At 60.1% G+C, this 56,215-nt stretch carries 56 protein-coding genes and 1 riboswitch (1 of these 57 cut by a window edge); of the genes, 26 read left to right on the plus strand and 30 right to left on the minus strand.

Annotated elements, in window-relative coordinates; translation table 11 throughout:
- Nucleotides 1-245: 245 nt before the first annotated feature.
- From ACSHXH_RS00005 to ACSHXH_RS00020, 4 genes are all read left to right on the plus strand, one after another.
- A complete protein-coding gene (locus tag ACSHXH_RS00005; RefSeq protein WP_435669694.1) occupies nt 246-851 on the plus strand; it encodes a ribonuclease HII in 606 nt (201 codons plus the stop codon).
- 116 nt (nt 852-967) lie between these two features.
- Nucleotides 968-2,071: a site-specific DNA-methyltransferase gene (locus ACSHXH_RS00010; RefSeq protein ID WP_435669695.1), complete on the plus strand. Its 1,104-nt coding sequence runs from the start codon at nt 968-970 to the stop codon at nt 2,069-2,071.
- A gap of 235 nt (nt 2,072-2,306) precedes the next feature.
- Nucleotides 2,307-3,080, plus strand: coding sequence for a fumarylacetoacetate hydrolase family protein (locus ACSHXH_RS00015; RefSeq protein ID WP_435669696.1), 774 nt, complete (start codon nt 2,307-2,309; stop codon nt 3,078-3,080).
- A gap of 242 nt (nt 3,081-3,322) precedes the next feature.
- Nucleotides 3,323-3,967, plus strand: coding sequence for a L,D-transpeptidase (locus ACSHXH_RS00020; RefSeq protein ID WP_435669697.1), 645 nt, complete (start codon nt 3,323-3,325; stop codon nt 3,965-3,967).
- A gap of 9 nt (nt 3,968-3,976) precedes the next feature.
- Here the strand turns inward: ACSHXH_RS00020 and ACSHXH_RS00025 are convergent, their stop codons facing one another.
- Entirely contained in the window at nt 3,977-4,258 is a 282-nt protein-coding gene (locus tag ACSHXH_RS00025) for a hypothetical protein (protein WP_435669698.1), read from the minus strand.
- A gap of 264 nt (nt 4,259-4,522) precedes the next feature.
- Between ACSHXH_RS00025 and ACSHXH_RS00030 the strand changes: the two genes are divergently transcribed.
- The 3 genes from ACSHXH_RS00030 to ACSHXH_RS00040 are packed head-to-tail and all read left to right on the plus strand — an operon-like array spanning nt 4,523 to nt 6,610.
- Nucleotides 4,523-5,416 (plus strand): DMT family transporter, encoded by an 894-nt coding sequence (locus ACSHXH_RS00030; protein ID WP_435669699.1) that lies wholly within the window; start codon nt 4,523-4,525, stop codon nt 5,414-5,416.
- A gap of 48 nt (nt 5,417-5,464) precedes the next feature.
- On the plus strand, nt 5,465-6,178 hold the full coding sequence (locus tag ACSHXH_RS00035; RefSeq protein WP_435669700.1) for a cytochrome c biogenesis CcdA family protein: 714 nt from the start codon (nt 5,465-5,467) through the stop codon (nt 6,176-6,178).
- A gap of 21 nt (nt 6,179-6,199) precedes the next feature.
- Complete coding sequence (locus ACSHXH_RS00040; protein ID WP_435669701.1) at nt 6,200-6,610, plus strand: thioredoxin family protein; 411 nt, start codon at nt 6,200-6,202, stop codon at nt 6,608-6,610.
- Between the two features lie 42 nt (nt 6,611-6,652).
- On the opposite strand, the gene aroC is transcribed toward ACSHXH_RS00040, so the two are convergent.
- Nucleotides 6,653-7,753 carry a chorismate synthase gene (gene aroC / locus ACSHXH_RS00045; RefSeq protein ID WP_435669702.1) on the minus strand — a complete coding sequence of 367 codons (1,101 nt, stop codon included), beginning with the start codon at nt 7,751-7,753 and terminating at the stop codon, nt 6,653-6,655.
- Nucleotides 7,754-7,926: 173 nt separating this feature from the next.
- Nucleotides 7,927-8,025, plus strand: a riboswitch (TPP riboswitch).
- 35 nt (nt 8,026-8,060) lie between these two features.
- Between aroC and ACSHXH_RS00050 the strand changes: the two genes are divergently transcribed.
- The 3 genes from ACSHXH_RS00050 to ACSHXH_RS00060 are packed head-to-tail and all read left to right on the plus strand — an operon-like array spanning nt 8,061 to nt 11,231.
- On the plus strand, nt 8,061-9,050 hold the full coding sequence (locus ACSHXH_RS00050; RefSeq protein ID WP_435669703.1) for a thiamine ABC transporter substrate-binding protein: 990 nt from the start codon (nt 8,061-8,063) through the stop codon (nt 9,048-9,050).
- Nucleotides 9,026-10,543 (plus strand): thiamine/thiamine pyrophosphate ABC transporter permease ThiP, encoded by a 1,518-nt coding sequence (locus ACSHXH_RS00055; protein WP_435669704.1) that lies wholly within the window; start codon nt 9,026-9,028, stop codon nt 10,541-10,543. The genes ACSHXH_RS00050 and ACSHXH_RS00055 overlap by 25 nt, the downstream gene beginning before the upstream one ends.
- On the plus strand, nt 10,527-11,231 hold the full coding sequence (locus tag ACSHXH_RS00060; protein WP_435669705.1) for a thiamine ABC transporter ATP-binding protein: 705 nt from the start codon (nt 10,527-10,529) through the stop codon (nt 11,229-11,231). Before ACSHXH_RS00055 ends, ACSHXH_RS00060 begins: the two co-directional genes overlap by 17 nt.
- A gap of 83 nt (nt 11,232-11,314) precedes the next feature.
- Here the strand turns inward: ACSHXH_RS00060 and ACSHXH_RS00065 are convergent, their stop codons facing one another.
- From ACSHXH_RS00065 to petA, 3 genes are read right to left on the minus strand one after another with little or no spacing between them, the layout of a single operon-like run.
- Entirely contained in the window at nt 11,315-12,103 is a 789-nt protein-coding gene (locus tag ACSHXH_RS00065; RefSeq protein ID WP_435669706.1) for a cytochrome c1, read from the minus strand.
- A 17-nt stretch (nt 12,104-12,120) separates the two neighbouring features.
- Nucleotides 12,121-13,467: a cytochrome b gene (gene petB, locus ACSHXH_RS00070; RefSeq protein WP_435669707.1), complete on the minus strand. Its 1,347-nt coding sequence runs from the start codon at nt 13,465-13,467 to the stop codon at nt 12,121-12,123.
- 12 nt (nt 13,468-13,479) lie between these two features.
- A complete protein-coding gene (gene petA / locus ACSHXH_RS00075; protein WP_435669708.1) occupies nt 13,480-14,058 on the minus strand; it encodes a ubiquinol-cytochrome c reductase iron-sulfur subunit in 579 nt (192 codons plus the stop codon).
- 217 nt (nt 14,059-14,275) lie between these two features.
- Here petA and ACSHXH_RS00080 point away from each other — a divergent pair, with 217 nt between their 5' ends.
- Complete coding sequence (locus tag ACSHXH_RS00080) at nt 14,276-14,944, plus strand: outer membrane protein (protein WP_435669709.1); 669 nt, start codon at nt 14,276-14,278, stop codon at nt 14,942-14,944.
- Here ACSHXH_RS00080 and pssA read toward each other — a convergent pair whose 3' ends face one another.
- The 6 genes from pssA to fsa form a co-directional block, all read right to left on the minus strand.
- Nucleotides 14,945-15,703, minus strand: coding sequence for a CDP-diacylglycerol--serine O-phosphatidyltransferase (gene pssA, locus ACSHXH_RS00085; RefSeq protein ID WP_435669710.1), 759 nt, complete (start codon nt 15,701-15,703; stop codon nt 14,945-14,947).
- An 81-nt stretch (nt 15,704-15,784) separates the two neighbouring features.
- Nucleotides 15,785-16,390: a glutathione S-transferase gene (locus ACSHXH_RS00090; protein ID WP_435669711.1), complete on the minus strand. Its 606-nt coding sequence runs from the start codon at nt 16,388-16,390 to the stop codon at nt 15,785-15,787.
- 116 nt (nt 16,391-16,506) lie between these two features.
- The gene (locus ACSHXH_RS00095; protein WP_435669712.1) at nt 16,507-17,127 is read right to left on the minus strand and encodes an FMN-binding negative transcriptional regulator; all 621 of its coding nucleotides are present in this window, start codon (nt 17,125-17,127) and stop codon (nt 16,507-16,509) included.
- An 86-nt stretch (nt 17,128-17,213) separates the two neighbouring features.
- Nucleotides 17,214-18,140: a tyrosine recombinase XerC gene (locus ACSHXH_RS00100; protein ID WP_435669713.1), complete on the minus strand. Its 927-nt coding sequence runs from the start codon at nt 18,138-18,140 to the stop codon at nt 17,214-17,216.
- A complete protein-coding gene (locus ACSHXH_RS00105; protein WP_435669714.1) occupies nt 18,137-18,841 on the minus strand; it encodes a DUF484 family protein in 705 nt (234 codons plus the stop codon). The genes ACSHXH_RS00100 and ACSHXH_RS00105 overlap by 4 nt, the downstream gene beginning before the upstream one ends.
- A 164-nt stretch (nt 18,842-19,005) precedes the next feature.
- Complete coding sequence (gene fsa, locus ACSHXH_RS00110) at nt 19,006-19,659, minus strand: fructose-6-phosphate aldolase (protein ID WP_435669715.1); 654 nt, start codon at nt 19,657-19,659, stop codon at nt 19,006-19,008.
- Nucleotides 19,660-19,737: 78 nt separating this feature from the next.
- Here fsa and ACSHXH_RS00115 point away from each other — a divergent pair, with 78 nt between their 5' ends.
- The 6 genes from ACSHXH_RS00115 (at nt 19,738) to uvrC (ending at nt 27,175) form a co-directional block, all read left to right on the plus strand.
- Entirely contained in the window at nt 19,738-21,936 is a 2,199-nt protein-coding gene (locus ACSHXH_RS00115; RefSeq protein ID WP_435669716.1) for a primosomal protein N', read from the plus strand.
- 342 nt (nt 21,937-22,278) lie between these two features.
- Nucleotides 22,279-23,076, plus strand: coding sequence for a S49 family peptidase (locus ACSHXH_RS00120; RefSeq protein ID WP_435669717.1), 798 nt, complete (start codon nt 22,279-22,281; stop codon nt 23,074-23,076).
- Between the two features lies 1 nt (nt 23,077).
- Complete coding sequence (locus ACSHXH_RS00125; protein ID WP_435669718.1) at nt 23,078-23,245, plus strand: hypothetical protein; 168 nt, start codon at nt 23,078-23,080, stop codon at nt 23,243-23,245.
- Nucleotides 23,246-23,252: 7 nt separating this feature from the next.
- On the plus strand, nt 23,253-24,200 hold the full coding sequence (locus ACSHXH_RS00130) for a calcium/sodium antiporter (RefSeq protein ID WP_435670171.1): 948 nt from the start codon (nt 23,253-23,255) through the stop codon (nt 24,198-24,200).
- Nucleotides 24,201-24,217: 17 nt separating this feature from the next.
- Nucleotides 24,218-24,997, plus strand: a complete 780-nt coding sequence (locus ACSHXH_RS00135) for an SDR family oxidoreductase (protein WP_435669719.1) — start codon at nt 24,218-24,220, stop codon at nt 24,995-24,997.
- Between the two features lie 309 nt (nt 24,998-25,306).
- Nucleotides 25,307-27,175 (plus strand): excinuclease ABC subunit UvrC, encoded by a 1,869-nt coding sequence (gene uvrC, locus ACSHXH_RS00140; RefSeq protein ID WP_435669720.1) that lies wholly within the window; start codon nt 25,307-25,309, stop codon nt 27,173-27,175.
- A 112-nt stretch (nt 27,176-27,287) separates the two neighbouring features.
- On the opposite strand, the gene ACSHXH_RS00145 is transcribed toward uvrC, so the two are convergent.
- From ACSHXH_RS00145 to trpS, 13 genes are all read right to left on the minus strand, one after another.
- Complete coding sequence (locus ACSHXH_RS00145) at nt 27,288-27,719, minus strand: acyl-CoA thioesterase (RefSeq protein WP_435669721.1); 432 nt, start codon at nt 27,717-27,719, stop codon at nt 27,288-27,290.
- On the minus strand, nt 27,719-28,477 hold the full coding sequence (locus tag ACSHXH_RS00150) for a TIGR02186 family protein (protein ID WP_435669722.1): 759 nt from the start codon (nt 28,475-28,477) through the stop codon (nt 27,719-27,721). The genes ACSHXH_RS00145 and ACSHXH_RS00150 overlap by 1 nt, the downstream gene beginning before the upstream one ends.
- A complete protein-coding gene (locus ACSHXH_RS00155) occupies nt 28,477-29,391 on the minus strand; it encodes a sulfite exporter TauE/SafE family protein (RefSeq protein WP_435669723.1) in 915 nt (304 codons plus the stop codon). Before ACSHXH_RS00155 ends, ACSHXH_RS00150 begins: the two co-directional genes overlap by 1 nt.
- Before the next feature lie 161 nt (nt 29,392-29,552).
- Nucleotides 29,553-30,518 carry an ABC transporter permease gene (locus ACSHXH_RS00160; RefSeq protein ID WP_435669724.1) on the minus strand — a complete coding sequence of 322 codons (966 nt, stop codon included), beginning with the start codon at nt 30,516-30,518 and terminating at the stop codon, nt 29,553-29,555.
- The gene (locus ACSHXH_RS00165) at nt 30,518-31,609 is read right to left on the minus strand and encodes an ABC transporter permease (RefSeq protein WP_435669725.1); all 1,092 of its coding nucleotides are present in this window, start codon (nt 31,607-31,609) and stop codon (nt 30,518-30,520) included. Before ACSHXH_RS00165 ends, ACSHXH_RS00160 begins: the two co-directional genes overlap by 1 nt.
- Entirely contained in the window at nt 31,602-33,431 is a 1,830-nt protein-coding gene (locus ACSHXH_RS00170) for an ABC transporter ATP-binding protein (protein WP_435670172.1), read from the minus strand. The genes ACSHXH_RS00165 and ACSHXH_RS00170 overlap by 8 nt, the downstream gene beginning before the upstream one ends.
- A 133-nt stretch (nt 33,432-33,564) precedes the next feature.
- Nucleotides 33,565-34,560 (minus strand): BMP family lipoprotein, encoded by a 996-nt coding sequence (locus ACSHXH_RS00175; protein WP_435669726.1) that lies wholly within the window; start codon nt 34,558-34,560, stop codon nt 33,565-33,567.
- A gap of 111 nt (nt 34,561-34,671) precedes the next feature.
- Nucleotides 34,672-35,124 carry a ribosomal protein S18-alanine N-acetyltransferase gene (gene rimI, locus ACSHXH_RS00180; RefSeq protein WP_435669727.1) on the minus strand — a complete coding sequence of 151 codons (453 nt, stop codon included), beginning with the start codon at nt 35,122-35,124 and terminating at the stop codon, nt 34,672-34,674.
- A complete protein-coding gene (tsaB, locus tag ACSHXH_RS00185; RefSeq protein WP_435669728.1) occupies nt 35,121-35,696 on the minus strand; it encodes a tRNA (adenosine(37)-N6)-threonylcarbamoyltransferase complex dimerization subunit type 1 TsaB in 576 nt (191 codons plus the stop codon). Before tsaB ends, rimI begins: the two co-directional genes overlap by 4 nt.
- Nucleotides 35,686-36,249 carry a NifU family protein gene (locus tag ACSHXH_RS00190; RefSeq protein ID WP_435669729.1) on the minus strand — a complete coding sequence of 188 codons (564 nt, stop codon included), beginning with the start codon at nt 36,247-36,249 and terminating at the stop codon, nt 35,686-35,688. Before ACSHXH_RS00190 ends, tsaB begins: the two co-directional genes overlap by 11 nt.
- Before the next feature lie 128 nt (nt 36,250-36,377).
- The gene (locus ACSHXH_RS00195) at nt 36,378-36,833 is read right to left on the minus strand and encodes a universal stress protein (protein WP_435669730.1); all 456 of its coding nucleotides are present in this window, start codon (nt 36,831-36,833) and stop codon (nt 36,378-36,380) included.
- A 142-nt stretch (nt 36,834-36,975) separates the two neighbouring features.
- Complete coding sequence (locus ACSHXH_RS00200) at nt 36,976-37,836, minus strand: branched-chain amino acid aminotransferase (RefSeq protein WP_435669731.1); 861 nt, start codon at nt 37,834-37,836, stop codon at nt 36,976-36,978.
- Nucleotides 37,837-37,984: 148 nt separating this feature from the next.
- Nucleotides 37,985-39,028 (minus strand): tryptophan--tRNA ligase, encoded by a 1,044-nt coding sequence (gene trpS / locus ACSHXH_RS00205; RefSeq protein WP_435669732.1) that lies wholly within the window; start codon nt 39,026-39,028, stop codon nt 37,985-37,987.
- Nucleotides 39,029-39,070: 42 nt separating this feature from the next.
- Between trpS and ACSHXH_RS00210 the strand changes: the two genes are divergently transcribed.
- The gene (locus tag ACSHXH_RS00210; RefSeq protein ID WP_435669733.1) at nt 39,071-39,796 is read left to right on the plus strand and encodes a rhomboid family intramembrane serine protease; all 726 of its coding nucleotides are present in this window, start codon (nt 39,071-39,073) and stop codon (nt 39,794-39,796) included.
- Here ACSHXH_RS00210 and murJ read toward each other — a convergent pair.
- The 4 genes from murJ to ACSHXH_RS00230 form a co-directional block, all read right to left on the minus strand.
- Entirely contained in the window at nt 39,793-41,340 is a 1,548-nt protein-coding gene (gene murJ / locus ACSHXH_RS00215) for a murein biosynthesis integral membrane protein MurJ (RefSeq protein ID WP_435669734.1), read from the minus strand. The two genes, ACSHXH_RS00210 and murJ, sit on opposite strands and share 4 nt — an antisense overlap.
- A 365-nt stretch (nt 41,341-41,705) precedes the next feature.
- Nucleotides 41,706-43,595, minus strand: a complete 1,890-nt coding sequence (locus ACSHXH_RS00220) for a DUF4214 domain-containing protein (RefSeq protein WP_435669735.1) — start codon at nt 43,593-43,595, stop codon at nt 41,706-41,708.
- Nucleotides 43,596-43,627: 32 nt separating this feature from the next.
- The gene (locus tag ACSHXH_RS00225) at nt 43,628-46,438 is read right to left on the minus strand and encodes a [protein-PII] uridylyltransferase (RefSeq protein WP_435669736.1); all 2,811 of its coding nucleotides are present in this window, start codon (nt 46,436-46,438) and stop codon (nt 43,628-43,630) included.
- The gene (locus tag ACSHXH_RS00230) at nt 46,398-47,579 is read right to left on the minus strand and encodes a penicillin-binding protein activator (protein ID WP_435669737.1); all 1,182 of its coding nucleotides are present in this window, start codon (nt 47,577-47,579) and stop codon (nt 46,398-46,400) included. The genes ACSHXH_RS00225 and ACSHXH_RS00230 overlap by 41 nt, the downstream gene beginning before the upstream one ends.
- 87 nt (nt 47,580-47,666) lie before the next feature.
- On the opposite strand from ACSHXH_RS00230, the gene rsmI reads away from it, so the two are divergent.
- From rsmI to gshB, 3 genes are all read left to right on the plus strand, one after another.
- Nucleotides 47,667-48,524 (plus strand): 16S rRNA (cytidine(1402)-2'-O)-methyltransferase, encoded by an 858-nt coding sequence (gene rsmI / locus ACSHXH_RS00235; protein ID WP_435669738.1) that lies wholly within the window; start codon nt 47,667-47,669, stop codon nt 48,522-48,524.
- A gap of 38 nt (nt 48,525-48,562) precedes the next feature.
- Nucleotides 48,563-48,958, plus strand: a complete 396-nt coding sequence (locus tag ACSHXH_RS00240; protein ID WP_435669739.1) for a YraN family protein — start codon at nt 48,563-48,565, stop codon at nt 48,956-48,958.
- A gap of 66 nt (nt 48,959-49,024) precedes the next feature.
- On the plus strand, nt 49,025-49,957 hold the full coding sequence (gene gshB / locus ACSHXH_RS00245; RefSeq protein ID WP_435669740.1) for a glutathione synthase: 933 nt from the start codon (nt 49,025-49,027) through the stop codon (nt 49,955-49,957).
- A 72-nt stretch (nt 49,958-50,029) separates the two neighbouring features.
- Here the strand turns inward: gshB and ACSHXH_RS00250 are convergent, their stop codons facing one another.
- Nucleotides 50,030-51,541 (minus strand): YifB family Mg chelatase-like AAA ATPase, encoded by a 1,512-nt coding sequence (locus ACSHXH_RS00250; RefSeq protein WP_435669741.1) that lies wholly within the window; start codon nt 51,539-51,541, stop codon nt 50,030-50,032.
- 123 nt (nt 51,542-51,664) lie between these two features.
- Complete coding sequence (locus ACSHXH_RS00255) at nt 51,665-52,540, minus strand: glutathione S-transferase (RefSeq protein WP_435669742.1); 876 nt, start codon at nt 52,538-52,540, stop codon at nt 51,665-51,667.
- A 204-nt stretch (nt 52,541-52,744) separates the two neighbouring features.
- On the opposite strand from ACSHXH_RS00255, the gene ACSHXH_RS00260 reads away from it, so the two are divergent.
- The 5 genes in view from ACSHXH_RS00260 to ACSHXH_RS00280 are tightly spaced (at most 59 nt apart) and all read left to right on the plus strand, a layout consistent with a single transcriptional unit that may run on beyond the window.
- Entirely contained in the window at nt 52,745-53,623 is an 879-nt protein-coding gene (locus ACSHXH_RS00260; RefSeq protein ID WP_435669743.1) for an RNA polymerase factor sigma-32, read from the plus strand.
- Entirely contained in the window at nt 53,620-54,399 is a 780-nt protein-coding gene (locus ACSHXH_RS00265) for a ChaN family lipoprotein (RefSeq protein WP_435669744.1), read from the plus strand. The genes ACSHXH_RS00260 and ACSHXH_RS00265 overlap by 4 nt, the downstream gene beginning before the upstream one ends.
- Nucleotides 54,400-54,458: 59 nt before the next feature.
- Nucleotides 54,459-55,652 (plus strand): bifunctional phosphopantothenoylcysteine decarboxylase/phosphopantothenate--cysteine ligase CoaBC, encoded by a 1,194-nt coding sequence (coaBC, locus tag ACSHXH_RS00270; RefSeq protein ID WP_435669745.1) that lies wholly within the window; start codon nt 54,459-54,461, stop codon nt 55,650-55,652.
- 50 nt (nt 55,653-55,702) lie between these two features.
- Nucleotides 55,703-56,161: a dUTP diphosphatase gene (dut, locus tag ACSHXH_RS00275; protein WP_435670173.1), complete on the plus strand. Its 459-nt coding sequence runs from the start codon at nt 55,703-55,705 to the stop codon at nt 56,159-56,161.
- Nucleotides 56,158-56,215, plus strand: the beginning of a protein-coding gene (locus tag ACSHXH_RS00280) for a HesA/MoeB/ThiF family protein (protein WP_435669746.1). Its footprint extends 998 nt past the window's final position; only the first 58 of its 1,056 coding nucleotides appear in the window; its start codon is at nt 56,158-56,160; its stop codon lies beyond the right edge, outside the window. The genes dut and ACSHXH_RS00280 overlap by 4 nt, the downstream gene beginning before the upstream one ends.

Consider the following 56,215-nt stretch of genomic DNA (forward strand, 5'->3'; position numbering starts at 1 on the left):
CCCGGGGGCGGAATCGAACCACCGACACGAGGATTTTCAATCCACTGCTCTACCCCTGAGCTACCCGGGCACGGGTGAACGTTCGACGTTCGGGTTGCAGCGTTCTATGTGACGGTTTGGGGCGTGTCCAGTGGGTTTTGATACGAAAGCATAAAAACAAATTTCATGTTGGATTGTATCAATGTGGTACGGTGAGAGAGGGGCAGGTGGCTTGCCATCCTCGGTGATATCAGCAACCTGAGCGGATGATTCCAAGTTTTGAATTCGAAGACCGTTTGCGGGCGGGCGGTATGCTACGGATCGCGGGGGTTGACGAAGCCGGGCGCGGGCCTTTGGCGGGGCCTGTCGTAGCGGCGGCTGTCGTTTTGAAGGCGGATACTGTGCCGGTTGGGCTTAACGATTCCAAAGTCCTTACTGCGCACAAGCGTGGTGCGTTGCTCAGTTTGATCCTCGAACACGCACAAGTCGGGATAGGAGAGGCGAGCGTTCAGGAAATTGACGAGATCAATATCCTACGTGCCAGCCACCTTGCCATGTGCAGAGCCATTGACGCTCTGCCGCACACCCCGGATCATGTGCTGATCGACGGCAACCTTGTGCCACGGGAACTAACCCTTTCGGCAACCCCAATCATCAAAGGAGACAGTCTGTCTCTGAGCATCGCAGCGGCGTCGATTGTGGCCAAAACAAGGCGTGACGCAATCATGTGGGATTTGGCGCAACAGTGTCCTGGCTATGGTTGGGAAACGAACCAAGGTTACCCTACAAAATGTCACAAAGAAGCCCTTCGAAATCTTGGTGTAACCCCACACCATAGACGTTCGTTCAAGCCGGTCCACAATATGTTGTGACAAGGAAAAATCATAACCACTTGATTCAAAAAAGAAATTGACCGCGAATCGGCTTTGACTCATCTTTAGGCCCAACGACAGAGCGCAATAATTGCGCCGGCACGATAGGCAGAGTAATGACAAAGATGACCAAGCCGAACAGCGCGGACGCGTTGCCGATCAACACCATACTTGCGGGCGACTGCATCGATGTCATGAACGGGTTGCCCGCTGCGTCGGTCGATCTGATTTTTGCAGACCCACCCTATAACCTCCAGCTCAGGGGCGATTTGCACCGCCCCGACAATTCACTTGTCGATGCTGTGGATGACGACTGGGATCAGTTTTCAAGCTTCAAAGTGTATGACGAATTCACCCGTGCCTGGCTCAAGGCGGCGCGTCGTTTGTTGAAGCCCGATGGCGCGATCTGGGTGATCGGGTCGTATCACAATATTTTCCGCGTCGGATCTGCGCTTCAGGATGAAGGCTACTGGATCCTCAACGACGTGATCTGGCGCAAGTCGAACCCGATGCCGAATTTCCGGGGAAAACGTTTCACCAACGCGCATGAAACCATGATCTGGGCGTCGAAATCCGAAGGCGCGAAATACACCTTCAACTACGAAGCCCTCAAGGCGTTGAACGAAGGTATCCAGATGCGGTCGGACTGGGTTCTGCCGATCTGCAATGGCGGTGAGCGCCTCAAGGATGCGGCAGGCGACAAGGCGCATCCGACGCAGAAACCGCAGGCGTTGCTTCACCGTGTACTGGTTGGCGCGACCAAACCGGGCGATATCGTGCTCGATCCCTTCTTTGGAACGGGCACAACCGGGGCCGTGGCCAAGATGCTGGGCCGGGATTGGATCGGCATTGAACGCGAAGAAAAATACCGCGTGGTCGCCGAGCAGCGGATCGCTGCGGTGCGGCGTCTGGACAAGGCCGCGCTTGAAACCACGACAAGCAAGCGCGCGGAACCGCGCGTGCCCTTTGGCCAACTGGTCGAGCGAGGCATGCTGCGCCCGGGCGAAGAATTGCTGAGCATGAACGGGCGTCACAAGGCCAAGGTGCGCGCGGACGGCACCCTTATCGGGAATGACATCAAGGGATCGATCCACCAGGTGGGTGCACATCTTGAAGGCGCACCAAGCTGCAATGGCTGGACCTATTGGTGCTTCAAACGTGATGGCAAAACCGTTCCCATCGACGTTCTGCGTCAGCAGATACGGTCCGAGTTAAACTGATTTTCAACAGAACACCGCCGGTGCCTGCGGCCATGTAATCGCGGCACCACACCTTGCCCCGCCGACCTTCGGCGGGGCTTTTTTCATCTGCTGTCAGGCTGTTGAGTTTCTCCAGACCCATGGTGATCCAACGTCCAAAGTGTCGTGACACGGCCGGTATAGGCAGTATACCGGATCAGACTTGACACCACAGCTGCACGGCAACGCAAGCAGCAGACCGAAAGGAAGACCTGCGATGAAATGGGCCCGCGTTCGCAATAGTGACGAGACCGAGAGCACAGGACTAGTAATGGATGGTATGTTCCACCCGCGTTCCAGCCTTGGGTCCGACACCGCTTCAGGCGACCCAATCGCTCTGGCGGATGTCACGCTCCTTTCGCCGGTGGTGCCGGGAAAATTCATCGGACTGTGGAACAACTTCAAGGCCGCAGCCGAAAAGGGTGGCCAAGATCATCCAACCCATCCGCTGTATTTCTTCAAGGCCGACACGTCTCTCGCAGGGCCGGGGGCAGAGGTCGCTATTCCTGTTTCCGCAGGCCGCGTTGTTTTCGAAGGTGAGCTGGGCATCGTACTCGGGAACACCTGCAAGAACGTCTCTGTGGCCGAGGCCGAGGCCGCCATTTTCGGCTACACTTGCATCAATGATTTCACCTCGCTGGATGTACTCAATGCGGACCCGTCTTTCCCGCAATGGACTCGTGCCAAAAGCTTTGACGGGTTTGGCGTCGTGGGTCCGGTCATTGAAACTGAGGTGGCGTGGCAAGATCTGACCATTACGGTTCTGGTGAACGACCGCGAACGTCAATCCTATCCGGCGAATGACATGATCCTGCCGCCCGCGCAGATCGTCAGCCTGTTGTCACAGGACATGACCCTCAATCCCGGCGACCTGATTGCCTGCGGCACCTCGCTCGGGGCGCGCCCTGTCAAGGCGGGGATGGTTGTGGATGTTGCGATTGACGGCATCGGTAGTGTGTCTGTCACGATGACGGCCCCGGTCGAGACCTGATATAGTTGGGCTGACCCTCGGCATAGACGGCAAAGCTTTGGGCACATCTGCCCAAAACTATGGACCTCGCGCATTTGTTAACCGCTTTGTACGGGCCTGCCACCTTGCAAATCCGCCCTCGACCCGTGCAAACTGGCAGGGAACCCGAAGCGGCTTTGGCGGTTTCATGAAACGTGGCATCGTAGGTCCACCATTTCACGAACGGCCACATTCGCAGCTGTGATTTGATTGAAAGGTTTCGCATGGTTACTCGACGCTTCATGATTGCCGGACTTACGGCGCTTGCCACGCCAGCATTGATCCGGCCCGCCTTCGCCGCACCCAGCGAATGGGACGGATGGGATGCGCAAGTGACCCCGGCGAATTTTGATCTGGGCACCAGCAACCCTTGGGGCCTGCATCCCCGCTACCTACCACAGCGGGTCACAGCGAATCCCAACCTGACGCCGGGCGATGTGCATGTCGATGCGGTGGCGCGCTATCTCTACCACATACAGGACGATGGCAGTGCGATGCGCTACGGGGTCGCCATTGGCCGTGACGGGTTGTACGAACCCGGCGTCTACACGATCCGGCGCAAGGCAAAATGGCCCAAATGGACACCGACGCCCGCGATGATCGAACGCGAGCCCGAAAAATACGCCCGCTGGGAAGATGGAATGCCCCCCGGTCCTGAAAACGCCTTGGGGTCACGCGCGCTCTATCTCTATGTCGGCAACCGCGACACTTATTTGCGTGTGCATGGCACACCTGCGCCGCGCTCTATCGGGACACGGGCAAGCTCTGGCTGCGTGCGCATGGTGATGGCGCATATCAACACGCTTTATGATCAGGTGGACACGGGCAAGACAGCGTATCTCTATCCGACAGACGGCGGCGCGCTGTAACTCAGCGCATCACGAATCGGCGGGACGCACACAGATCGGGTTGCCGTTGGTTGTGCGCAACGGCAGCTCTGTCGTCTCGACAGGCCCACGGTGCGTGTACCAATAGCACCCGTCCTCTTGTTTCACGCGCGCGGTGCTCAGGTCTTGAAACGATGCGGCGATTGAGGACACTGATTCCGGCACAGTGATGGAATTGACCCCTGTGGACCCGCCGGTTCCGGGTACGGGTTCACACGCGGCAAGGCCCAGAAAGAACAAAGAGCCTGCGAAAATAGCCTTGGGTGTGGTCATGGTGCACTCATTCTACTGTGTTATGTTGCGACGAAGGTCGCACTCCTTGTCTGGGGCCGCAAGACTGTCTGACCATCTCGGGTACACAGCATGGCATCGGTGCCGCAATGATCACAGCGCGCCGCTGACCAAGCCAAAGCAATGTGACCTGCGTGGCGGCCGAAATTTTGGCATACCAAAGGCGTTGAAGTTCCCGCCGCGCGATGCGTAGAGTGCGCCGAAGGCAACGCACGTAAACGTTGCATCCCATCCCCGGAGGCTTTCTTGGACATTCGCGCAATCCTGATGGGACTGGCCTTTGCCGTCATGTGGTCCTCGGCCTTCACTTCGGCACGGATCATCGTCGCCGACGCGCCGCCTTTGATGGCGCTTGCCTTTCGCTTTGCAATCTCGGGTGCGCTGGCGGTGCTGATCGCGCTCTGGATGGGCCAAAGCTGGCGGCTGACCAAACTCCAATGGCGCGCGACGATCATTTTTGGCATTTGCCAAAACGCGCTTTATCTCGGGCTGAACTTCGTGGCGATGCAACGGATCGAAGCGTCGCTAGCCGCGATCATCGCCTCAAGCATGCCGCTACTTGTCGGGGTGGCCGGTTGGTTGTTCGCGGGTCAGCGCATGTCGCCGTTGGGCGTGCTTGGTCTCGTCGCAGGGTTCTGCGGTGTGGTCATCATCATGGGCGCGCGGCTGGGGGCAGGGGCGGACCTGCTGGGTGTTGGACTGTGCCTCATTGGGGTTTTGTCGCTGACCGTCGCCACACTGGCGCTGCGCAATGCCAGCTCTGGTGGCAATTTCATGATGATTGTTGGACTTCAGATGCTGATCGGAAGCGCGGTTCTTTGGCCAGCGGCACTTATCCTCGAAACGCTTGAGGTGACGATGTCCCCGAAGCTGGTGCTGGCTTTTGTCTATACCACGCTGGTGCCCGGTCTGGCCGCCACACTGGTCTGGTTCTGGCTGGTCAACCGGATCGGCGCGGTCAAGGCGGCAACCTTCCACTTCCTGAACCCGTTTCTGGGCGTCGCAATAGCTGCGCTGATTCTGTCCGAAGGGCTGGGCCTGACCGACGTGATCGGCGTGGTCATCATAACCGGGGGCATCCTTGCGGTGCAATTGTCGCGCCAGACGGACAATTCTGAAACAATCGCCACGGGGAAGTGAGCAGACGTCAGATGACAGATTGGCCTAGGCTGGTTTACGCAAAGCCGTATGGAATTTGTGTTCGCATATCTGGCCGGTCTCCTGACGCTCATTAACCCGTGCGTGATCCCGGTTTTGCCCATTGTGCTGGCCTCTGCCGTACAAGCGGACAGGCGTGGTCCCTTGGCGCTTGCCGCCGGGATGAGCCTGTCTTTCGTCGTGCTTGGCGTCAGCGTGACCGCCTTCGGCCACCTGATCGGGCTGACAGTCGATACCCTGGCCATGATCGGCGCATGGATGATGATCGGGTTTGGTTTGCTCTTGCTGGTTCCCAAAGGCGCGGCTGTCATGGCCTCGGCCACTGCGGGGCTGTCGGCGCGGGCCGACGCCGGGATCGACGATCTGGATCGGCACAGCCTGCGCGGCCAATTCGCCGGAGGCGCGCTGCTTGGCGCAGTCTGGAGCCCCTGTATCGGCCCGACACTGGGCGGTGCCATCGCATTGGCCAGCCAAGGCCAAAGCCTTGGCCATGTCACCCTGATCATGACAGCCTTTGCGCTGGGCGTGTCCAGCATTATCCTTGGTCTTGCTTATGGTGCGCGTGGCGCTGTGGGCCGCAACACGGCACGGCTGCGCCAGATCGCACAGGCCAGCCGCCCAGTTCTTGGCGGTGCGTTCCTGCTCGTTGGGATTGGCCTGCTACTGCAATGGAACCACATGATCGAAATTTGGCTGCTCGACACTTTGCCGCCTTGGCTGGTCGATCTGTCCGTACGTTTTTGACCCTCAAAAGGAGACACCTTCATGGATCGCCGTACCTTTATCGCCTTGACCGCTGCCACTGCCACTTTGCCCTTCGCAGCCAGTGCCGACATCCTCGACTATACCCCCGGCCTTGTGCAGGAGCGGTTGGCCAAAGGCGAAACCGTCTTTCTGGATTTCACCGCGTCGTGGTGTTCGACCTGCCGGTCACAAGGCCGCACGATCCAAGCACTCAAGGTGGCGAACCCGGCTTACGGTCAGGCGGTCACGTTTATTGATGTCGACTGGGACACCTACGGCACGTCCGAGCTTGCCCAATCGCTGCAAATCCCGCGCCGGTCAACGCTTGTAGTGCTGAAAGGCGATCAGGAATTGGGTCGCATCGTGGCCCAGACGGGCCAGTCCGAAATTCAGGCTTTGATGGATACAGCCTTGTCTGCCGCCACCTCGTAGAGGTGGCATCACAGCCGCTTGCATCGGCCTTGCAGAGTGCATTTAGCCGATCTTGCCTTGGTTCTTGCCCACCTGTCCGCGATGCAGCAACAGGTGGTCGAGGATCACACAGGCCATCATTGCTTCACCCACCGGCACGGCACGAATACCAACGCAAGGGTCGTGGCGGCCCTTTGTGATGATCTCGGTTTCTTCGCCTGACTTGGTGATCGTTCGACGCGTGCTCAGGATCGACGAGGTCGGTTTGACCGCAAACCGCACGACAATGTCTTGCCCCGTGGAAATCCCGCCCAGAACACCGCCCGCGTGGTTGGAGCTGTACTCCGGCCCGTTCGGACCCATGAAAATCTCATCCGCATTGGCCGTCCCGGTCAAACTGGCCGAGGCCATGCCTTCGCCGATCTCGACCCCTTTGACGGCATTGATGCTCATCATCGCGGCGGCCAGATCAGTGTCGATCTTGCCGTAAATCGGCGCACCCAGTCCGGCTGGCACACCGCGCGCGACCACTTCGATGACGGCACCCACGCTTTCGCCTGACTTGCGCAACCCGTCGAGGTAGTCAGCCCAATCGCTGGCCGCCTGTGCATCCGGCACCCAGAACGGGTTGTTTTCGATCTCGTCCCAGTCGAACCGGCCCCGGTCAATCTGGTGTGGTCCCATCTGGGTCATATAGCCAGTGATCTGCACACCCGGCAGCATCGCCTTGATCGCCTCGCGCGCAAGACCGCCCGCCGCCACACGCGCGGCCGTTTCCCGCGCCGAGGACCGTCCGCCACCGCGATAATCGCGGATGCCGTATTTCTGCCAATAGGTGATATCGGCATGACCGGGGCGGAACTTTTCCATGATGTCGGAATAGTCCTTGGACCGCTGATCGGTGTTTTCGATCATCAACTGCACCGGCGTGCCGGTGGTCTGACCTTCGAACACCCCCGACAGGATCTTGACCTCGTCGGCCTCGCGCCGCTGGGTGGTGAACTTGTTCTGCCCCGGTTTGCGCTTGTCCAGCCAGTGCTGGATCATACCTGCATCAATCGGCACCCCCGGAGGGCAGCCATCGACGGTTGCACCCAAGGCAGGCCCGTGGCTTTCGCCCCATGTGGTGACTCGGAAGAGATGTCCAAATGTGTTCAGGCTCATGGCGGTCTCCTTGGCTTGTCCGTGTCCTAGGGCAGCGGGCGGTGGTCCTCAAGATGTTTCGAATGGGCTATGCCCATCCGACAGAAGCGAGGGGCGCTGCCCGAGGTATTTTCGGCCCAAAGAAACCGGGATCTGGAAGGGGCTTGCAGGGCTGGGCTTTGCGGATTACGCCTGTGCTTACCTCGGGGTGCCAGAACTGGCTGAGATGCGCAAGCGAACCCGTTGAACCTGAACCGGTTAACACCGGCGGAGGGAAGGTCTGGACCTGGTCCTGCTTTGCCCTCTCGCCGCAAAACAGGAGGATGCCATGAAAACGGCCCTTACATTTGCTGCGGGACTTCTTGCCACGACCAGTCTGGTTGCGGCCCAGGAACCCCCCGTTCTGACTGTCTACGCGGGCGACTACATCGTCTCAGAGTGGGGCCCCGGCCCCAAGATCGAAGAAATGTTCGAAGCACAATGCGCGTGTGATCTACAATTCAAGCCCGGTGATCTTTTGCCCCGCATCCTGCTTGAGGGCGACCAGACCGATGCGGATATCGTGTTTGGTCTGAACACGGATGTGACTCAAAAAGCCCGCGAAAGCGGATTGTTCGCGCCACATGGGCAGGACACTACGGCGCTGACGCTTCCGGTGGCGTGGACCGACGAGGTGTTTTTGCCGTTCAACTATGGCCACACCGCGTTCATCTACAATTCAGAGCGGATATCGGACGTGCCTGCCAGTTTCGCGGCATTGTTGGACGCACCGGATGACCTCAAAATCGTGATCCAGGACCCGCGTTCTTCGATCTCTGGGCTGGCGCTCGTGCTTTGGGTAAAGGCGATCTATGGCGACGAGGCCGAACAGGTGTGGGGACGGCTGGCACCGAAGATCCTGACCGTCACCAAGGGCTGGTCCGAAAGCTATGGCCTGTTCACCGACGGCGAAGCGGACATGGTTCTGAGTTACACCACCTCACCGGCCTATCACATCATCGCAGAAGACGACCGCACCAAGAAAGCGGCGATCTTTCCTGAAGGTCACTACTTCATGGTCGAGCTGTCGGCCAAGGTTGTGGGCACAGATGTTCCCGAATTGGCGGATCAGTTTCTTGCTTTCCAACTGTCCGAAGAATTCCAGACCATGATCGCCACTGGAAACTGGTCTTTCCCGGCGAAACTGGACGCATCCAAATGGCCTGACCGGTTCAAGGAACTGAACCTGCCGGAAAAAGTGCTGTTCTACACCGAAGCAGAGGCCGCAGCGTTGCGGGATGAAACGGTTGAGGAATGGCGTCGCGCCTTGTCTCAATAATTGCGGCGCTGACCGTGGCCGGTCTGGTGATCGGCCCGGTCACGGCAGTCGTGCTGCGGGCTGACGCCTTCACCGGGTTTCGCCCCGCAGACTGGCAGGCGCTTAGGTTCACGCTGTTGCAGGCGACGCTGTCGGCAGCGCTCAGCGTGCTGTTTGCCATTCCTTTGGCCCGCGCTTTGGCCCGACGGCAGTTCGTCGGACGAGGGCTTTTGGTGGCGCTCTTGGGTGCGCCGTTCATCCTGCCGGTGATCGTTGCAGTGCTGGGCCTGCTGGCGGTGTTTGGTCAGTCGGGGCTGCTCAACCGCGTTCTGGCCCCGCTGGGAGTGCCCGAGGTGCAGATTTACGGCTTGCATGGTGTGCTTTTGGCGCATGTGTTCTTCAATCTGCCCTTGGCGACCCGGCTGATCCTGCAAGGATGGCTGGCCCTTCCTGCCGAACACTTCCGCCTTGCTGCGACGCTGGGTCTGAGGCGGCGTGCGATGTGGCTGTCGGTCGAGATGCCGATGCTGCGCCGGATCGTGCCGGGGGCGTTTGCGGTGATCTTTGTGATCTGCCTGTCATCCTTTGCCGTTGCGCTGACGCTTGGCGGCGGGCCGCGCGCCACAACTCTGGAACTGGCGATCTACCAATCCATGCGGTTCGATTTTGATTTGGCACGCGCGGCTGTGCTGGGCCTTGTGCAGCTGGCGCTGGCGCTTTGCGCGGGGCTTGTCGCACTGCGGATGACGAGCCTGCCCGTCGCGGCCCGGGCGCTTGACCGTCCGTTGCCGCGCTGGGACCGCGCCGACCGCCGCGCGATCTGTGCAGATGCAGTGTGGATTTGTCTGGCTGCGCTGTTCCTGCTGACGCCGCTGACGATGGTGGTTCTGAATGGCATTGCCGGGATCACCACGTTGGGCGCGTCGGTCTGGCAGGCGGCAGGGCATTCGATCATGGTCGCCCTTGGATCGACGCTGTTGTGCCTGCTGTGGGCGGTGCCATTGGCAACCCGTTGGGGCGAATGGTTGGGCCTGGCCGGGATCGCGCTCTCGCCGCTGGTTCTGGGCATCGGGCTGTTCCTGATCGTGCGCCCCTTTGCCAACCCGTTCGAACTGGCGCTTTACGTCACAGCGACGGTCAACGCCTTTGTCAGCCTGCCGTTCGTTCTGCGCATCCTCCGCCCCGAGGCCGAGGTGATCCGCACCGATTACGCGCGTCTGCGCGGGGCGCTGGGTCTGTCGGACTGGGCGTGGCTGCGCTGGGTGCTGTTGCCGCGTTTGAAACGGCCCTTGGGCTTTGCCGCTGGGCTGACTGCGGCGCTGTCGATGGGTGATCTTGGAGTGATTGCGCTTTTCGCGGACCCGGACCGAGCGACCTTGCCGCTCAAGGTGTATCAATTGATGGGGGCCTACCGGATGGAGCAGGCGGCGGGTGCAGCGCTTGTGCTGCTGATCCTCAGCCTGAGCTTGTTTTGGCTGTTTGACAGGGGAGGGCGCGTTGGGACTGCATCTTGATCATATCCATGCACGGGCTGGCACGTTCGACATCACGGCAAACCTATCGGTTGCGGTTGGTCAACGGGTTGCCATCATTGGCGCATCAGGGTCGGGAAAATCGACCCTTCTGGATGTGGTCGCAGGATTCCTGTGCCCGCTGATAGGCGCTGTGCGCTGGAACGGGCAGGACATCACGCACAGCGCCCCGGCACTTAGACCGGTCAGCATCCTGTTTCAGGACACGAACCTGTTTCCGCATCTGACGATTCAGCAAAACCTTGCGCTTGCGCTGCGTCCGGCCAATGGCCGCCTGAAGCCCGGTGACCGTGAGCTGATCGAAACTGTGCTGTCGCGCGTCGGTCTTGCCGGGTTCGCCCCGCGCCATCTGTCCGAGATGTCGGGTGGCCAGCAAAGCCGTGCCGCCTTGGCACGGGTGCTGATACAGGCGCGACCTGTGTTGCTTCTGGACGAACCCTTTGCGGCGTTGGGCCCGGCGCTCAAGGACGAGATGTTGGATCTGGTGGCCGAGGTTGCAGACGCGGAAACCCTGACGGTTTTGCTTGTCTCGCATGACCCGAAGGATGCGCGGCGCTTTGCACCTCAAAGCCTTGTCGTCGAGGAGGGCCATGTCAGCCCACCTCAGGACACACACGCTCTGTTGGACAATCCGCCACCGACACTTCGTGCATATTTGGGGGCAGGCTAAACGCACGGGGCGGGTGCTGACCTCCATATGAAAAAGCCCCACCAAATTGGCGGGGCCTTTCAAATTCTCAGTAAACCCAAAGGTTACTCTTTTGCGCGTGCCTTGATCGGCGCCCAAAGACGCTTGTTGGTCAGGTACAGCAAGACCGACAGCACTGTCAGAAAGATGACACCAACAAAACCGGCTTGCTTGCGTGCCATCAGTTTGGGCTCTGCTGCCCACATCAGGAACGCAGCCACGTCTTGGGCTTGCTGCTCGACCGTGGCTTCTGTGCCATCAGCGAATTCAACGTCATCGCCATAGAACACCGGTGCCATGGAAATCCAGCCACCCGGGAACGCCTTGTTCTCGTAAAGGACGGTGCCTGCTTCTTCTTTTTCTTCACCGGTATAACCGGACAGCATGGACGCGATATATTCCGGGCCACCCATGCCTTTGAAGAACTGGTTGATCCCAAGGCCGTAGGGGCCATGAAAACCAGCACGGGCTTTGGCCATCATGCTAAGATCAGGTGCTCCGGCCGCAGTGTTGGCCGGGAAGTGGTCTGTGGGACGGGCCGGACGGAAATCTTCGATTTCCTCGTCATACACTTCAAAGAACTGTTCCGCATAGGCGAGAACCTGATCTTCGGGCATGCCGGGGCCGTCCGCTGCCGAAAGAGTGCGCAGCGGCACGTATTGCATGCCATGGCAGGCGGAGCAGACCTGAGTGTAGATCTGAAGGCCTCGCTGCAACTGCGCTTGATCGAAGGTGCCAAACGGACCCTCAAACGAGAACTCAAAGTTCTCGACATAACCCGAGGCTCCGGCGGCATATGCGCCGGAGAGGGGTGCCAGGGCCAATGTGGCCGCGAGGGCAAGTTTCTTAAGCATTGTTCGCTTGTCCTTTCTTACTCGGCCGGGGTCGCAGATGCTGCGCCCTGTGTGGTCGAGGACTTGCCGTAGTTCGCGTTGAAGTCTTCCTCGATCGTCTCGGGCTGCGGCAGTGGCTTTTCAAGCACACCAAGCAGCGGCAGGATCACGAGGAAATAGGCGAACCAATAGGTGGACCCGACCAAGGCGATGTATGGGTAGATCCCTTCAGCCGGCATCGCGCCCACCCACATCAGCACAAAGAAGTTCACCACGAAGACCCAGAACCACCACTTGAACATCGGGCGGTAACGGCCAGAGCGTACCGACGACGTGTCGAGCCAAGGTGCCAGCGCCATTACCGCGATCGAGCCGAACATGGCCAGAACACCAAAGAACTTCGCATCGATGATGCCCCCGGTCAGGAAGCTGGCTGCGATAACCACCCACACGTCACCGTCGAACGCGCGCAGAATCGCATAGAATGGCAGGAAGTACCATTCCGGCACGATGTGTGCGGGTGTGACCAGTGGGTTGGCTTCGATGTAGTTGTCCGGGTGACCAAGATAGTTCGGCATGTACCCGACAACGGCAAAGAAGACCGCGAGGATGATCGCCAGCGCGAACAGGTCCTTGATCACGAAGTAGGGCCAGAACGGAAGCGTGTCTTTCTCGGCATCTGCCTTGGACGTGCGGCGCACTTCAACACCGGTCGGGTTGTTGTTGCCAGTGGTGTGGAAGGCCCAGATGTGCACGATCACGAGACCTGCAATCACGAAGGGCAGCAGGTAATGCAACGAGAAGAAGCGGTTCAGCGTGGCATTGTCCACGGCAGGTCCGCCCAACAGCCACGTCTGGATCGATTCACCGACGAACGGGATCGCACCAAACAGACCGGTGATCACAGTCGCACCCCAGAAGGACATCTGACCCCAGGGAAGAACGTAGCCCATGAACGCGGTGCCCATCATCAGCAGGTAGATAAGCATGCCGATGATCCACGTAATCTCACGCGGTGCCTTGTATGACCCGTAGTAAAGACCGCGGAAGATATGCGCATAGACCGCCACAAAGAATAGCGACGCGCCGTTCATGTGCAGATAGCGCAGCATTGCGCCGCCATTCACGTTGCGCATGATGTGTTCGATGCTCGCAAAGGCCTGATCGACATGCGGCGTATAGTGCATCGCTAGAACGATGCCCGTGATGATCTGCAACGCAAGACAGAAGGTCAGAACGATACCCCAGATCCACATCCAGTTCAGGTTCTTGGGTGTGGGGATGGTCAGCGTATCGTACAGCAGGCCCACGATCGGCAGGCGGCTGTGAAGCCACTTTTCGCCGCCGGTCTTGGGCTCGTAATGGTCGTGTGGAATTCCAGACATTCGCGCGTCTCCTTATCCCAGCAGGATGGTTGTTTCGTCAACAAACTCGGCAGGCGGCACCGGAAGGTTTTCCGGGGCTGGACCGCGGCGGATGCGGCCGGACGTGTCGTAGTGCGATCCATGGCACGGGCAGAACCAGCCGCCAACGCCGCTGTCGGCCATGAAGTCACCCGCGTTACCCAGAGGCACACATCCAAGGTGCGTACACACGCCCATCTGAACCAGCCATTCGCCGCTTTCGTCCATAGCACGGTTTTCGTCGCTCGCGTCCGCACCGTCATCCAAATTCGCATTGCGTGCGACCTGATCGGGGAGGTCGGACAGCTCAACATTCCGTGCAGCTTCGATCTCTTCGGCGGTGCGGCGGCGGATAAAGACCGGCTTGCCGAGCCACTTAACCGTGATCTGCGATCCTTCCGAAACGCCGGAAATGTCCACACGGATAGAGGACAAGGCCAAAACGTCTGCGGACGGGTTCATCTGGTTGACCAGAGGCCAAACCGCTGCACCTGTCGCAACTGCACCGGCACCGGCAGTCGCATAGTACAGAAAGTCCCTCCGGGTACCTTCGTGGTGTTCTGCGTTGGACACGAGGTTTTCTCCATTCATCGGCCGTTCGATTGGCCACAATACGGTTAGGCCGCAATCCGAGCGGCGCTCCGAACGGGTATTTAGCGGGCTACCCCCTAGTCGTCCACCTCCAGACGGCTTAGGTTAGAAATAAGCGCCGAAGTGTCGCGGTAATATGCGCTGACGGTGCTATATTGCCGTGTTAGGCAACGACAAAATGCGAAATGGACGGCTGATCATGCGGAAAACGATTCTGTCAGGTACTCTTGCGCTCTGCGCGTGTGCGGTGGCATCGCCCGCGCTGGCGGAGATGGAGCTGTCAATCTACTCAGGTTGGCAAACATCCCCGCACAGCCGGATATATGGTGATTATCCGGGCACCGGCGCCGAAATAGACGCGCTGATCGGCTGGGAAGGCCGGTCGTTTGAGATGCCACCCTATTACGGTGTGCGTGGCACATGGTGGAAGACCGAAACGCTGGGCTTTGGCCTCGAATTCACCCACGCCAAAGTGTACGCGCCGGATGATGAAAAAGCCGCGATCGGGTTTTCCGACCTCGAATTCACCGATGGCCTGAACATTATCACGGTCAACGCCTACCAGCGCTGGCCGGGTCTTTGGGCCGAAGGGTCAATCACGCCCTATGTGGGCGGCGGCGTTGGTATTGCCGTGCCGCATGTCGATGTGGACACGACCACGGGGATCGAAGAATACGGCTTTCAATACACCGGTCCCGCCGCGCGCGTGTCGGCCGGGGTCAGCTATGACCTCAATGACAGGTTCGCGGTGTTTGGCGAGTATCAGTTCACATATTCCAGCAACTCGGTTGATCTGCCCGAAGGCGGGTCGCTTGAGACCGACATCAAGACCAACGCGTTGAATGTCGGCCTGACGCTCAAGTTCTGATCAGGTGTCTGCCTTGTTGCGCGACTGTGCCAAGGCACGGCGCGACGCGGGCAGCATCCACACCACGGCTCCGATGTAGATCAGGCTGAGAACGACAAGCGCAATCCAAGTATAGATCGCAACCGCCGCGCCAATAGCGGCAAAGCCGACAAGAAACACCTTGACCCGGCGTTGGCTGATCTGTGTGGTCTTGAACGACCAGACCGGAAAGCGCCCGATCATCAACATGCCGACCAGCGCGATATAGCCTGCCAAAATCACGTCCGGGACGATCTGAATGCTGTCAAAGGCAAATGACGCGTACATTGGCAGCATCACCAGGATCGCCCCGGCAGGCGACGGAATCCCTATGAAATATGCGCTTTCCGCCGATCCGTTCTCGGCTTTGCGGGCCACGTTGAACCGGGCAAGCCGGGTCACGGCGCAAACTGCGTAAACCAGAACGGCCAACCAGCCCAGTTGTCGCGTGTCTTCAAGTGCCCAGACATACAAAAGCATCCCCGGTGCGACCCCGAAATTCAGGAAATCAGCCAGCGAATCCAGCTCTGCGCCCATCTTGCTGTCACTACCAAGGGCACGTGCCAGCCGCCCATCCAGACCGTCCAGAATGGCAGCCAGCAAGATCAGCTGGACTGCCAGTTCGTAATTTCCCTGCAACCCGAACCGGATTGCCGTCATTCCCGCGCAAATGGCGGTGACAGTCAGCATGTTCGGCAGCAGCTGAACCAGCGTCAGTTTCTCGCCATTGGCATTGGTCATGTCGGGACAGTATCCTGTAAAAACGTTACGCGTCGGTAAACCTGCGCAGACGAACGTGCAAGCCATGCCTCCCGTCGCAGATCATGCGCCCGGATGTGTCGCCACCATGCTGTCGCGCGTCTCAAATGTCTCGAACCACGCGGCCAAGCCGTCGCGCCCGGTGCGCCAAGACCGTTCGGGGTGCCGCAGGTCCAGATAGCCCAGGGCACAGGCCACCGCGATATGTCCCATATCCATACGCCCGTTGAGATGGCTCATCCAGCGCGTGTTGAGCGCGTCCAGAGCGCGGGACACCTTGCTCCATTGGCCATCGACCCATTCGATCATCACCTTTTCCTCGGGGCGGAACCGCGTCTCGTAGACCATAAGCACCGCCGCATCGAGAATACCGTCCGCCGTCGCCTCAAGGGTCAGCGTGTCCCAGATGCGCTGTTCGGGGTAGAGTGCACCGCCCGCGCGCGCATCCAGAAACCGGCAGATCACCCGGCTGTCATAGAGTGCGGGGCCATCAGAGCGCAGCAATGCGGGGATCTTGCCCACCGGGTTCGCCGCGATCAGCTTGGAATCGGGTGCAAGCGGTGTGGTCGCAACATCGACATGTTCGATATCATCATATTGGCCGGTCTCGTGCAGCAACACGAGAACCTTGCGGACAAAGGGGGACGGGCCCGAGCGAAGTAGTTGCATATGCGTTCTCCAAATGACGGCTGTGCCCTAGCTACGCTGTCAGCGCAGCACTTGCCAAGCGGCGCGTGACGGTGCGTTGGGGCGCCACCGTCTTTCCGTCGACGGGAAAGTCGCGCTCAAAGCGCAGGGGGGTCTGCCATCAACGCGGCCAGCGCTTCCAGCTCGGATCCAAGACCACCGGGAACAAGCGTTGCCGCCCGTGCCCGCACCGCATCGTCCTTGTTCTGACCAAGCTTCCAGGTTGCCGCTATGTCGCTCACCGTCATCCGGCACGGCACGATCATCCGCATCATCTTGTCCAGCACCTCGGGCGTCATCTTACCCGTGGTCCAGGGCGGTTTCGGCGCAAGCCGTGCCTCAAAGAACGCGGATTGTGTGTCCAGCACCTGCCGCATCTCATCCTGCGGCAGCAAAGTCAGTTTGCCGGTGATCTGCACGGCAACATAGTTCCATGTCGGCACCTGATCGACGATTCCGTACCAATCCGGCGAGATATAGGCATCCGAGCCGGTCACTGCGATCCGTGCAGAACGGGGCATCTTCAGGGACCGCGCAATCGGGTTGGAGCGCACCAGATGGATCAACACCTCGCGCCCATCTTGGGACATCAGCACCGGAACATGCGCCACCAACGGCACCGGATCGCCGTTCACCATCAAGCTGCCAAAGGCCCGGTCCCGCACAAAGGCGATGTCTTTGGCGTGGTCACTGCTGTGAAAGCTCGGGTTGGGATGCATGAGGGCGGCTCAGTGGATGGTTGCGGTGCTCCAAACATCTCGCATGGCGGTTTCGGAAAATCCCGAAAAACATTGTATCGCAACACTCAGCCCGCCTTGGGGTGCGACGCCTCGTAGACCTTCATCAGATGCACCGTATCGACCGAGGTATAGGCCTGGGTCGTCGACAAGGATGCGTGCCCCAGCAATTCCTGTATCGTGCGCAAGTCGCCCCCCGCAGACAGCAGATGCGTGGCAAAGCTGTGCCGCATCGCATGCGGTGTTGCCGTTGCGGGCAGGCCCAATTGCATCCGTGCCTGTTCGGTTACCTTTTGCACAAGACGCGCGTTCAAAGCGCCCCCGCGCACGCCGCGAAACACTGGCGCATTGGCCTCCATCTCGAACGGGCACAGCCGCACATAGGTCTGCACCGCCTGCCGCGCGACAGGCAAGACGGGCACAACCCGTTCCTTGCCGCCTTTGCCGATGATCCGCATCGCCTCGCCCAATGGCAGGTCGCGGCCCATCATCCCAAGCGCTTCGGAAATCCGCAGCCCGCAGCCATAAAGCAGCGTCACAACCGCCATATCCCGCGCGCCGACCCATCCCTTGAGGGATTGTTGGCCCACGGTTTCGATCATCGCCCGCGCGGCATATTCGTTCAAAGGGCGGGGCAGTTTCTTCTGAAACTTGGGCGCGCGCGTGGACAGCACGGCGGTGGGTTCGAACCCTTCGCGTTCTGCCAGCCAGCGATAGAAGGATTTAACCGCCGACAGTTTGCGCGCCAGCGACCGCGCGCTGGCTCCGCCGCTGCGCGTCTGCGCCATCCAGGCCCGCATATCCGGCACCGTGATCCGCGACAGCGGCGTCAGCCCTTGGGCGTCGCCGTGATATTCAGTCAGGAAAGCAATGAAATCAACCACATCACCGCGATAAGCGGTCAGGGTGTTTTCGGCGGTGCCGTTCAATGCACGGCTTGACGCCAGCCATCCCTCCAACGCGTCCCGCGCTGCCGGAGAGATCATGAGCGTCACGACAGCCAGCGCCGCATCTGCCGCTCGAACACACCGGTAAAAAATGTCAAAAGGTCGGTGCCTTGTTGCGGCGTGAACTGGTGCGGATCTTCGGCCCCCATGACCAACAGTCCCGGCAACCGCCCCGGCCCGAAATTCAGCTTCAAACAGGCCTCAGAACGGATCCAATCGGCCTTTTCGCCGTAAATCTCGCGGCGGCCTTTTTCGATCTGGCGCAAGGTCACCTGCCGCACTGTCGTGGCGCGCCCGGTGAGAAGGTAGTCATCAATGAATCCCGGTTCCGCGACCGACAGCACCGCCCCAAGCCGCTTGATGGCTGGGTCTTCGTCATTCTGGACCGATTCAAGCACCAGCTTGATCACGTCGACGCGCAAAATCTCGGCCACGTCGCCGCCCAGATCGCGCAGGAAGGGTTCAAATTCCACTGGGTCCAGCATCCGAAGGATCGCGCGATGCACCTGATTGGTGCCAGCAAGGTTTTCGTACGCGGCAGCAATCACCGACCGATGCGTGTCTTCCAACCGGTCAAGACGCGCCTCAAGCCGGTCCATTGCGATTCCGCGCAGGTCAACGATATTGCCCCCCATCGCGCGCTCATTCGCGGCGATCAGGGCACGCATGAGATCCTGATCTTCCAGAATCACATCGGGGCGCGTCATGATCGTTTCGCGCAATTCGTCGTCGATACGGGGGCTGCTCATGCCAACCTCGTTCTGGTTTATTTTTGCAGACCCTATCAGGAAGCTCTGAACGATGCCCGCGTTTTTTCCGTAAAATACGGCCGATCTGCGAAACTGTGGCAGAAGCGCAGGAACGCCCTTCGACGGGCGCTCCAAAAGCGGGGGCGACCCCGCCTTTGCGATCCTCAGAGGATCTTGATGTTTGCGGCCGCCGCGTCCTTGACGAACTGGTCCAGACCCTTGTCTGTCAGCATGTGGTTGGCCATCGCCTTGATCACTGCGGGGGGGGCTGTGGCCACATCGGCTCCGATCTTGGCACATTCGCTCATGTGATTGGCCGTGCGGATCGATGCGGCAAGGATGTTCGTCTCGAACCCGTAATTGTCGTAAATCTCGCGGATATCCGCGATCAGGTCCAAACCATCAAGGTTCAGATCGTCCAGACGCCCAATGAACGGAGAGATAAATGTCGCCCCCGCCTTGGCCGCCAAAAGCGCCTGATTTGCCGAAAAACAAAGCGTCACATTGACCATTTTGCCTTCGTCGGTCAGCACCTTGCAGGCTTTCAAGCCGTCCCATGTCAACGGCACCTTCACCGCGATATTCTCTGCAATCTCGGCCAGCTTGCGGCCCTCAGCGATCATGTCTTCGGCCTTGAGCGCGACGACTTCGGCAGACACCGGGCCATCAACCAGATCACAGATTTCCTTGGTGACTTCGAGGATATCCCGACCGGATTTCTTGATCAGGGACGGGTTCGTGGTGACACCATCCACCATGCCCAGATCGTTCAGTTCAGCAATGGCATCAATTTCGGCGGTATCGACAAAAAATCTCATGGGCTTCATCCTCTGATGGGTTGGCCTTTCCTAACGCGCGCTTTACCCCATGACAATGATGACTGAAACCTTGACCTGATGGCGCTAACACCCGGCTATTTTGACGAGGGCACCTTGATTGGCGTGCTCACCACCCAGCCATTGGACCGGGTGCTGGACTACCGCGCGCCCGAAGGCGGGTGTCATCTTGGGGCCTTTGTCGAAGTGCCGCTGGGTCCGCGCAAGGTGCTTGGTGTCGTGTGGGGGGCCGGCAGGGGCAACTACGACATCTCAAAGATCCGAGCGGTGATCCGTGTGCTTGATGCCGCTCCGATGCGCGAAGAGCTGATGGCGTTCCTCACCCGCGCGGGCGACTACACGCTGACCCCGCTGACCGCGATGCTGCGCCTTGCCACTCGCGCGCCGGGGCTGGGCGATCCGCCGTCGATGCGCAAGATTTACCGCTTGGGCGACACCACACCTGACCGCATGACCGATGCGCGCACCCGCGTGCTCGACGCGTTGCGCGATATGGGCGGACTGTCCCTGACCCTGCGCGAACTGGCCGAGGCGGCAGGCGTGACCACATCGGTGGTCAAGGGCCTCGCCAAGCTTGGTGCGGTGCGCGAAGAAGACAGCCCGCGCGACACGCCGTTCCCGACGCTGGACCCGAACCAGACCGGCAAGGATCTGACCGATGATCAGGCCGCTGCCTCCGCCACCCTGCGCGCCGCCGTCGCTACCCGCAGTTACGGCACGACGCTGCTCAAGGGTGTCACCGGATCGGGCAAGACCGAGGTTTACCTCGAAGCGGTGGCCGAATGTCTGGCTCAAGGCCGTCAGGCGCTCGTCCTGCTGCCTGAAATCGCGCTCACGTCAGAATTCATCACCCGCGTTGATGCCCGTTTTGGTGCACACCCGGCCGAATGGCACTCTGGTGTCACGATCACCGACCGCCGCCGCGTCTGGAAGATGGTGGCGCAGGGCGGCGCGCAACTGGTGGTTGGCGCGCGATCCGCGCTGTTCCTGCCGTTCCGTGATCTGGGTCTGATCGTGGTGGATGAAGAACACGACACCTCGTACAAACAAGAGGACGGCGTGCTGTATAACGCCCGCGACATGGCCGTTCTGCGCGCATCGATCTGTGGCGCGCAGGTGATCCTCGCTTCTGCCACGCCCAGCCTCGAGTCCTGGGCAAATGCCGACGCGGGCAAATACACCAAGCTCGACCTGACCGCGCGCTTTGGGGCGGCTGTCATGCCTGAAATGCGGGCCATCGACATGCGCAACGAAGATCTGCCGGGATCAAGCTGGATTTCGCCAACGCTGCAACGCGCCGTCCAACAGCGGCTCGACAAACAGGAACAGGCGCTTTTGTTCATCAACCGGCGCGGCTATGCGCCGGTTACGATCTGCCGCGCGTGCGGACACCAGATCGGATGCGACCACTGCGACGCGCGGATGGTCGAACACCGCTTTCTCAAACGGCTTGTCTGCCACCAATGCGGTGAGACCAAACCGATGCCCTCGGTCTGTCCCGCCTGCGAGGCCGAAGACAAACTGGCCGCCGTGGGCCCCGGTGTCGAACGCCTTGCCGAAGAGGCGCAGAGCTTGTTCCCTGACGCGCGCTTGGCGGTGTTGTCGTCCGACATGTTCGGCTCTGCCCGCGCCATCAAGGCCGAGATCGAAACCATCGCCAGCGGTGGTGCGGATTTGATTATCGGCACACAGCTGGTTGCCAAGGGCCACAACTTCCCGTTGCTGACGCTTGTGGGCGTGATCGACGCAGACCTTGGCCTGCAAGGGTCCGACCTGCGCGCGGCGGAACGCACGTTTCAGCTCATGCGACAAGTGGCAGGCCGGGCTGGGCGCGCTGACAAGCCGGGTCAGGCCCTGATGCAAACCTACCAGCCCGAGCACCCGGTGATCCGCGCGATCCTGTCTGGCGACGAACAGGACTTCTGGACTGCCGAAGCCGGCGAACGCCGCGCCGCTGGTGTGCCGCCTTACGGGCGTCTGGCCGGGATCATCCTGTCCTCCACCGACATGCAAGAGGTGTTTGACCTCGGCAACGCCATGGCGCGCAATGATGGCCCGCTGCGCCGCGTGGGTGCACAGGTCTATGGCCCTGCGCCTGCACCCATCGCCCGTGTGCGGGGCCGCCACCGCGTGCGTCTGTTGGTCAAAGCCCCCAAAGGCACGGCGCTGCAACCCGCCCTTTCAGAATGGGTCGCGCCGTTCAAGCTCAAGGGTGATCTGCGCATGGCCATAGATATTGATCCCCAGAGTTTCTACTGAAGCAGACTGTCGATGTGCGCTTTCGGTCAACCGAAGCAGCGGGATGCGTCATCGCATCCATGCGGAAATGACAACGCAAGCACGTGTTGAGGCCGTTCGTGCCAGAAATCAGGTGATCGGCTTTCAAGTCACGTTGCTCGGTGCGACACGTTCGAAAACCGCAGCACCAAGAGCGCCTGAACCTTAACAAAATCTTAATAGGTCCGCTCCGGCCCCAATGTTTCGCGCGCGAAACAATGGGTCAGCATATGCACCCTTTCGCCCGCGTCCTACAATCCACAGGCCAGCCATATTTGCTGGCGCGCCTTGTATGCCCGTCGACCCCATTCTACATGAGCCTTCATGAAGCGCTTTATACCATTTGTGAAATCTGATCCCACCGTAGCCGTTGTTCGGATGCAAGGCACCATCGCGGCGGGGTCTCGCGCCACGCTCAGCGATGCGGGCCTGCGCGGTCTGCTTGAAAAGGCGTTCCGCAAGGGCAAACCAGCGGCTGTGGCTCTCGAAATCAATTCTCCGGGCGGCTCTCCGGTGCAAAGCTCGCTGATCGGTGCGCGCATCCGCCGTCTGTCGGACGAAACCGAAATCCCGGTCTTTGCCTTTGTCGAAGACGTGGCGGCCTCGGGTGGCTACTGGATCGCATCGGCGGCAGACGAGATTTACGCCGATCCCGCGTCGATCCTTGGATCAATCGGTGTGATCTCGGCAGGCTTTGGCGCGCATGTGTTTCTGCAACGCCAGGGCATTGAGCGGCGCGTCTACACGGCGGGAAAATCCAAATCCATGCTCGATCCCTTCCGTCCCGAAAATGAAGAAGACGTGGCCCGTTTGAACCGTCTTTTGGGGCAGTTGCATGACACGTTCATCACCCAGATCAAAACCCGGCGCGGCGACAAGCTTGCCGATAATCCGGATCTTTTTACCGGCGACATCTGGGTCGGGCAGGGGGCTGTCGATGTGGGGCTGGCGGATCATGTCGGGCATCTGGTGCCTGCAATGAAAGAGCGCTTTGGCGACAAGGTTAAATTCCGCCGCTACGAACAGCGCCGCCCCTTGCTCAGCCGTTTCGGTGCGACCCTGACCTCTGATGCGCTCAGCGCCATCGAAGAACGCGCCGAATTTGCGCGCTACGGGCTGTAACGTGGTTACAAAGATCGTTTTCCTGTTTCTCGCGTTCATGGCGATCCTTGCGATGTTCGGCAAGCTGCGCATCCCCGGTGCCAAGCGCCTGAGCGATGCAAAATGCAAGAAATGCGGACGATACCGCATCGGCAAGGGTCCATGCCCCTGCGACGGAAAGGCAGGCTGACATGCTGATGATCTGGGGTAGCGTTGTTGTCGGGCTGGTGATCCTGCTCTTGGCCGGGGATGCCTTGGTCAAGGGCGCGGTGAACCTGTCGCTCCGCATCGGTATCCCGGCCCTGATCGTCAGCCTGACGGTGGTGGCGTTTGGTACCTCTGCGCCCGAGCTTCTTATCTCGATCAAGGCGGCAATGGACAACGTGCCGGGCATCGCGCTGGGCAATGTGGTGGGATCGAACACAGCCAACATCCTGCTTGTTCTGGGCATTCCCGCGCTTCTGGCTGTCATGCACACCAGCGAATGCAACACGCGAAAAAGCTATGTCATCATGTTGGCCGCATCGGTGTTGTTTATCGCATTGGCCTTCCGGGGTGTCTTTGACTGGATGTCCGGGATCATCCTTTTGGCTGTTCTGGCCGTCATCCTTGGCGATTCCCTGCGCGAAGCGCTGGCCCATCGCCGCGCTGGACAGGCCGCAGAAGACGAGGAAGAGCCGGAAGGCGCAGACCCGGACATGCCGTGGTGGAAGATCAATCTGTTCCTTGTTCTGGGTTTGGTCGGTCTACCTTTGGGTGCGGATCTGCTCGTCGACAGTTCCGTCAAGATCGCCAAAATATACGGAGTCAGTGACACCGTGATCGGCCTCACGCTTGTGGCATTGGGCACGTCGCTGCCGGAACTGGCCACCACCGTTATGGCCGCATTGCGCCGTCAGGCGGATGTGGCGCTGGGCAATGTGATCGGGTCGAACATGTTCAACCTGTTGGCCATTATCGGGGTGGCCTCGCTCATTGCGCCGATCCCTGTGGACCCGGAATTCCTGCGCTTTGACCTGTGGGTCATGCTGGGCGCATCGCTTTTGATCTTCCCGTTGGTGTTTATGGCCAAAGACCTGACCCGCATCTGGGGCGTGACCTTGTCGGCGCTGTATCTGGGCTACATTGCGCTGGTCATCTTCTAACCACAGGGGCGACCCCAATGAGCAGAGCTTTGATCACCGGCGCGGGAAAACGGCTGGGGCGCGCGATGGCGCTCTATCTTGCCGATCGCGGTTACGACATCGCGGTGCATTACGCCAGTTCACAGCGCGAGGCCGAAGAGGTCGCCGACCTGATCCGCGCCAAGGGGCGCATGGCCTGCACGGTACAGGCTGATCTTCTGAACGAAACGGCCACGCAGGCGCTGACCGACAGCGCGATTGCAGGACTTGGCGGGCCATTAACGGTGCTGATCAACAACGCGTCGATTTTTGAGTATGACACTCTGGGCACCGCAACCCGCGAAAGCTGGGACCGGCATCTGGAAAGCAACCTGCGCGCGCCATTTGTTCTGACCCAGTGTTTCGCAGCGCAACTGCCGGGTGCACAGACCGACGCGCAGGGCGAGCCCGTGGCGTCGGGGCTGGTGATCAACATGATCGACCAGCGGGTGCGCAAGCTGACGCCTGAGTTCATGAGCTACACCATCGCCAAGATGGGCCTCTGGGCGTTTACCCAGACCGCCGCACAGGCACTCGCTCCGACGTGCCGGGTAAATGCCATCGGGCCGGGGCCAACCCTCAGGGGGGGGCGTCAGAGCGAAGCGCATTTCGCCAAACAGCGCGCTGCGACGATCCTTGAGCGTGGGGCAAACACGTCTGATATCACCGCAGCGCTGGGGTATTTTCTGGACGCTCCGGCGGTTACCGGACAGCTGTTATGCGTAGATGGTGGCCAACACCTTGGATGGCAGACGCCGGACGTGATTGGCGTTGAATGATATATGGTGAAGACAAGTTTTGCACCGCTCTCGATACCGTTACGAAAGTGTTACGAAAGTCTTAATGTTTTCAGTAGCTTCTGACCGGGAAACAAAAATATTGTGATATATCAATGACTTATTTTGTCGCCTAAAAAATGGGCAAATCAGTGAACGCGCCGAAAAACAAAGGAAAAACGTTAACGTCCAAAACTTCTCCGCAGACTTATCCACAGAAATCGTGGATGCCTTAACAGTTGCATAGACCAGACCAATCGGGCAGCGACACAGAGAATCGTGGAAACTGCGAAAGCGTCGAAACAGACTGACATGCCCAATGAAACTGACACTGACACCCTGACCGGGCATGACCGCATTCAGGGTTATCTCAAGACGCTGGATTCAAGCCCCGGCGTCTACCGGATGCTCGATTCACAGGCGCGGGTTTTGTATGTGGGCAAGGCGCGCAACCTGCGGGCACGGGTGTCGAACTATTCACGACCGTCGCCGCAGCATTCGGGCCGCATCGCGCGGATGATCTCGGAAACTGCGTCGATGATGTTCCTCACGACGCGGACGGAAACCGAGGCGCTGCTGCTTGAACAGAACCTCATCAAGCAACTCAAGCCGCGCTACAACGTGTTGTTGCGGGATGATAAATCCTTTCCCAACATTCATGTGACCGATCACGCCTATCCGATGATCCACAAGCACCGAGGCGCGAAAAAGGATAAGGGTGCGTATTATGGCCCCTTTGCCAGCGCGGGGGCGGTGAACCGCACGCTGAGCCAATTGCAGCGGGTGTTTTTGCTGCGCAATTGCACGGACGCGATGTTTGACAGTCGTACGCGACCTTGCCTGCAATACCAGATCAAACGCTGCTCTGGTCCATGTGTCGGCAAAATCTCGGCTGCGGACTATGCCGAGAGTGTCCGTGATGCCGAGCGGTTCCTGTCGGGAAAATCCACCAATGTGCAGGAAACGCTGGCCGTGCAGATGGCGCAGGCGTCCGAGGATATGGAGTTCGAACGCGCCGCCGCGCTGCGTGACCGTATCCGCGCGCTGACGCAGGTGCAGACGGCGCAGGGGATCAACCCGCGCGGCGTGGCCGAGGCGGACGTTATCGCGCTGCATCTGGAGAAAGGGCAGGCCTGTGTGCAGGTGTTCTTTATCCGGGCGAACCAGAATTGGGGGAACCGCGATTTTTATCCGCGTGTCGGCCCGGATGTGGACGAGGCCGAGGTGCTGGAGGCGTTCTTGGGGCAGTTCTACGACACCAAGGAACCTGCGCGGCTTTTGTTGTTGTCGCATGCGATTGAGAACGAAGACCTGATGACGCAAGCGCTGTCGGACAAGCTGGGCCGCAAGGTGGATGTCGCGGTGCCGCTGCGCGGCGAGAAATCCGAGCTGGTGGACGGCGCGCTGCGCAATGCACGGGAATCTCTGGCGCGGCGGATGGCCGAGACGGCAACGCAGGCCAAGCTGCTGCGTGGACTGGGCGAAGCATTTGGTCTGGAGGCTCCGCCGGAACGGATAGAGGTTTACGACAACAGCCACATTCAGGGCACCAATGCCGTGGGCGCCATGATTGTTGCGGGGCCGGACGGGTTCATCAAGAACCAGTACCGCAAGTTCAACATCAAGGATGATGACCTGACTCCCGGTGATGATTTCGGGATGATGAAAGAGGTCCTGACCCGGCGCTTCAAGCGCTTGCTCAAGGATGATCCAGACCGGGACAAGGGGCTGTGGCCCGATCTTTTGCTGATCGACGGTGGTGCCGGGCAAGTATCGGCTGTGCGCGCCATCATGAAAGAATACGCGGTCGAGGATGTGCCGATGGTGGGCGTCGCCAAGGGCGTTGATCGTGATGCGGGCAAGGAAGAATTCCACCGCACGGGAATGCGCCCTTTCGCGCTGCGCCACAATGATCCGGTTTTGTACTTTGTTCAGCGCCTGCGCGATGAAGCGCACCGCTTTGCCATTGGCACACACCGGGCGAAACGGGCGAAGTCGCAGATGGCCAATCCGCTGGACGAGATTTCGGGGGTGGGTGGTGCCCGCAAACGGGCGCTTCTGGCACATTTCGGGTCGGCCAAGGCGGTCAGTCGGGCGAACCTGGCGGATTTGAAAGCGGTGGACGGGGTCAGCGAGGCGTTGGCCGAACGCATCTACGGGTTTTTCCACGAGAACGGCTAGGCTTGGGCGGAATGGGTGCGCTGGCGCGCACGCTTGATATCTCGGTCACAGCGCGTTGCGCTGCGTCCTCGGGTTTGCCTCCGGCGGAGGTATTTTCCAGCCCAAAGAAGACCTAGGTCAGAAGCTGTTCCAGCGTGGTGCGGATTTCGGTTGATAGCGGGGCTGGTGTGCCGCTGTCGGTGACATGCACCTGGGTAAAGAAGCCTTCGGCCCCGGCGGAGTCCGCGCCAGTGGCAAACAGCGCGATGTCGTAGCGGAACGACGAGGTTCCGATATGGGTGATGCGCAACCCAGCGGTCAGGATGTCGGGAAAGCCCAGTTCGGCGTGGTAGCGGCAGCCACTTTCTACCACGAGGAATTTGGTGGCGTTGGGCCCGCGGAGTGCGATGCCTTGGTCGATTTGCCAAAGGCTGACCGCGGTATCGAAGAGCGCGTAGTAGGTGGCGTTGTTGAGGTGACCGTATTCGTCATTGTCCTGCCAGCGGGTGGGCAAGGTGCGGAAGGCGCGGTAATCGGCGCGGGTTCCGGGGGGCGTGCGCGGCATCAGCCCGAGCGCAACAGGCGGAACGCGGCAGAGGCGCCCCACCCGGCCGCGATGGCAATGGCGAGAGAGAGCAGTCCGTAGACCAGCGGTTGTTGGCGCGACAGGTTGAAGAGCCAGCGTTCCAGCCCGACCTTTCGGACGTCAATGCTGGTTTGATAGTCCGAGATCACGCGGCCATTCCGGGTAAGAAAGATGCGCGCTGCGTAATCGCCTTCGGTCAGGTTGGCGGGCATCTGGATCTCTGTACGGAACAGGGTGGATTGTTGCAGGTCAACCGCACCTTCCTTGAGGGCATAGAGGCCGTTGTTCATGCGGATGCGGATCACCGCATCCGTGAAGGCCTGCGGCTCATCTACGTTCATCGGAGCCCCGACTGAGCGGATGGCGCGGGGAATTGAGATCCTGTGGCGGAGGTCTTCGGTATCGCTGATCACGTCTTTCCACGGGGCTGACGTGGCGACGGCATAAAAGCTGGGTGCGGCGTCGACATCGACAGCATCCACATTCACCCAGATGCCAAGTCGCTTTTCCTTGCGGCGCACAGTGACGGGTTCCAAAGGACCGGACACGGTGACGATCACCTGCAAGGGTGTGTCTAACCGGATCGGTGTTTCGCGTTTCACCGCGCCGTAGAGCAGAATTTCGGAGCCATCGAAACTGGTCGAGATCGACACCTGATCCTGACTGAGGCCCAGCACCACTTCTTCGGCGTAAAGTGGCGCGGCGATCAGTGCCAGAAGGGCCAGCAGCGCGCGCATCAATGGCCCCCCGCCGTACCGATCGAGAACAGCTCGGAGGGTTGGATCAGCAGGTCGAGCGCCAGCTTGCCGCAGACGGCCAGTACCATGATGGCCAGCAGGATGCGCAGTTGTTCGGCTTTGAGCTTGGCCCCGATGACGGTCCCGAACTGCGCGCCGATCACACCGCCGATCAACAGCAGCACCGCGAGCACCATATCGACGGTGTAGTTGGTGGTGGCGTGGAGCAGCGTGGTAAAGCCGGTGACAAAGATGATCTGGAACAGCGAAGTGCCCACCACAACTTTCGTCGGCATACCAAGCAGATAGATCATCGCAGGCACCATGATGAATCCGCCACCAACCCCCATGATCGCTGCGAGGATGCCCACCAGCACGCCAACGATCAACGGAGGAATCACCGAGATATAGAGACCGGATGTGCGGAACCGCATCTTGAAGGGAAGGCCGTGAATCCAGTTGTGTTTCTTGCGCGCGACAGGCTTGCCGGATTTGATCTTGCGGATCGCGTTCAGGCTTTCGACAAACATCAGTGACCCGATGATGCCAAGGAAGAAGACGTAGCAAAGCTTGACCAGCAGATCGACCTGACCGAGGCTCTTGAGGTAGTTGAAGACGCCCACACCCATCGCGGCGCCGACCAGACCGCCGACAAGCAGCACGGTGCCCATCCTCAGGTCGACGGTTTTGCGCCGCAGGTGGGCCAGAACACCGGAAAACGATGAGGCCACGATCTGGTTGGCTTCGGTGGCGACGGCCACTGCGGGCGGGATACCGATGAAGAACAAGAGCGGTGTCATCAGGAAGCCGCCACCCACACCGAACATGCCCGAGAGCACACCCACGGCTCCGCCCAATCCAAGAAGAAGGAAGGCGTTGACGGAGACCTCGGCGATGGGGAGGTAGATCATCATATTTGTCCTTAAACCCAAGCACCGCGCTGTTTCAAGCGGTGCGGTGCCGCAGGTGCAAAAAGGACTTATGAATATGGATCATCTGGACTTAGGGCGCGGCAGGTGATGCGCCGACGCATCACCTGTTTCGGCGTTATGGAAACGCCCACTTAATCGAGCTGTCAGCGTTCCTTTACGTAGGGCTCGCCACCGGCGCGCGGTGGGATGGCTTTGCCGACAAAACCTGCAAGGATCACCACGGTCAGGATATAGGGCAGGGCGTCCATGAACTGCACCGGCACGACAAACGCGCCAAGGTCGATGTTCTGATACCGCAGTGCCACCGCTTGCAGCAGGCCAAACAGCAGGCAGGCATAAAGTGCGTACCACGGCCGCCATTTGGCGAAGATCAGTGCGGCCAGCGCGATAAAGCCACGCCCCGCGGTCATGTCCTTGACGAACCCGGCCTGAAGCGCCGTGGCGAGGTAGGCCCCTGCAACGCCGCACAGAATGCCGCAAATGCCAACCGCAACAAAGCGCAGGCCGACCACCGATATACCAGCGGTGTCCACCGCTTCGGGCGCTTCGCCCACAGCGCGCAGGCGCAGGCCGAAACGGGTGCGGTAGAGCAGCCACCAGGTCAGTGGCACCATGGCAAAGGCGACATAGACCAGGATTGAGTGCCCCGAGATCAGTTCCGCGTAGACCGGACCAATCAGCGGCACGCCAGCCAGCGCTTCGGCCCCCGGCAGGGTGATCGGCTCGAACCGGCCAGCGCCCATCAGCGACGGTGTGCGCCCGCCTTGGCTGAACCAATCCTGTGCTATGAGAACGGTGAGGCCAGCGGCCAGAAAGTTGATCGCCACACCCGAGATAAGCTGGTTGCCCCGGAAGGTGATGGAGGCCAGCCCATGGATCAGGCTGAGCGCCAATGAGGCGAGAATACCTGCGCCAAGGCCCATCCAGACATCGCCGGTGATGGCCGCAACGGCCGCAGACATGAACGCGGCGGCGAGCATTTTGCCTTCAAGCCCGATGTCGAAAATCCCGGCGCGTTCGGAGAACAGACCGGCAAGGCAGGCCAAAAGCAGCGGCGTGGCAAGGCGCACGGTGCTGTCGAGCACTTGCAGAAGGGTTGCGAAATCCATCAGGCTTTCCTCCGGGCAGCGAGGAAGAGTTTTTCAAGCGGCATCCGCACCATGTTGTCGAGTGCACCTGTGAACAGGATGACCAGCGCCTGAATCACCACGATCAGTTCGCGCGGGATATTCGTCCAAAGGGCCAGCTCCGCGCCGCCTTGGTAAAGGAAGCCGAAGAGCAGCGCGGCGAGCAGAACACCCAAAGGATGTGATCGGCCCATCAGAGCGACGGCGATGCCGATGAAGCCCGCGCCTTCGGTGGCGTTCATCACCAGGCGTTCGGCCTCGCCCATCGTGGTGTTGAGCGCCATCATGCCCGCAAGACCACCCGAGATGAGCATGGCGACCACGGTGATCTTGACCGGGCTGATGCCTGCGTATTTCGCGGCGGATTCGCTTTGACCAAAGGCGCGGATCTCGTAGCCCAGCTTGGTGCGCCAGATCAGAACCCAAATGGCCAAGCACATGAACAAGGCGAGGAAAAAGGTCACGTTGGCAGGTGCGCCGCGGAACATCGGTTCGGCTGCGGTTGAGAACATATCCTGAAACGTGGGCAGACGCACCGCTTCGGGAAAGCGGGCGGTGGCCGGGTCCATCGCGCCTTGGGGGCGCAGGATGTTGACGAGGACGTAGTTCAGCACGGCGGCGGCGATGAAGTTGAACATGATCGTTGTGATCACGATGTGGCTGCCGCGTTTGGCTTGGAGATAGGCGGGGATAAACGCCCACATCGCTCCGAACAAAGCAGCCGAGACGGTCGCGCCCAAAAGCGCCACGTACCAGTTCGGCCATGGGATATAGAGACAGGCCAGCGCCACACCGAGGCCGCCGATCATTGCCTGACCTTCGCCGCCGATATTGAACAGCCGCGCATGAAAGGCGATCGACACGGCAAGGCCGGTGAAGATGAAGTTGGTCGCGTAGTAGAGCGTATATCCCCAGCCCGACGACCGCATGAGCGCGCCATCGACCATCAGTTTGAACGCGGCAACCGGGTCTTCGCCGATGCCGATAATCACCAGCGCCGACAGGATTGCGGCAAGGATGAGCGATATCAGCGGGACAAGGACCGCATCGGCCCAGGCGGGCATCTTATCCATCTTTGTCACCTTCCTGGGGGTCTTTGGGTTTGGCCGGGGTCGTTGTGATTGATGGCACGCCTTGCTGGATCGTGGCGCTGAAGCCGCCAATGCTCAGGCTGTTGTCGGGTTCGGTTGAGATGGACAGTTCGGTTGTGTCTATCGTGCGCGCGTCGGCAACGTCCGTGGGCGTGTCGGTGATCGGAGCGTCCGGTTCTAAGCTGATCTCTGTGCTTGTTTCCAGCGCTTGGGGTGTTTCAACGGTTGCCTCTGGGTCCTCGGTCAGCGCCATGGGCGCGGCTTTGGGCACGACATGGGCGGTGTCGGTGATCCCGGCCATCAGCAGGCCAAGTTCCTGTTCATTGGTTTGGCTGGGGATGCGTTCGCCCATGATCTGGCCGTCAAACATCACCGCGATGCGGTCGGAGAGCGAGAATATCTCATCAAGCTCGACCGAAACGAGCAGGATCGCTTTGCCTTCGTCGCGCAGGCGAATGATTTGTTGGTGGATGAATTCAATTGCGCCGATATCAACGCCGCGTGTGGGTTGACCGATCAGCAGGATATCGGGGTTGCGTTCAATCTCGCGGGCGAGAACGATCTTTTGCTGGTTGCCGCCAGAAAAATTGCGGGCGGCCAGTTTCGGGTTGGGCGGGCGCACATCGAAACGGTCCATCTTGGCGGCGGCTTCGGCCTTGATCGCGGCGTTGTTCATCAACGGGCCGGATTGGATGCCGGGGTCGCGGTGATAGCCGAAGACGGTGTTTTCCCACGCGGCGAACGGCATGATCAGCCCTTCGCGGTGGCGGTCTTCGGGGACATGCGCGATGCCGCGCGCGCGGCGCGACTGGCCGTCTGACGCGCTTCCGGTCAGGTCTATTTCCTCGCCTTTGACGCGGACGGTGCCGGTGCCGTTGGCATAGCCGCCCAGCATTTCGAGAAGTTCGGACTGACCGTTGCCGGCAACACCCGCAATGCCAAGGATTTCACCGGCGCGCAGTTCCAGCGATATGCCCTTGAGCCGTTCGACGCCTTTGTCGTCGACCAGCCGCAGGTTTTCGACTTCGAGCACGGGTGCGCCGGGGGTGGCTTCTTTCTTGTCGACCTGCAACAGCACCTTGCGTCCCACCATCATCTCGGCCAGCCGTTCGGGGCTGGTTTCCGAGGTCTGAACGGTCGCTGTCATCTCACCACGGCGCATGACGGACACGGTGTCGGTGGTCTCCATGATCTCGCGCAGCTTGTGGGTGATCAGGATGATCGTTTTGCCCTCTTTGCGCAGGTTATCAAGGATGCGGAACAGGTGGTCGGCCTCGGCGGGTGTCAGAACGCCGGTCGGTTCATCGAGGATCAGGATATCGGCCTGACGGTAAAGCGCCTTGAGGATTTCGACACGCTGCTGGTGGCCTACGCTGAGGTTTTCGATGATCGCGTCGGGATCGACGTTGAGTTCGTATTCTTCGGCCAGTTGCTTCAACACGCCACGCGCCTTGTTCAGCGATGGGCGGAGCAGGGGGCCGTCTTCGGCACCAAGGATGACGTTTTCCAGAACGGTAAAGTTCTGCACCAGCTTGAAATGCTGGAAGACCATACCGATACCGGCCTTGATCGCGGCCTGACTGTCGGGGATCTGGGTCTCGCGGCCATTGATGAAAATCTGGCCGCTGTCGGCTTTGTAGAACCCGTACAGGATCGACATGAGCGTGGATTTGCCCGCACCGTTTTCGCCGATGATGCCGTGGATCGTGCCGGGGCGCACGCGGATCGAGATATTCTTGTTGGCCTGAACCGGGCCAAACGCCTTTGAGATGCCCCTGAGTTCGATTGCGGGTGCGACCGTCATTGTGTCGGTCTCGGGGGCGTCAACGGCGGTGGTCATGAACTATCCCTGCATCGGTCTTCGGGTCTGTCGCCCGGTATGGTGCAGAGCGGCCTGTGTCGGCCGCTCTGGGTGTGCTGTGGGCCGTTTGGCAGGATCAGAAGTTGATCGCCGGGCAGCTGTCGTCAGACATGTAGTCGTGGACCATCAATTCGCCGCTGGCGATCTGAGCGGAGGCCGCATCAACCGCTGCCTGCATTTCGGCGCTGACCAGCTCTGCGTTGAATTCGTCCAACGCGTAGCCGACGCCGCCATTGGCGATGCCCATGACGTTAATGCCGATTTCAAGGTCGGTGCCCATGGTCATCGCGTCATAGACGGCGTTGTCTACCCGCTTCATCATGGAGGTGAGAACCTGCCCGGGGTGAAGGTAGTTCTGGTTGCTGTCCACACCAATGGACAGGATGCCTTCGTCGGCTGCGGTTTGCAGAACGCCCACACCTGTGCCGCCTGCAGCCGCATAAACCACGTCAGCGCCTTGGCTGATTTGCGCTTTGGTCAGTTCGGACCCTTTGACTGGGTCGTTCCATGCTGCTGGTGTTGTGCCGGTCATGTTGGCGACAACGGTTGCGTCTGCGTTCACGGCCTTTACGCCTTGGGCGTAACCACAGGCGAATTTACGGATGAGCGGGATGTCCATGCCACCGATAAATCCGACGGTGCCCGATTCGGAGGCCATCGCGGCCATCATGCCAACGAGGTAAGAGCCTTCATGTTCGTTGAACACGACCGAGCGGACGTTGGGCTGATCGACAACCATGTCGATGATTGCGAACTTGGTGTCCGGGTAATCGGGGGCCACTTCGGCCAGCACGTTGCCGAAGGCAAAGCCGGTCATCACGATGGGGTTGTTGCCGTTTTCGGCAAAGCGGCGGAGTGCCTGTTCGCGCTGCGCTTCGGACTGAAGCTCGATCTCGCGGAAGGTGTTGCCGGTTTCTTCGGCCCAACGCTTGCCGCCGTTAAAGGCGGCTTCGTTGAAGGATTTGTCAAACTTGCCGCCCAGATCAAAGATCAGGGCTGGTTCGGCGACAGCCGCGCCGGCGGTCAGCGCCAATGCAGCGGCGGCACCGTAAAGTTTGGTCATAAGTGTCATTTGCAGCTCCCAGGTGTTGGACTTCGACGGCTTGATTGCGTCGCTTGGACAGATCGGGTGATCAGGTGCAATTAAGGCCGCAGGCGCGACAAAGGGTCAACCGCTTTTTGCCTAAGTGCCTTGGGACGTTGGCGTATCATGCGCGTGACGCTGCGCCACGGGGCGGGAAAGCAGCAAAGCATCGTCTTTTGTGCCATTCCGGAGCGTGTAATAGGCGCGGCGCATTCCCAATGGAGCGAATCCGTGGAGCGCGTAAAAAGCGCGTGCGGGATGGTTCTGCTCAGCCACTTCAAGAAAGATGCGCGCGGCGTTCCGGGTTTCGGCAAGCGCGATGAGGTCTTGCATGAGCGCGGACGCAATGCCCTGCCGCTGAGCGTCCGGGTTTGTGGCGATGGCAAGGATTTCGCATTCGTCGGCAACCAATTGCGCGATCAGCCCGCCTTGAGGGTGGGTTAGGAACTGTACATGGCGATTGGCAAGGGTGTCCGCGATGTCCTGCGCCGACCACGGCCGCATTTGCACATAAGCGCGGTCCATGATTGCCGCGAACGCGTCGGGTGTCACGACAGCATCACCGGGGCAGCATCGCGCGCGGGGGCGGCATCTGCGGGCTTGATATAGAGCGGTTTTGGGCGCTCGGCCTGAGATGGATCAGCCAGTGCCGCAACTCTGGCCATGGCGGCGATCAGGGTGTCGGGTTCCGGGGGTAACAGGGCGTCTGGCACTTCTGAGGTGGGAACAAGCCGGGCTGTGCCGCCGGGGGATTGCGCGTAGAGCATATCGCGCGGGGCACTGACGGCGGCTGTGACGTTAGGGTGCAGATGGTGGATCGCCTCAAGGGTCGAGACCCCGATGGCGGGGACGCCAAGGCCCAGGGCCAGACCACGCGCGGCCGAGACAGAGATACGGATGCCCGTGAAATTGCCGGGGCCCACGCCCACGCCGACGCAGGTCAGGTCGGTCCATGTCTTTCCGTGCTCAGCCAGAAATGCCTCGATCATAGGCATCAGGTGTTCCGCCTGACCGCGTGACATGGGATCGACGCAGGTTGCGACGACGCGGCCATCCCAAAACAAAGCGGCTGCGCAATGCGCAGCCGATGTATCAAACGCCAGTAGTGTCGTGTCAGACGGCAACCGGCCGCACCTCGGTCACCTCGGGGATGTAGTGGCGCAGCAGGTTCTCGATCCCCATCTTGAGCGTCAGGGTCGAGGACGGGCAGCCTGCGCAGGCCCCCTGCATGTGAAGGTACACGATCCCCCGGTCAAACCCGTGGAACGTGATGTCACCGCCATCCTGCGCCACGGCAGGACGCACGCGGCTGTCGAGCAGTTCTTTGATCTGGCCCACGATTTCACCATCTTCGCCGGTGTGTTCCGCGTGGCCCGAAGGGGCCTGCGCATCGCCGGACATGACTGGATCGCCAGATTGGAAATGTTCCATGATCGCACCCAGAAGCGCGGGTTTCAGGTGGTCCCAATCCGAGTTTTCATCCTTGGTCACGGTGACAAAGTCATGACCAAAGAACACGCCCTTGATGCCTGCTACACCAAACAGGCGCGTCGCCAGCGGAGAGGCCGATGCGCCCTCGGCTGTTGGAAAGTCGGCTGTGCCCATGTCGAGCACGGTCTGACCGGGCAGAAACTTGAGAGTGGCGGGGTTCGGCGTGGATTCGGTCTGGATAAACATGGGATCGCCTCCTGATGGACGTTCCATATATGAGGTGCCTCTGAGCCAGCGTCAAGGATTAGAACAGTTCTAAGTTCGTTGTGATGCTTTGACCATTGCCCAATGCGAATTGTGATCTGTGACGAAGCTCAGGTGATCGCTTCGAGCCGTTCCTTGGACAATTCACCCGGCACGATGGTGATCGGGATCGGCAGACTACCAGCGTTCTTGGTCAGTTGTGTGACCAACGGGCCGGGGCCTTTTTTGCCGCTGTTTGCGCCCAGTACCAAAACACCGATTTCAGGGTCTTCCTGCACGAGCGCGATGATTTCGGTGACGGCTTCGCCTTCGCGGATCACCAGTTCGGGATCGACGCCCTGCTTGTCGCGCATCCATTTGGCGAAAACTTCGAAATGCGCGTGAATCCGTTCGCGGGCTTCTTCGCGCATGACTTCGCCGACACCGATCCAGTGGTTGAATTCATCTGCCGGGATGATGGACAGGATTTCGACACCGCCGCCGGTATTTGCCGCACGCATTGCCGCAAATCGCATCGCATTCAGGCATTCGCGGCTGTCATCCAGCACAACAAGAAATTTACGCATAGATGTTCTCCCGCAGGGATCATGACGCAGGAACAAGGGCCGTGCAATAGACCATGCGTGGTTCTACGCTACGGCAGCGTTGGCAGTAAATCAGTGTTGATTTCCGGTGCCGTGAACGGTGCAAGGCTCAGAGCGGTGTGCGTCATTCGGAGTGGGCCCAGTCCCAATACATGTCCCGCACCCGGCGGGTGACGGGACCGACCTGATACGAGGTGTCTTCAAACCCAACCACAGGGGTGACCTTGTTCATGTTGCCCGACAGGAACACCTCGTCCGCGGCTTCAAAATCGGCAAAGCTGAGAACGGTTTCATGCACCTTTGTGCCATCGGCACGCAGGTGGGTCATGTGGCGGGCGCGGGTGATCCCAGCAAGAAATGTGCCATTGGCGATGGGGGTAAAGACCTCACCGTCCTTGACCATGAACACATTGGCGGTCGCACTTTCGGCGACATTGCCCATCGCGTCCGTGACCAGAGCGTTCTGGAACCCGCGCGCGCGCACTTCGCGCAGCATCCGCGCGTTGTTTGGGTAAAGGCACCCGGCCTTGGCATTCACCACCGAGCTTTCCAGAACGGGACGCCGAAACTGTGTTTTGCCCAGCGACACGCTGGCAGTTTCAGGTGCCATTGGGATCTCTTCGAGGCAGATCGCAAAACCGGTCTTGGCGGCGGAAGGCAAGATCGCTGTCGCATCGCCATCGATGCCCCAATACATGGGCCGGATATAGACAGCGGTGTCCTTGGCATAGGCGCGCAGCCCGTCCCAGACGATCTGGACCATGTCCTCGGCGGTAACGGTGGGCGTGACCATAAGCGCCTCGGCGGATCGGTTCACGCGCTGGCAATGGGCGAGCAGGTCTGGGACAGCGCCGTTCACATAACGCGCCCCGTCGAACACGCCGCTGCCAAGCCACGCGCCATGATCGGCGGCGTTGATGACGGGAATGTCGCCTGCGTGCCATGCGCCGTTGAAATAGGTTCGGATGTTTGTGCCGGTTGCCATCGGGCCCTCCTGATTTGGTGTCAGGTTAGGTCCGGGGTGTGGGAAGGTCCAGAGGATGCAGTGTGGAAAACTCCTTGCAGGAAGCTTTCACCGAAAGCGCTCAGCCGCGGGCCCAAGCCTTTTCAAAAGGCTTGGGCGTTCTGCGGGATTAGCGGATCATGCCGACGATGTCGTAGGTCTGTTTGAGGATGGGTGCTGCAATGATCCGCGCGCGATCCGCGCCTTTGCGCAGGATTGCGTCAATTTCGTCTGGCTGTTGCATCAGGCGCGCCATCTCGGTCGAGATCGGCGCAAGTTTGGCAACGGCAAGGTCCGACAGAAGCGGTTTGAAGTCCGAGAACGGCTTGCCCCCGACATCGCTCAGCACTGAGTCCACCGATTGATCGGCGAGGGCGGCGTAGATGTTCACCAGGTTGCGTGCCTCGGGCCGGCCTTCGAGCCCATCTGCCTCGGAGGGCAGGGCATCGGGGTCGGTCTTGGCCTTGCGGATCTTCTGGGCAATCGTGTCGGCATCGTCGGTCATGTTGATGCGGCTGGCGTCCGACGGATCGGACTTCGACATCTTCTTGGCCCCGTCACGCAGGGACATGACCCGAGTTGCGGCCCCTTCGATCACAGGTTCGGTGATCGGAAAGAAATCGGTTTTGAAGTCATGGTTGAACTTGGTCGCAATGTCGCGCGTCAGTTCAAGATGCTGCTTTTGATCTTCACCCACGGGCACATGGGTCGCGTGATAGAGCAGGATATCCGCGGCCATCAGCGCAGGATACGCAAGCAGGCCCAGAGACGCGTTCTGCTGATTTTTGCCGGCCTTGTCCTTCCACTGGGTCATCCGCTGCATCCAGCCCATGCGGGCAACACAGTTGAAGACCCAGGCCAGCTGCGCATGTTCGGCAACCTGTGACTGGTTGAACAAGATGGATTTATCGGGGTCGATGCCGCTTGCGATATAGCCTGCCGCCAATTCGCGGGTCTGGCGGCGCAGCGCCTCGGGGTCCTGCCAAACGGTGATCGCGTGCATGTCAACCAAGCAGTAGATCGTCTCAAAGCCCTGGCCCTGCATTTCCACGAAACGCTTCATCGCGCCAAGGTAGTTGCCCAAGGTCAGCCCGCCGGACGGCTGAATCCCCGAAAAAACACGGGGTGTGAAGGCACGAGAGGTTTGGACCCCCTCGGAAGGTGCCGTGGTCATGGCCAAACTCCATCTGGCAAAAGTGCTTGCGGTGCCTTACCGATGGCACCCAATGCCGTCAAGCAAGGGCCCTGTGCCGTGACCGATCCCCATAACGAACCCCCGCTCAATCCTCTGCCGCCTGTTGTGATCGCGCTGTTTCTGGTGATCATCGGGATCGAGATCGCGTTCAATCTTGGCGCGCGCGGGTTGATCGGCGGCCCGCAAGCGGTGGGTTGGCGGCTTGGTACGTTAGAGCGGTTCGCGTTTTCGTCCGAGATTTTCGCCTGGATGCGTGAGAGTGGCCGCTGGCCGGTTGAGCATATGCTGCGGTTTCTGTCCTACCCGTTTGTCCATGCCAGCTTTACCCATGCGTTGTTTGCGGGGGTGATGCTGTTGGCGCTGGGCAAGATGGTGGGCGAGGCGATGGGCAGCCTTGCTGTTGTCGCGATCTTTTTTGCCTCGGCGGCGGGGGGGGCGTTGGTTTATGCCGTCACCTTGGGAGGGTTCGCACCGCTTATAGGTGCGTTTCCAGCGGTGTACGGATTGATCGGTGGTTTCACCTATCTGTTGTGGCTGCGGCTTGGATCGCTTGGGGAAAGCCAGATCCGGGCGTTTTCGCTGATCGGGTTCCTTTTGGCGATCCAGCTGATTTTCGGACTTCTGTTTGGACCGAATGCCGAATGGGTTGCAGATCTTGCAGGGTTCTCGATTGGCTTTGTGCTTTCGATTGTGTTGGTGCCCGGTGGGTGGGCCAAGCTGGTTGACCGTGTGCGCCAGCGCGACTAGGCCTTGCGGCGTCGGAATGCGTTACGGAAGTCGCGTAGGGAAAAGGCACCAATCACCTGTCCCGCAAAGCCGTAGCTGACCATGCCAACGCAGACCAAAACTGCCAACGCGATAAAGCGGATGCCTGCCATGGCAAAGAACGGACCCAGTGCGATCGTTGTTGCCCAAAGCACCGCACCCATGACCGCAGAGGCCACGCAAATCCGCCAGATCCGGCGTCGGAATTGCGCATCAAAGCGCGCCACATCGCCCAGTTTGCGGCCACCCCGCGCCAGCATGCCCACCATGATCCACCCGGCCAGAGTTGTCGCAATTGCTGGCGCAATCCATCCGAGGACAGGGGCGAGACCCACTGCCACAGCTGCGTTCACGATCATCGCCCAAACCGCATAGCGGAAGGGCGATTTGGTGTCTTCACGGGCAAAGAACAGCGGTTGCAGCACTTTTTGCAACACAAAGGCAGGAAGGCCCAAGCCGTAGATGGCAACCGCGGCTGCGATGGCTGCGGAATCGTCTGCCCCAGTGGCCCCACGTTCGAAAAGGACCGTCACTACGGGAAGTGGAATCACCACCAACGCAACCGCTGCCGGAATTGTCAGTGCCAGTGACAGCTCGCCCGCGCGGGAAAACGCGTGTTTCGCGCCCACGTCGTCTTGGGCGCTCAGGCGTCTGGAGAGGTCCGGCAACAGAACGATGCCAACCGCGATCCCAACCACGCCAAGCGGCAATTGATACAACCGATCCGCCGCATAAAGCCAGCCCACGGCCTTTTCGAAATGCGACGCAACCTGTTGACCGACAAGCAGATTTATCTGCATCACGCCGCCTGCCAGCGCGGCCGGAATGGCGACAACGACAAGGCGCTTCATCTCGGGTGTCCAGCGCGGGCGTGATGGGCGCAAGCGGATGCCAGCGCGGTCAGCGGCGACCCAGACAAGAGCCAGTTGCGCAAAGCCCGCCAACGGCACCGTCCAGATCAGCCAGCGGATGACTTCGCCGCCCGAGTAGGCCGCCCAGGCCATTGAAACACACACAAAAATATTCAGGAATACAGGCGCAGCGGCGGCGGCAGCAAAGCGGCCCGTGGCGTTCAGAACCCCGGAAAAAAGCGCTGTCAGAGAGATCAGAAGGATGTAGGGAAACACGATGCGGCCATAGTCGACCGTAAGGTCAAACCGGGCATCGCCAACGAACCCACCGGCGGTCAGCCAGACAAGACCGGGCATAAAGATCATCGCAACGGCGCTCAGGATCAGCAGAACAAAGGCCAACCCGCTGAGCGCCTGACTGGCAAAGCCGATGGGGTCGTCATTGGCCTCTAAGCGTTTGGAAAACATGGGAACGAAGGACGCGTTGAAAGCGCCTTCGGCAAAGAAGCGGCGAAACATATTGGGCAGGCGGAAGGCCGCGACGAAGGCATCCATGACGGGGCCGGGGCCGATCAAAGCAAGGATCATGATTTCGCGCAGCACACCAAGGATGCGGCTCATCAGGGTCCAGAAGCCGACGGTGAGAACACCGGAAATGAGGCGAATAGGTTTCATGGCGCTCCTTCTGCGTGACAGTGGCGTAGAGCAGAAATCGACCGGCGAAAAGTGCCTGTTGCTCTGTGACGGCTGAGGGGTTGTGCGGATTACACCGCGATCTGGCCGGGTTTCTGTCTTTATGCGGTGCGCGCATACAAAGTCATTGGCGGTGTGTTGGCGTTACCTTTTGTCAATGATTTGTTCGCAAGTTGAGGCACCAAGATGGTCTGAGAGCCGATTCAGTGTGCAGCAACGCCCTGTCCTGTGTCGAAGATGTCAGCCTAGACTGCCTTTGCGGTGATGTGCTTACGGTCCTGCACCCAAAAACACGGCCCTGATGGGCAGTGTTTTGGTGTTTGTGCCAAGACTGGGGGGTGCGTTTGTTATGCGATATCCGCAAACGGGTTGGCGATTCCGCCGACTACGGGCAAAAGCAGATCGGTCGACCCGCTTTGGGCCTCTGCGAACGCTGCATCGGCCAAAGCCTGCGCGGTAGACAGGCTCCCCACGGTGCCGTTGAACGCATCCATCACGGCATTGGCTGCCTCCAGGTCGCTTTGCCCCTGAATAACCGCGAAGTAGAGCCCGATATCGGTCTTGTTCTCGATATAGGCCACATCGGCGAGCGACCCGGTCGTCGCGCGCGCACCGGCCAGCAGATCAAGGATGAACCCGCTTTCCGTAGATCCACCATCGGCAAGCTGCGTTGTCCAGAATCGGAAACCATCCAGATCGGGATCACGGCCCAGAACGTTGTTGTAAACGGCGGTGACAAAATCCCCGTCGCTCATATCAGCGTAAAGCGCAGTTGTTTCGGGCTGAGTGAAGAACAGGTCGGCGATGTCTTCAAAACTGAAGTTATTTTTCTGAAACGCAGTCGCCCAGAACGACAGGCCAAGGGCATCAGCAGCCCGATCAAAATAGGCAATGTAAAGCTCTGTCAGCGTGGTGAGGTTTGCGGCGGAAATCAGACCGATCCCGTCATGTTTGCCAAGCTCGAGCTGCACGCCACCTGCGGTTTCGAGGATATCAACTTCGAAAAGGGCGGTGCTTGCGTCAGGGTTCCTGCGGTCAATTACAGTGCTGATGTCATTCTGGAAGGTGATCGTTGTGTTGCCTTGAGACAGGGTATCAAAGCGGACGGTGTCAACGCCGTCGCCGCCATCGACACTGTCTTGTCCGGATTGCCCGGCGATAAACAAATCATCACCACCAAAGAGCCGAACAAGCTGATCCTCGGCGCCGTCAGTGATGCGGTCGTCAAGATTTGTACCGATGACGATCAACCGATCCGGAGTTCCCGTGATTTCGACCGTCTCGGCAAAACCGAACCCGTCATCTGCGATCAAGCCGGTGCCAATGTTGAAATCAAGCCCGGCAGTTGCGTTGGAAAACAGGAAATCCAGGATCGGGATCGCCCCGTCTGCCGCGATGCTGTAACTGTCCGCGCCCCCACCGCCAAGTACGGCAACCACCTGTTCGGGCTCAAGCTGGATAGAATAGGTGTCTGCGCCAACGGTCCCTTCAAGGCCGAGATAGAAATCAAGGGCGTCGTTCACGTTCTCAAGTTGGTCGACAAAGCCTGGCCCCGTCACCGTGGCGCTGTTGGTGGTTCCGTTGATGTCAAACGTGACAGGCGCGCTGATCCTATCGTAATCCAGCGTGAACCCGGATACGTTTGTGCCGTCGGGGACATCAAAGACAATGCGGTCATTGCCGTCGCTGGCGATGATGCGGTCCCCGTTCCGGGTGTTGAGGCCTGTGTTTATGATATCATCCCCAGACGTCCCTTCGACGGCATCGTCGAATGCAGAGCCGATGAAAGTGATCGGCTGGGTCAAGTCAGGCAAGAACGGCTGCCAGCTGAGCGCCTGATTGTATGGCCCAAGCGCTGCGCTGGCATCGATTGTTATGGGGCCCGCGCTGCTGAACAGGGCAGACAGAGCAGAATAGTCCGATGTGTTCGCTGCTGTGAAAAGTGCGGTTTGGAAGGACACGGCATCCCAGTCGATCCCGGTTATCGTCGCCTGACGCACACCGACGCCGCCAAATTCAACCGAAGTGATCCGACCATCTGTGAAAACACCGAAATCATTGGCTGCAAAATCGGTGCCCCGGAACGTGACCGTCACGTTCGAGGTCACAAAGACCGTATGCTCCAAAACAATTTCGGTTGGCGCGACGGATCTGACAGCGACGCTCAGGACGCCTTGGGTGTCGAAAAACGATTGTTCGAGGAAAAACGTATTGTTGCCTGTATAGCTAAATTGCAATTTGGCCTCCTAATCTTGCTTAATCATATAAGTCATTCCTTGGCGCGTGCAGCCCCTTCGGAAATGGCGGTGCGCAGTTTGGTCTCAAGTGCTTTTTGTTTGCTTTCGGAATGGAATTTGAGGCCAAACATATCTTTTACGTAAAAGGTGTCTACAACCTGTTCCCCGTAGGTCGCGATGACCGCAGAGGCGATGTAGACATTCGCGTTGGCCAATGTGCGGGTGAGGTCGAACAACAGGCCTGGGCGATCGCGGGTGTCGACCTCAATGATGGTGTAGATTTCTGATCCTTCATTGTCGAAGGTGATCGAGGTCGGAACCCGGAACGCGCGTTCGCGTTTCTTGATCTTGTCGCGCGGTTTCATTGCGTCGCGCGGCACCACGTCGCCGCGCAGGGTTTTGGTGATCATGTCGCGCAGGCGCGGGATACGCACGTCTTCATAGGGCGACCCATCGCCGTCCTGAATCCAGAATGCGGCGGTGGCGAACCCGTCTTTTGACGTGAACGTGCGGGCGTCGACCACGTTTGCGCCAACCAGCGCAAGCGCCCCGGCGAGCCGGGAAAAGATGCCGGGGTGATCGGACAGCGCAAAGCAGACACGGGTCGCGTCACGGTCTTCGTCGGGGTGGATATCAATGCAGATTTCGTTGTCGCCAATATCGCGCAACAATTCCGCGAACACCTTGTGGGCGGTGAGATGCAAGCCCTGCCAATAGGGCGGATAATGCCGGGAGGTTTCCGCCCGCAAGTCCTTGGCGTCCCAGCCGTCAAGCGCGTCGCGCAGTGCTTTTTTGGCTTCGGTGCCGCGATTTTCGCGGTTGAGCGCCTCCATCCCGTCCTCAAGCGCGCGGCGGGTTTGACGGTAAAGTGCGCGAATGAGGACCGCTTTCCAGTTGTTCCACGTGCCCGGTCCGACACCGCGAATGTCGCACACGGTGAGCACGCAAAGCAGGTCAAGTCGTTCTCGGGTCTGCACCGCCTTGGCGAAATCACGCACCGTGCGCGGATCGGCGATATCGCGCTTTTGGGCCATGTCGGACATCAGCAGGTGATAGCGAACCAGCCATTCGACGGTGGCGCATTCCTGTTTGTTCAGGCCCAGCCGGGGCGCGACCTTGCGTGCGATCTTAGCGCCAAGCACGGAATGGTCTTCGTTCTGACCCTTGCCGATATCGTGAAGCAGCAAGGCGACATAAAGCACCTTGCGGTTGACGCCATGCTTGAGGATGGAGCTGGCCACGGGCAGGTCTTCGGCAAGATGGCCGTTTTCGATCTCGGACAGGTGCCAGATGCATTGGATCGTGTGTTCGTCCACCGTGTAGTGGTGGTACATGTTGAACTGCATCATCGCCACGATTGGCTCAAACTCGGGTATAAAGGCGGCCAGAACACCCAGCTCATTCATGCGGCGCAGGGCGCGTTCTGGGTTGCCATGCTTGAGCATGAGGTCAAGGAAAATGCGTTGCGCTTCTTTGTCGTTGCGCATGTCACGGTCGATCAGGTGCAGGTTTGCGCTGATCAGGCGCATGGCGTCAGCATGTATCAAGAGGCCGGTGCGCAGGGCTTCTTCGAAGATGCGCAAAAGGTTCATCTTGTCAGCGAGGAACGCGGCATCGTCGGTGATGGCCAGGCGGTTGTTCACCACCTCGTAGCCGTCCTTCATCTTGGGGGCGCGTTTCAGCAACCGCATCAGAAGCGGCGGTTCTTTTTGCTGGGACGCTTCGAGCGACGTCAGGAAGATGCGTGTCAGGTCGCCGACGGAGGTGGCATAGCGGAAGAAATCCTGCATAAACACTTCGACCGCGCGGCGTCCTGCCCGATCTGTATACCCCATGCGTTCAGCCACTTCGACTTGCATATCGAATGTCAGTTGCTCGGTGGCGCGCCCAGCGGCAAGGTGCAAATGGCATCGCACGGCCCAGAGAAAATTCTCGGCTTTGACAAACGTTTCGAATTCTTCGGGGCGGAACACGCCAGCCCGCACCAGTTTGCCAAGATCGTCAGTGTGGTGGATGTACTTGGCGATCCAGAACAGCGATTGCAGGTCACGAAGGCCGCCTTTGCCCTCTTTGACATTGGGTTCGACCATGTAGCGCTGGCCCTGCTTGAGGTGCCGTGCATCGCGTTCGGCGAGTTTCGCTTCGACAAATTCGACCTCGGTGCCACGGAACAGGGTAGACCAGAGCTTGCTGTCCAACTCATCTGCCAGCGTTTCATGGCCGACCAGAAAACGGTGTTCGAGCATGGCCGTGCGGATCGTAAAATCCTCGGCCCCGAGGCGCAGGCAGTCTTTGACGGTGCGTGACGAATGACCGACCTTCAGCTTGAGATCCCACAGGATGTAAAGCATGGATTCGATCACACTCTCGGCCCAGGCGGTGATTTTGTAGGGCGTCAGGAATAGCAGGTCGACATCCGAGAATGGCGCCATTTCACCCCGCCCGTATCCGCCAACAGCAAGCACAGTAAGCCGTTCGCCTTCGGTTGGGTTTGGGTTGCGGTGTATCCGCTCGGTGACGATTTTAAACGTGAGCGCAACAAGCTGATCGGTCAGCCAAGTGTAGCCCTTCGTCACAGGAAGCGCGTTGCGTGGATGTGCGTCAAGCCGGGCGGCAATCGCCGCACGCGCGGTTTTCTGGGCGTCCTTGAGGATGCCTACCACGCTTGCGCGGATGTCACGTTCATCGGTTGTGTCGCCGAAGCTATTCCACAGGGTGTCGCGAAGCTTTGCAACGTCAAGCACGTCGTCAAAGCTGTCGGACTCCGCTGCGGCGCCCGACGTCTGATCATGGGTCAAGGACTTAGAAGCCTGCGCCGCCGAAGCCGGATGGGGCTGGGTCAAGGATGGTCACCTGATTGTTGCGCACGGTCGCAATGGCAAGACCGCGTTCATTGGTTCCGTCCGGGCGGATGCGGAAGACCCCGTTGGCCCCCTGAAAGCCCGAGTTTTGTGTGAGTGCGCGTGCGCTGAGCGCGTCAGTTCTGCCCTGGCGGACCAGCGCACCAATGGCGGCGATGCCGTCAAAGGCAAGCCCGGCAAGCGGGTGCGGATCTTGTCCGAACTGAGCGCGGTAGCGGCTGTCAAAGGCAGATTTTGACGCGGTGTCGGGCAGGGTGAAATACCCACCCTGCGCGCCCGGCATGGACAGGATTTGCTGCGGCACATCCCAGCGGGCAAGACCCATATATTGCGTGTTGGACGGGCTTAGCCCGGCTTCTGGCAAGAGTTGCAGCAAAATGGGCAGGGCCCCTGCGGCGTTTGACGTCAAAAACACCGAATCCGCACCGGTTGATGCGACACTATCGCGAATGCGGGGCACCGCCGAGGCGACGCCCTCTTGCGAGAAGGGGAACGCTTCAACCGCAGCCACACGGACGCCGTTCTGCGACGCGGCGGCCTGGATCGCGGCCTTGCCAAATTCACCTTCGACGGTCTGTGGATGCACGATCACAACCGAGTTTTTGCCTTGCCGGGACGCGTAGCCCAACAGGCGCTTTGCAGTATTGCGGAAGGTGGGGCCAAGAACAAACACGTTGCCACCGGCAATCGACGGGTTGTTCGAAAAGCTGAGTACGTTGATGCCATTGTCAGCCACGGCCACACCCGCGGCGTTGGCGGCTTCGCCAAAAAGCGGGCCGAGAATGATCTGGGCTCCTTCGGCGACAGCAGTTTCGGCCTGTACGGCGGCGCGCTGGGCGTTGCCGCCGGTGTCATACACGCGCAGGTCGATCTGCACCCCGTCAAGCGAGGCCAGTGCAAGGCGTGCGGCGTTTTCAAGGCTGGCAGCTACGGCACCTGCATTGGCGTCAGTGCGCGGGATCAAAAGAGCCACGGGAACGGGGGCGTTGGTGTTCACACGCGGGCCCGCGTCGCTGCTGGGACTTGCCATCATGGCTGGATCACAGGCCGCAAGGCCCATAAATGCGGCCACCGCCACGGCTTTGCGCAACAGCTTGCGGGGGGTGGACAAAACAGCCAACATAATACGAACTCCCTGATCGCGTCACGCCGCGGCGCGCGCCATTTTGATTGGGGGCAATAATAGACAACGCGAAAGGCGGGTCCAGACATGAATTGGCAGACACGCGATATCGCGCCGGGATTGTACCTGGTGGCGACACCGCTGGGCAATGCGCGGGACATCACGCTACGGGCGCTGGACCTGCTAGCGGGTGCAGATGTGCTTGCCGCCGAGGACACACGGTCTTTGCGGCGGTTGATGGACATTCACGGCGTGCCTTTGCGGGATCGTCCTTTGGTGGCCTATCACGATCACAACGGTGACCGAGCGCGCCCTCGGCTGATGGCGGCGCTCGAGGCGGGACACTCGGTGGTCTATGCGTCCGAAGCGGGCACGCCGCTGATCTCGGACCCCGGGTTCGACCTGATGCGCGCGGCGCTTGAAGCGGGATTGCCCTGCACCACGGCCCCCGGTGCGACGGCAGCTGTGGCCGCATTGACCTTGTCTGGATTGCCCTCCGACCGGTTTTTGTTCGCGGGGTTTCTGCCCAACAGCTCGGGCAAGCGCAAAACCGCCTTGGCCGAGTTTTTGGCGGTGCCTGCAACGCTGATCTTTTACGAATCGCCCAAACGGCTTGGCGCAATGCTGCGCGACGCGGCAGAGGTTCTCGGGGCGGACCGTTCGGCGGTGGTGTGCCGGGAGTTAACCAAGAAGTTCGAAGAGCGTTGTGCGGGCAGTTTGGCCGATTTATCAAAAAAATATGTGACCGAGACTCCGAAAGGGGAAATCGTTGTCCTGATTGATCGCGGCATCGGTGTGCAAACCGATCAGGCGACACTGGACGAAGCGCTGCGCGATGCGTTGGGGCGTCTGTCGGTCAAGGATGCGGCAAGCGAAGTGTCTGGGGTTTTTGGTATTTCGCGGCGGGATGCCTATCAACGGGCAATGGCGTTAGGCGAAAATTAGAAGGTTGGGATTTAGGGTGAGGCTGAAAGGGGAAATGGATGCCATTTGATTTTCAGAACGATCTTGGATCGGTCAGTGAAGCGCGGCGCAGGAATTACCACGCCGGTGTCAGCGCGGAACTGGCGGTGCAACGCCATTATTGCCGCCAGGGTGCGACGCTGCGCGAAACCCGTTGGCGCGGGCGTTGCGGCGAGATCGATTTGATTCTGTCCGAAGGCGACACGATTGTGTTTGTCGAGGTCAAGAAAAGCCGCACTCATGCTCAGGCCGCACAACGGGTCTCGACGCGGCAAATGGCGCGTTTGCTGCTCAGTGCCGAGGATTATCTGGGCAGTTGTCCCAACGGATCGCTGACTGATGCGCGGTTGGACGTGGCGCTGGTCGATGATCAGGGCCGGATCGACATTATCCCGAATGCAAGCATGGGGGCCTGATGCCGCGATCTTGCACGTATCTGTGCCTTGGGCCATTAGAAGGGCAGAGTTTGCAAAGGGCAGTACATGAAAATCGCGTTTCAGATGGACCCGATCCAGTCGGTCAACATCAATGCCGACAGCAGTTTCCGTCTTGCCGAAGAGGCACAGGCGCGCGGGCACGAACTGTTTTTTTACGGCCCTGACAAGCTCGCCTATGACGAGGGGCGTATTCTGGCGATTGGAAACAGCTTTACCGTACAGCGGGTGCAGGGCGACCACGTGGCGCTTGGCCCGCAAGAGCAGGTTGATCTTGCAGAGTTCGATGTGGTCTGGCTTCGGCAGGATCCGCCGTTTGACATGCATTACATCACCTCGACGCATCTGCTGGACCGGCTGCGCGGCAAGGCTTTGGTGGTAAATGATCCGTTCTGGGTACGGAATTACCCGGAAAAACTTTTGGTGTTGGATTTCCCGGATCTCACACCGCCGACGATGATCGCGCGGGATCTGGAAACGATCAAGGCGTTCAAGGCGCGGTATGGCGACGTCATTCTCAAGCCGCTTTACGGCAATGGCGGCGCGGGGGTGTTCCGTTTGGACGCGAACGATCGCAATCTGACATCGCTGCACGAGCTGTTTACCGGGTTTTCGCGCGAGCCGTTGATCGTGCAGAAATTCCTGCCGGATGTATCGGCGGGGGACAAGCGGGTGATCCTTGTAGACGGCGCACCGGTTGGTGCGATCAACCGGGTGCCGGCGGCCGGCGAAACGCGATCGAACATGCATGTGGGCGGACGGCCCGAGAAGATTGGCCTGTCTGAGCGGGATCTGGAGATCTGCGCGCGGATTGGGCCGCTGTTGAAGGAAAAGGGGCAGGTGTTTGTCGGGATCGACGTGATCGGAGACTACCTGACCGAGATCAACGTGACCTCACCCACCGGCATTCAGGAACTGGAACGGTTTGACGGGATCAACGTGGCCGAGATGATCTGGCAGGCGATCGAGGCGAAGCTTTAACCCGCATGAGCCCCTCTTGCGGGTGTTGATTTGGCCGTACTTGCCTGATGGTCCCTCGACATTGGCACTTGGTCACTTGCCGCTGTTTGGCAATCGGTAGCTGAGGGCTTCGGCAATATGGTCGCGGGTGATGGCCCCTGTGGCTTCGAGATCAGCAATGCTTCGGGCGACACGCAGGACACGGTGATAGCCGCGTGCTGAAAGGCCGAAACGGTCTGCGGCGTTGGTCAAGAGCGTGCGTGCCGCCGGGTCGAGGGTGGTGGCCTGATCCAAAATGTCACCTTCGAGATCTGCGTTTTGGCGCATCGCGGGATGGTGGCGAAAGCGGTCCGACTGGATCTTGCGCGCGTCAGATACACGCGTGGCGATGTCGCTGCTGCTGGCACCTGAACTGGGCAGGTCGAGATCGCGAAACGCCACAGGCGGGACGTCAACGCGCAGATCAAATCTGTCCATCAGCGGGCCCGAGATACGGCCCATGTAATCCTCACCACAATTTGGAGCGCGAGAACAGGCGCGGGCAGGATCGCTGAGATACCCGCATTTGCAGGGGTTGGCGGCGGCGACCAACATAAAGCGGCAGGGATATTTGATATGCGCGTTGGCGCGGGCGATCATGACCTCGCCGGTTTCGATCGGTTGGCGCAGGGTTTCCAGTACGGCGCGGGGGAATTCGGGGAATTCGTCCATAAAGAGCACGCCGTTATGAGCGAGGCTGATCTCGCCCGGCTTGGCGGTGCGACCGCCGCCAACAATGGCAGCCATGGAGGCCGTGTGATGCGGTTCCCGAAACGGGCGGTGGCGCGAGATGCCACCGGCGTCGATCAGCCCAGAGAGCGAATGCACCATCGAGGTTTCCAGCGCCTCGGCTGGTGTCAGGGGGGGCAGGATGCCGGGCAAACGCGCGGCCAGCATGGATTTTCCTGAACCCGGCGTGCCGACCATCAGAACGTGATGTCGACCGGTAGCGGCGATTTCGAGCGCGCGTTTGGCCCGTTCCTGGCCTTTGACATCGCGCATATCGCGGCGGTCTACGGCTTGGGTGACCTCGCCGGGATCGCAAGGTGGCAGAGGGGTGCGGCCTGTCATGTGCTGAATCACATCCATCAGGCCCTTTGCGCCGATGACCTGACACCCGCCGACCCATGCAGCTTCGGCCCCCGAAGCGGCGGGGCAGATGAGAGCGCGGTTCTCCGCGGCGGCGGCCATAGCGGCGGGTAGGGCACCGATCACCGGGATCAGGGCGCCGTCGAGGGACAATTCCCCAAGCGCAACGGTGTCGGCCACCGCATCTTTGGGTAGGATTTCCAGCTCTGCCAGCAGCGCCAAGGCAATGGGCAGATCGAAATGTGACCCTTCCTTGGGCAGGTCCGCGGGTGACAGGTTCACCGTGATGCGTTTTGAGGGCAGCGCGATATGGAGGGTCGAGAGCGCGCCACGCACCCGGTCGCGGGATTCCGATACCGCCTTGTCGGGCAGGCCGACGACGGAAAACGCGGGCATGCCAGCGGTGATGGCGCATTGGACTTCGACCATGCGGGCATCAACGCCTTCGAAAGCGACGGTATAGGCGTGCGCAACCATGTGGTCTTGTCCCCAATTCCTGCAGAGATTGTGCCAATCATGGTTGCGAAATGGTTAACGCGGGTGCGGGAAATCTCTGGCAAGAGATTTCCCGCCTATGTCTGAGGATGCTGTTTTACCCTGCTAGAGGTCTTTTGCCATTGCCATGAACGCGGGCCACGCGTCGGGGTCATGGGCTGTCTCGTCTCGGCACAGCTTGTTTTCAAAGCCGTAGATCGTGCCGTTCAAGTCCAGAAAATAGGCTGGTGTGCCGCCGGTGAACGGGCAGGTCGCGTTGACGGCGGGGCCGGTGTCAACCGGTGTGGCGGCACGCGGTTTGGGACCGGGCCAAGGCTTTGTGTCGAACGGCTTGGCGTAGCGTTGAAGCGTGTTGCCGGTCACCAGCGCCATGGTGCGCCACTGCCGGAACATCGTGTCGGACAGGTGTGCGTCCACATAGGCCTGTGCCATGTTCGACAGCGCCACGTCATAGCCCGCAAACCGCGCGGCTACGGGGGCAAAGGCGATATCCGCGATAGAATAGCTGCCCAAGAGCCAGGGGCCCTGATCTGCATATTTGGTTCGCGCATGGCTCCATATGGTCTCAATCCGGGCGATATCGGCGCGTGTCGCGTCAGATAACGGCACGTTGTGATAGGCGGTGCGCAGGTTCATGGGGCATTCGCCGCGCAGGGCCGTGAACCCGGCGTGCATTTCAGCGGCCAGCGCCCGGCCCAGACTGCGCGCGGCGGGGTCCGTGGGCCAAAGGCCGCCGTCCGGGTGGCGGTCGTGCAGGTCTTCGGCCATTGCCAGCGATTCCCAAACCACGGTGCCTTCGGGGGTCCGCATGGCGGGCACGGTGCGGGCGGGGGCAATCTGGGGCAATTGATCGGCAACGCTGGCTTTGTCGAATGCCACAAGATGGATTTGCGATGTCAGGCCCAGTTTGCGGAACAACAGCCAGCCGCGCAGTGACCAGCTTGAATAGGTGTAATCGCCGATAAAAAGCTCATATGTCATGCAGGGCAGCCCTCTGTTGCAATCCTTTTGAGCAACGCTAGCGCATCCCGAGGGCGTCTCCCAATCGTGAATTGTGTGCAGGTCTATCACGGTTGTGAATTTGAGCGGGGACGCACAGGGCTGCGTTAAAATTTTTCGATGAAACTTTGATCCATCACGCGGTTGCTGCCGTAGATGATATAAGAACTACACTCAGGGGGCATCATGGCACTGGACTCGTTTAACGACCAAACCCTGTCTCGTCGCGCGATGAAGGCAGAATTGCTGGACGCAGAGACGGAACTCAAGCTTGCGTACGCTTGGCGCGACCAGCGAGACGAGGTTGCGCTGCACCGTTTGATCACCGCCTACATGCGGTTGGCCATCTCGATGGCGTCGAAATTCAAGCGTTACGGCGCGCCGATGAACGATCTGATCCAAGAGGCGGGTCTGGGCCTGATGAAAGCCGCAGACAAGTTTGACCCGGATCGGGGCGTTCGGTTTTCGACCTACGCGGTCTGGTGGATCAAGGCGTCGATCCAAGATTATGTAATGCGCAATTGGTCGATTGTGCGGACCGGATCAACGTCCTCTCAAAAGTCTCTGTTCTTCAACATGCGAAGGGTCCAAGCGCGTCTTGAGCGTGAGGCTGCGGCCGAGGGCAAAGTCCTTGAGGGTCACGAACTACGTCGAATGATCTCTGAAGAAATCGGGGTGCCGCTGCACGACGTTGAGATGATGGAAGGCCGCTTGTCGGGGTCAGACTATTCTCTGAACGCAACTCAGTCGACCGAGGATGAAGGCCGCGAATGGATTGATGCTTTGGCGGATGACAGCGCGCAAGCTGAGGAAACGGTTGAGACCGATCTGGACCTTGCGCAGTTGCGTCAATGGTTGATGATGGCGATGAACCAGTTGAATGAGCGTGAACGCTTCATCGTGCGCGAACGCAAGCTGCGGGAAGACGCGCGCACTCTGGAAAGCCTTGGCAATGAGCTTGGTCTTTCGAAAGAACGGGTGCGGCAGCTTGAAGCGGCAGCCTTTGCCAAGATCCGCAAATCGCTTGAGGCGCAAAGCCCCGAGGTGCATCACTTCCTCGGATGATACGGTATTTCTTCCCCTTGTTTTTCGCCCCCACGGCTTTAGCCGCTGGGGGCGTTTTTGATGATGCTGACGTGGTGTTCCTTGGGGAGCTGCACGATAATCCGGGGCATCACGTGCGACAGGCCGAGTATGTTGCGGAATTGGGCCCCACTGCCTTGGTATTCGAGATGCTGACGCAGGCGCAGGCTGATCTGGTGACACCGGAGTTAATTGCTGACGAAACCGCACTCGAAACAGCGCTGGGCTGGGACGAAAGCGGCTGGCCCGATTTCGCAATGTACTACCCAATTTTTGCCGCAGCCCCCGATGCGGCGTATTTCGGCGCGGCGGTGCCCCGCGATGCGGCCCGTCAGGCGATGTCCGACGGGGTGGGCACCGCGTTTCGGGGCGATGCAACGGTGTTTGGATTGCTTGATCCGTTGCCCGAGACCCAGCAGGCCGCGCGCGAGGCGCTGCAACTGGCGGCACATTGTGATGCCATGCCGCAAGAGATGCTGCCGGTGATGGTGGATATCCAGCGATTGCGCGATGCGGAACTGGCCTATTCTGCCGTGCAGGCGTTCGAGGCGTATGGCGGGCCGGTCGTGGTCATCACCGGCAACGGCCATGCCCGCAAGGACTGGGGCGCGCCAGTGTATCTGATGGCAGCCGCCCCCGCGCTGACGCTGGCCGCATTGGGGCAGGGCGAGGGAGATGCGCCTCCTTCGGGGGTGTTTGACGTGATCACGTGGTCCAACCCGGTTTATCGTGGCGATCCATGCGAGGCGTTCCGCTGATTGAGTTTTGTCCTGTGGCCCCGTAACAAAGGCGCTGAACCCTGTCAGGACTGAGACTTATGTTGAGCGGCAAACGTATCCTTCTGATCATCGGCGGCGGCATCGCGGCGTATAAAAGCCTCGATTTGATCCGCCGTTTGCGCGAACGCGGAGCAGCGGTCACGCCCGTGATGACACGCGCGGCGATCGAGTTTGTGACGCCTTTGTCGGTGTCCGCATTGGCTGGCGAAAAGGTCTATACGGACCTGTTTGACCTGACGGATGAGGCCGAGATGGGCCATATCCAACTGTCCCGCGTCGCCGATCTGGTGCTCGTTGCTCCGGCCACGGCGGACCTGATGGCCAAGATGGCGCAGGGATTGGCGGGGGATTTGGCGACAACCTTGCTTTTGGCGACACACACGCCGGTGATGATTGCGCCCGCGATGAATGTGCGGATGTGGGACCATGCCGCGACACAGCGCAATCTGGCGGTGCTGCGCGGGGATGGCGTGTCAATGGTGGGCCCGAACGAGGGCGATATGGCGTGTGGGGAATTCGGTCCGGGCCGCATGGCCGAACCCTTGGAGATTGTTGAGGCCGTTGTCGGCGCGCTGACAGGTGGGCCGCTGCGGGGCAAGCGGATCATCGTGACCTCGGGTCCGACGCACGAGCCGATTGACCCGGTGCGGTATATCGCAAACCGGTCCTCGGGGGCACAAGGCACTGCGATTGCGGCAGCCCTTCGGGCGCTGGGCGCGGACGTTGTGTTCGTCACGGGCCCGGCTGAGGTGTCGCCGCCTGACGGCGTCGAGGTGGTGCCCGTGCAAACCGCGCGCGACATGCGGGCGGCGGTGCGTGCGGCCTTGCCAGCGGACGCGGCCGTTTTCGCCGCTGCGGTCGCAGATTGGCGGGTGGTCGGCGCGTCGGATAGCAAGATCAAGAAGGTGGCCGGGGCCTTGCCAACGCTGTCGTTCGAAGAAAATCCTGATATTCTTGCCGAGGTGTCGCAATTGACAGAGGGCCGCCCCGAATTGGTGATCGGCTTTGCCGCCGAAACCGATGACGTCCTTGCGAACGCCACCGCCAAGCGCGTGCGCAAGGGGTGCGATTGGATTGTGGCAAATGACGTGTCGCCGGCAACCGGTATCATGGGCGGGTCGGAAAACGCAGTCACGTTGATCTCGGACGCTGGTCAAGAGGAGTGGCCACGCATGGGCAAGGACGCTGTGGCGCGGCAATTGGCAGCGCGCATAGCCGATGCACTGGTCTGACGGCGTGGGCGGGCCATTTTGCATATTTGGAAAAAGAAGAAGGGCAGGACGTGGTCACGATTGATTTGACGTGGAGTGACGATGCGGACCGGTCTTTGGGCTTGCCTGCCTACGTCAGCGCGGGCGCGGCGGGGGCAGATCTGCGCGCGAATTTTCCCGATCGCGGCGCACTTGTGCTTGAGCCGGGGGCGCGGGTCTTGGTGCCGACGGGCTTGCGGATGGCCATTCCCGAAGGGTTCGAGGTGCAAATCAGGCCCCGGTCTGGGCTTGCATTGAAGCACGGGATCACTTTGCCCAATGCGCCGGGCACAATCGACAGCGACTATCGCGGGGCGCTTGGTGTGATCGTGATGAATGCCGGGGATACGCCGTTCGAGATTTCGCATGGTGACCGGATTGCGCAAATGGTTGTGGCCCCGGTTGTGCGTGCGGTCTTTTCCGAGGTGGCCGCGTTGGATGATACGGCGCGGGGTGCAGGTGGGTTTGGATCGACCGGGGTGTCGAAATGATTGTTGTCTTTTCCATGGCTGCCGCGCTTTGGGGGCTGGGCGCGATCATGAAGA

The sequence above is a fragment of the Marivita sp. genome (genome assembly GCF_051251565.1).
GTDB lineage: Bacteria > Pseudomonadota > Alphaproteobacteria > Rhodobacterales > Rhodobacteraceae > Marivita.

What these genes read in the sequence shown, in the direction of transcription:
- ACSHXH_RS00080 (WP_435669709.1), top strand. Translation starts at nt 14,276, where the DNA reads ATGCGGAAAACGATTCTGTCAGGTACTCTTGCGCTCTGCGCGTGTGCG.
- ACSHXH_RS00250 (WP_435669741.1), bottom strand. Translation starts at nt 51,541, where the DNA reads ATGGTTGCGCACGCCTATACCGTCGCTTTCGAAGGCGTTGATGCCCGC.
- ACSHXH_RS00255 (WP_435669742.1), bottom strand. Translation starts at nt 52,540, where the DNA reads ATGACATATGAGCTTTTTATCGGCGATTACACCTATTCAAGCTGGTCA.
- ACSHXH_RS00265 (WP_435669744.1), top strand. Translation starts at nt 53,620, where the DNA reads ATGATACGGTATTTCTTCCCCTTGTTTTTCGCCCCCACGGCTTTAGCC.
- ACSHXH_RS00105 (WP_435669714.1), bottom strand. Translation starts at nt 18,841, where the DNA reads ATGAGCAGCCCCCGTATCGACGACGAATTGCGCGAAACGATCATGACG.
- fsa (WP_435669715.1), bottom strand. Translation starts at nt 19,659, where the DNA reads ATGAGATTTTTTGTCGATACCGCCGAAATTGATGCCATTGCTGAACTG.
- ACSHXH_RS00135 (WP_435669719.1), top strand. Translation starts at nt 24,218, where the DNA reads ATGAGCAGAGCTTTGATCACCGGCGCGGGAAAACGGCTGGGGCGCGCG.
- ACSHXH_RS00230 (WP_435669737.1), bottom strand. Translation starts at nt 47,579, where the DNA reads ATGTTGGCTGTTTTGTCCACCCCCCGCAAGCTGTTGCGCAAAGCCGTG.
- gshB (WP_435669740.1), top strand. Translation starts at nt 49,025, where the DNA reads ATGAAAATCGCGTTTCAGATGGACCCGATCCAGTCGGTCAACATCAAT.
- ACSHXH_RS00260 (WP_435669743.1), top strand. Translation starts at nt 52,745, where the DNA reads ATGGCACTGGACTCGTTTAACGACCAAACCCTGTCTCGTCGCGCGATG.
- ACSHXH_RS00130 (WP_435670171.1), top strand. Translation starts at nt 23,253, where the DNA reads ATGATCTGGGGTAGCGTTGTTGTCGGGCTGGTGATCCTGCTCTTGGCC.
- ACSHXH_RS00010 (WP_435669695.1), top strand. Translation starts at nt 968, where the DNA reads ATGACAAAGATGACCAAGCCGAACAGCGCGGACGCGTTGCCGATCAAC.
- murJ (WP_435669734.1), bottom strand. Translation starts at nt 41,340, where the DNA reads ATGAAACCTATTCGCCTCATTTCCGGTGTTCTCACCGTCGGCTTCTGG.
- ACSHXH_RS00160 (WP_435669724.1), bottom strand. Translation starts at nt 30,518, where the DNA reads ATGGATTTCGCAACCCTTCTGCAAGTGCTCGACAGCACCGTGCGCCTT.
- ACSHXH_RS00090 (WP_435669711.1), bottom strand. Translation starts at nt 16,390, where the DNA reads ATGCAACTACTTCGCTCGGGCCCGTCCCCCTTTGTCCGCAAGGTTCTC.
- ACSHXH_RS00020 (WP_435669697.1), top strand. Translation starts at nt 3,323, where the DNA reads ATGGTTACTCGACGCTTCATGATTGCCGGACTTACGGCGCTTGCCACG.
- petB (WP_435669707.1), bottom strand. Translation starts at nt 13,467, where the DNA reads ATGTCTGGAATTCCACACGACCATTACGAGCCCAAGACCGGCGGCGAA.
- ACSHXH_RS00040 (WP_435669701.1), top strand. Translation starts at nt 6,200, where the DNA reads ATGGATCGCCGTACCTTTATCGCCTTGACCGCTGCCACTGCCACTTTG.
- ACSHXH_RS00095 (WP_435669712.1), bottom strand. Translation starts at nt 17,127, where the DNA reads ATGCATCCCAACCCGAGCTTTCACAGCAGTGACCACGCCAAAGACATC.
- ACSHXH_RS00005 (WP_435669694.1), top strand. Translation starts at nt 246, where the DNA reads ATGATTCCAAGTTTTGAATTCGAAGACCGTTTGCGGGCGGGCGGTATG.
- ACSHXH_RS00165 (WP_435669725.1), bottom strand. Translation starts at nt 31,609, where the DNA reads ATGGATAAGATGCCCGCCTGGGCCGATGCGGTCCTTGTCCCGCTGATA.
- ACSHXH_RS00035 (WP_435669700.1), top strand. Translation starts at nt 5,465, where the DNA reads ATGGAATTTGTGTTCGCATATCTGGCCGGTCTCCTGACGCTCATTAAC.
- trpS (WP_435669732.1), bottom strand. Translation starts at nt 39,028, where the DNA reads ATGACCACGGCACCTTCCGAGGGGGTCCAAACCTCTCGTGCCTTCACA.
- ACSHXH_RS00145 (WP_435669721.1), bottom strand. Translation starts at nt 27,719, where the DNA reads ATGCCGCGCACGCCCCCCGGAACCCGCGCCGATTACCGCGCCTTCCGC.
- ACSHXH_RS00240 (WP_435669739.1), top strand. Translation starts at nt 48,563, where the DNA reads ATGCCATTTGATTTTCAGAACGATCTTGGATCGGTCAGTGAAGCGCGG.
- ACSHXH_RS00175 (WP_435669726.1), bottom strand. Translation starts at nt 34,560, where the DNA reads ATGACACTTATGACCAAACTTTACGGTGCCGCCGCTGCATTGGCGCTG.
- ACSHXH_RS00065 (WP_435669706.1), bottom strand. Translation starts at nt 12,103, where the DNA reads ATGCTTAAGAAACTTGCCCTCGCGGCCACATTGGCCCTGGCACCCCTC.
- ACSHXH_RS00055 (WP_435669704.1), top strand. Translation starts at nt 9,026, where the DNA reads ATGGCGTCGCGCCTTGTCTCAATAATTGCGGCGCTGACCGTGGCCGGT.
- ACSHXH_RS00210 (WP_435669733.1), top strand. Translation starts at nt 39,071, where the DNA reads ATGGCACCCAATGCCGTCAAGCAAGGGCCCTGTGCCGTGACCGATCCC.
- ACSHXH_RS00050 (WP_435669703.1), top strand. Translation starts at nt 8,061, where the DNA reads ATGAAAACGGCCCTTACATTTGCTGCGGGACTTCTTGCCACGACCAGT.
- ACSHXH_RS00195 (WP_435669730.1), bottom strand. Translation starts at nt 36,833, where the DNA reads ATGCGTAAATTTCTTGTTGTGCTGGATGACAGCCGCGAATGCCTGAAT.
- pssA (WP_435669710.1), bottom strand. Translation starts at nt 15,703, where the DNA reads ATGACCAATGCCAATGGCGAGAAACTGACGCTGGTTCAGCTGCTGCCG.
- ACSHXH_RS00190 (WP_435669729.1), bottom strand. Translation starts at nt 36,249, where the DNA reads ATGTTTATCCAGACCGAATCCACGCCGAACCCCGCCACTCTCAAGTTT.
- ACSHXH_RS00025 (WP_435669698.1), bottom strand. Translation starts at nt 4,258, where the DNA reads ATGACCACACCCAAGGCTATTTTCGCAGGCTCTTTGTTCTTTCTGGGC.
- ACSHXH_RS00015 (WP_435669696.1), top strand. Translation starts at nt 2,307, where the DNA reads ATGAAATGGGCCCGCGTTCGCAATAGTGACGAGACCGAGAGCACAGGA.
- ACSHXH_RS00200 (WP_435669731.1), bottom strand. Translation starts at nt 37,836, where the DNA reads ATGGCAACCGGCACAAACATCCGAACCTATTTCAACGGCGCATGGCAC.
- ACSHXH_RS00115 (WP_435669716.1), top strand. Translation starts at nt 19,738, where the DNA reads ATGGCGCTAACACCCGGCTATTTTGACGAGGGCACCTTGATTGGCGTG.
- rsmI (WP_435669738.1), top strand. Translation starts at nt 47,667, where the DNA reads ATGAATTGGCAGACACGCGATATCGCGCCGGGATTGTACCTGGTGGCG.
- ACSHXH_RS00170 (WP_435670172.1), bottom strand. Translation starts at nt 33,431, where the DNA reads ATGACGGTCGCACCCGCAATCGAACTCAGGGGCATCTCAAAGGCGTTT.
- aroC (WP_435669702.1), bottom strand. Translation starts at nt 7,753, where the DNA reads ATGAGCCTGAACACATTTGGACATCTCTTCCGAGTCACCACATGGGGC.
- coaBC (WP_435669745.1), top strand. Translation starts at nt 54,459, where the DNA reads ATGTTGAGCGGCAAACGTATCCTTCTGATCATCGGCGGCGGCATCGCG.
- ACSHXH_RS00150 (WP_435669722.1), bottom strand. Translation starts at nt 28,477, where the DNA reads ATGCGCGCGCTGCTGGCCCTTCTGGCACTGATCGCCGCGCCACTTTAC.
- ACSHXH_RS00120 (WP_435669717.1), top strand. Translation starts at nt 22,279, where the DNA reads ATGAAGCGCTTTATACCATTTGTGAAATCTGATCCCACCGTAGCCGTT.
- uvrC (WP_435669720.1), top strand. Translation starts at nt 25,307, where the DNA reads ATGCCCAATGAAACTGACACTGACACCCTGACCGGGCATGACCGCATT.
- ACSHXH_RS00155 (WP_435669723.1), bottom strand. Translation starts at nt 29,391, where the DNA reads ATGATGATCTACCTCCCCATCGCCGAGGTCTCCGTCAACGCCTTCCTT.